General features: G+C 70.8%; 35 protein-coding genes (1 of these 35 running past the window's edge). 22 read left to right on the top strand and 13 right to left on the bottom strand.

All coding sequences use genetic code 11. The features are described 5' to 3' along the window. The 9 genes from ltnD to ACIQMR_RS12145 all read left to right on the top strand — a co-directional run. Positions 1–650 carry the 3' portion of an L-threonate dehydrogenase gene (ltnD, locus tag ACIQMR_RS12105; RefSeq protein WP_401385293.1) on the top strand. 268 nt of this gene lie to the left of the window's left edge, so the window shows 650 of its 918 coding nt (coding positions 269–918); its start codon lies beyond the left edge, outside the window; it ends in the stop codon at positions 648–650. A gap of 1 nt (position 651) precedes the next feature. Further along, the gene (gene otnK / locus ACIQMR_RS12110; RefSeq protein WP_401385294.1) at positions 652–1,992 is read left to right on the top strand and encodes a 3-oxo-tetronate kinase; all 1,341 of its coding nucleotides are present in this window, start codon (positions 652–654) and stop codon (positions 1,990–1,992) included. Further along, positions 1,989–2,666, top strand: coding sequence for an aldolase (locus ACIQMR_RS12115; RefSeq protein ID WP_401385295.1), 678 nt, complete (start codon positions 1,989–1,991; stop codon positions 2,664–2,666). The genes otnK and ACIQMR_RS12115 overlap by 4 nt, the downstream gene beginning before the upstream one ends. A 51-nt stretch (positions 2,667–2,717) precedes the next feature. Next, positions 2,718–4,025: an MFS transporter gene (locus ACIQMR_RS12120; protein WP_401385296.1), complete on the top strand. Its 1,308-nt coding sequence runs from the start codon at positions 2,718–2,720 to the stop codon at positions 4,023–4,025. Between the two features lie 60 nt (positions 4,026–4,085). Beyond that, a complete protein-coding gene (gene otnI, locus ACIQMR_RS12125; RefSeq protein WP_401385297.1) occupies positions 4,086–4,898 on the top strand; it encodes a 2-oxo-tetronate isomerase in 813 nt (270 codons plus the stop codon). After that, positions 4,895–5,947 (top strand): D-erythronate dehydrogenase, encoded by a 1,053-nt coding sequence (gene denD, locus ACIQMR_RS12130; RefSeq protein WP_401385298.1) that lies wholly within the window; start codon positions 4,895–4,897, stop codon positions 5,945–5,947. The genes otnI and denD overlap by 4 nt, the downstream gene beginning before the upstream one ends. Positions 5,948–5,952: 5 nt before the next feature. Further along, positions 5,953–6,705, top strand: coding sequence for a FadR/GntR family transcriptional regulator (locus tag ACIQMR_RS12135; RefSeq protein ID WP_401385299.1), 753 nt, complete (start codon positions 5,953–5,955; stop codon positions 6,703–6,705). 147 nt (positions 6,706–6,852) lie between these two features. Next, positions 6,853–7,770, top strand: coding sequence for a zinc metalloprotease HtpX (gene htpX / locus ACIQMR_RS12140; RefSeq protein WP_401385300.1), 918 nt, complete (start codon positions 6,853–6,855; stop codon positions 7,768–7,770). A gap of 25 nt (positions 7,771–7,795) precedes the next feature. Then, complete coding sequence (locus ACIQMR_RS12145; RefSeq protein WP_401385301.1) at positions 7,796–8,380, top strand: hypothetical protein; 585 nt, start codon at positions 7,796–7,798, stop codon at positions 8,378–8,380. 57 nt (positions 8,381–8,437) lie between these two features. On the opposite strand, the gene ACIQMR_RS12150 is transcribed toward ACIQMR_RS12145, so the two are convergent. Further along, positions 8,438–9,178 carry an SDR family oxidoreductase gene (locus ACIQMR_RS12150; RefSeq protein ID WP_401385302.1) on the bottom strand — a complete coding sequence of 247 codons (741 nt, stop codon included), beginning with the start codon at positions 9,176–9,178 and terminating at the stop codon, positions 8,438–8,440. A gap of 419 nt (positions 9,179–9,597) precedes the next feature. Between ACIQMR_RS12150 and ACIQMR_RS12155 the strand changes: the two genes are divergently transcribed. Beyond that, the gene (locus ACIQMR_RS12155; protein ID WP_401385303.1) at positions 9,598–11,283 is read left to right on the top strand and encodes a SpoIIE family protein phosphatase; all 1,686 of its coding nucleotides are present in this window, start codon (positions 9,598–9,600) and stop codon (positions 11,281–11,283) included. A 224-nt stretch (positions 11,284–11,507) separates the two neighbouring features. Further along, positions 11,508–12,590, top strand: a complete 1,083-nt coding sequence (locus tag ACIQMR_RS12160) for a LacI family DNA-binding transcriptional regulator (RefSeq protein ID WP_401385304.1) — start codon at positions 11,508–11,510, stop codon at positions 12,588–12,590. Between the two features lie 70 nt (positions 12,591–12,660). Here ACIQMR_RS12160 and ACIQMR_RS12165 read toward each other — a convergent pair whose 3' ends face one another. Together ACIQMR_RS12165 and ACIQMR_RS12170 are read right to left on the bottom strand one after the other, a co-directional pair. Further along, positions 12,661–15,522: a hypothetical protein gene (locus tag ACIQMR_RS12165; protein WP_401385305.1), complete on the bottom strand. Its 2,862-nt coding sequence runs from the start codon at positions 15,520–15,522 to the stop codon at positions 12,661–12,663. A gap of 317 nt (positions 15,523–15,839) precedes the next feature. Beyond that, a complete protein-coding gene (locus ACIQMR_RS12170) occupies positions 15,840–16,811 on the bottom strand; it encodes a hydroxyacid dehydrogenase (RefSeq protein ID WP_401385342.1) in 972 nt (323 codons plus the stop codon). 466 nt (positions 16,812–17,277) lie between these two features. Between ACIQMR_RS12170 and ACIQMR_RS12175 the strand changes: the two genes are divergently transcribed. The 4 genes from ACIQMR_RS12175 to ACIQMR_RS12190 all read left to right on the top strand — a co-directional run bounded on the left by ACIQMR_RS12175 (position 17,278) and on the right by ACIQMR_RS12190 (position 22,765). Next, positions 17,278–18,222 carry an ABC transporter permease gene (locus tag ACIQMR_RS12175; protein ID WP_401385306.1) on the top strand — a complete coding sequence of 315 codons (945 nt, stop codon included), beginning with the start codon at positions 17,278–17,280 and terminating at the stop codon, positions 18,220–18,222. Next, entirely contained in the window at positions 18,222–19,151 is a 930-nt protein-coding gene (locus tag ACIQMR_RS12180; RefSeq protein ID WP_401385307.1) for a carbohydrate ABC transporter permease, read from the top strand. The genes ACIQMR_RS12175 and ACIQMR_RS12180 overlap by 1 nt, the downstream gene beginning before the upstream one ends. Before the next feature lie 71 nt (positions 19,152–19,222). Then, positions 19,223–20,893, top strand: coding sequence for an extracellular solute-binding protein (locus tag ACIQMR_RS12185; RefSeq protein WP_401385308.1), 1,671 nt, complete (start codon positions 19,223–19,225; stop codon positions 20,891–20,893). Positions 20,894–21,139: 246 nt separating this feature from the next. Continuing rightward, on the top strand, positions 21,140–22,765 hold the full coding sequence (locus tag ACIQMR_RS12190; RefSeq protein WP_401385309.1) for a glycoside hydrolase family 13 protein: 1,626 nt from the start codon (positions 21,140–21,142) through the stop codon (positions 22,763–22,765). 59 nt (positions 22,766–22,824) lie between these two features. Here the strand turns inward: ACIQMR_RS12190 and ACIQMR_RS12195 are convergent, their stop codons facing one another. From ACIQMR_RS12195 to ACIQMR_RS12205, 3 genes are all read right to left on the bottom strand, one after another. Further along, positions 22,825–24,012, bottom strand: coding sequence for a hypothetical protein (locus tag ACIQMR_RS12195; protein ID WP_401385310.1), 1,188 nt, complete (start codon positions 24,010–24,012; stop codon positions 22,825–22,827). A gap of 520 nt (positions 24,013–24,532) precedes the next feature. Further along, positions 24,533–25,186, bottom strand: coding sequence for a response regulator transcription factor (locus tag ACIQMR_RS12200; protein ID WP_358663035.1), 654 nt, complete (start codon positions 25,184–25,186; stop codon positions 24,533–24,535). Then, positions 25,183–26,136 (bottom strand): histidine kinase, encoded by a 954-nt coding sequence (locus ACIQMR_RS12205; RefSeq protein WP_401385311.1) that lies wholly within the window; start codon positions 26,134–26,136, stop codon positions 25,183–25,185. Before ACIQMR_RS12205 ends, ACIQMR_RS12200 begins: the two co-directional genes overlap by 4 nt. Positions 26,137–26,419: 283 nt before the next feature. Between ACIQMR_RS12205 and ACIQMR_RS12210 the strand changes: the two genes are divergently transcribed. Continuing rightward, on the top strand, positions 26,420–26,890 hold the full coding sequence (locus ACIQMR_RS12210; RefSeq protein ID WP_266385392.1) for a cation:proton antiporter regulatory subunit: 471 nt from the start codon (positions 26,420–26,422) through the stop codon (positions 26,888–26,890). A gap of 4 nt (positions 26,891–26,894) precedes the next feature. Beyond that, positions 26,895–28,145 carry a cation:proton antiporter gene (locus ACIQMR_RS12215; RefSeq protein WP_401385312.1) on the top strand — a complete coding sequence of 417 codons (1,251 nt, stop codon included), beginning with the start codon at positions 26,895–26,897 and terminating at the stop codon, positions 28,143–28,145. A gap of 89 nt (positions 28,146–28,234) precedes the next feature. Here the strand turns inward: ACIQMR_RS12215 and ACIQMR_RS12220 are convergent, their stop codons facing one another. The 3 genes from ACIQMR_RS12220 to ACIQMR_RS12230 all read right to left on the bottom strand — a co-directional run bounded on the left by ACIQMR_RS12220 (position 28,235) and on the right by ACIQMR_RS12230 (position 30,205). After that, positions 28,235–29,125, bottom strand: a complete 891-nt coding sequence (locus ACIQMR_RS12220; protein ID WP_401385313.1) for an NPP1 family protein — start codon at positions 29,123–29,125, stop codon at positions 28,235–28,237. Positions 29,126–29,399: 274 nt separating this feature from the next. After that, positions 29,400–29,780 (bottom strand): VOC family protein, encoded by a 381-nt coding sequence (locus ACIQMR_RS12225; RefSeq protein ID WP_401385314.1) that lies wholly within the window; start codon positions 29,778–29,780, stop codon positions 29,400–29,402. A 113-nt stretch (positions 29,781–29,893) separates the two neighbouring features. Beyond that, a complete protein-coding gene (locus ACIQMR_RS12230; RefSeq protein ID WP_401385315.1) occupies positions 29,894–30,205 on the bottom strand; it encodes a WhiB family transcriptional regulator in 312 nt (103 codons plus the stop codon). Between the two features lie 456 nt (positions 30,206–30,661). Between ACIQMR_RS12230 and ACIQMR_RS12235 the strand changes: the two genes are divergently transcribed. Genes ACIQMR_RS12235 through ACIQMR_RS12250 form a run of 4 tightly spaced genes read left to right on the top strand, consistent with a single transcriptional unit; the run spans position 30,662 to position 36,026 of the window. Then, entirely contained in the window at positions 30,662–31,951 is a 1,290-nt protein-coding gene (locus ACIQMR_RS12235) for an ABC transporter substrate-binding protein (protein ID WP_401385316.1), read from the top strand. A gap of 21 nt (positions 31,952–31,972) precedes the next feature. Further along, positions 31,973–32,926 (top strand): carbohydrate ABC transporter permease, encoded by a 954-nt coding sequence (locus tag ACIQMR_RS12240; protein ID WP_401385317.1) that lies wholly within the window; start codon positions 31,973–31,975, stop codon positions 32,924–32,926. Next, on the top strand, positions 32,923–33,780 hold the full coding sequence (locus ACIQMR_RS12245) for a carbohydrate ABC transporter permease (protein WP_401385318.1): 858 nt from the start codon (positions 32,923–32,925) through the stop codon (positions 33,778–33,780). Before ACIQMR_RS12240 ends, ACIQMR_RS12245 begins: the two co-directional genes overlap by 4 nt. Next, a complete protein-coding gene (locus ACIQMR_RS12250; protein ID WP_401385319.1) occupies positions 33,777–36,026 on the top strand; it encodes a glycosyl hydrolase family 65 protein in 2,250 nt (749 codons plus the stop codon). The genes ACIQMR_RS12245 and ACIQMR_RS12250 overlap by 4 nt, the downstream gene beginning before the upstream one ends. A 54-nt stretch (positions 36,027–36,080) precedes the next feature. Here ACIQMR_RS12250 and ACIQMR_RS12255 read toward each other — a convergent pair whose 3' ends face one another. Beyond that, positions 36,081–37,145, bottom strand: a complete 1,065-nt coding sequence (locus tag ACIQMR_RS12255; RefSeq protein ID WP_401385320.1) for a LacI family DNA-binding transcriptional regulator — start codon at positions 37,143–37,145, stop codon at positions 36,081–36,083. A gap of 231 nt (positions 37,146–37,376) precedes the next feature. On the opposite strand from ACIQMR_RS12255, the gene ACIQMR_RS12260 reads away from it, so the two are divergent. Then, complete coding sequence (locus ACIQMR_RS12260; RefSeq protein ID WP_401385321.1) at positions 37,377–38,747, top strand: FAD-binding oxidoreductase; 1,371 nt, start codon at positions 37,377–37,379, stop codon at positions 38,745–38,747. Between the two features lie 63 nt (positions 38,748–38,810). On the opposite strand, the gene ACIQMR_RS12265 is transcribed toward ACIQMR_RS12260, so the two are convergent. The 3 genes from ACIQMR_RS12265 to ACIQMR_RS12275 form a co-directional block, all read right to left on the bottom strand. After that, entirely contained in the window at positions 38,811–40,820 is a 2,010-nt protein-coding gene (locus ACIQMR_RS12265) for a phosphocholine-specific phospholipase C (protein WP_401385322.1), read from the bottom strand. Positions 40,821–41,187: 367 nt separating this feature from the next. After that, complete coding sequence (locus ACIQMR_RS12270; protein WP_401385323.1) at positions 41,188–44,907, bottom strand: S8 family serine peptidase; 3,720 nt, start codon at positions 44,905–44,907, stop codon at positions 41,188–41,190. 148 nt (positions 44,908–45,055) lie between these two features. Beyond that, positions 45,056–46,180: a mechanosensitive ion channel family protein gene (locus ACIQMR_RS12275; RefSeq protein ID WP_401385324.1), complete on the bottom strand. Its 1,125-nt coding sequence runs from the start codon at positions 46,178–46,180 to the stop codon at positions 45,056–45,058. Positions 46,181–46,900: the final 720 nt, after the last annotated feature.

A 46,900-nucleotide genomic window follows, 5' to 3' on the forward strand; every position in this document is an offset into this window, starting at 1 on the left:
CCGACCGGCTCCGCCCCGGCGCCGTCTTCGTGATGTGCTCCACCGTCGACCCCGGCTGGTCCGCCGCACTCGACGCACGCCTGGCCGAGAAGGGCGTGCTCTACCTGGACGCTCCGATCTCCGGCGGCGCCGCACGCGCCGCGGCCGGCGAGCTGACGATGATGACGTCGGGCTCCGCCACCGCGTACGCGGTCGCCGACCCCGTACTCGAAGCCATGAGCAGCACGGTCTACCGACTGGGGGACCAGGCGGGACTCGGCTCGAAGGTTAAGATCGTGAACCAGCTGCTCGCCGGTGTGCACATCGCCGCGGCGGCCGAGGCGATGGCCCTGGGCATCAAGGCCGGCGTTCCGGCCGAGGCGCTCTACGAGGTCATCACGCACAGCGCCGGCACCTCGTGGATGTTCGAGAACCGTATGCCGCACGTGCTCGCCGGTGACTACACGCCCCTCTCCGCGGTCGACATCTTCGTCAAGGACCTGGGGCTGGTGCTCGACTCCGCCCGGCCGGAGAGGTTCCCGCTTCCTCTGGCCGCCACCGCACACCAGATGTTCCTCCAGGCATCGGCGTCCGGTCTCGGGGCAGAGGACGACAGTGCGGTCATCAAGATCTTCCCGGGCGTCGACCTGCCCGGGCCGGCGGTGGTCTGAGATGGGAATCCGACTCGGGTGCATCGCCGACGACTTCACCGGTGCCACGGACCTGGCCAACAACCTGGTGCGCGCGGGTATGCGTGTGGTCCAGCTGATCGACGTACCGCCGGCCCGTGCCGGCCGGACGGCCGACGCCGCCACCGACGCCAACACGGACACGGACACGGACCTGGGCGTGGACGCGGACGTGGACGCGGACGCCGTGGTCATCGCGCTCAAGTCACGGACCGTCCCGGCGGCCGACGCCGTCGAGGCCTCGCTCCGGGCACTCGCCTGGCTGAGGGCCGCGGGCGCCGAGCAGATCTACTTCAAGTACTGCTCCACCTTCGACTCGACACCGGCCGGCAACATCGGACCGGTCACCGAGGCCCTGATGGATGCGATCGGCACTGACTTCACGCTCGCGACACCGGCCTTCCCCGACAACGGACGCACGGTCTTCAAGGGGCACCTCTTCGTCGGCGACGTCCTGCTCAGTGAGAGCGGCATGCGCCACCATCCGCTCACCCCGATGACCGACCCCAACCTCGTCTCCGTCCTCGCCGCGCAGACCGCACGCCCGGTCGGCCTCATCGACCACACGGCCGTCGCCGGCGGCGCCGAGGCGATCCGGGCCCGTATCGACGCCCTGCGCGAGGGAGGCGTCGGGATCGCCATCGCCGACGCCGTCTCCAACGACGACCTGCTGCGCCTGGGTTCGGCGGTACGTGCGCTGCCCCTGGTGACCGCCGGCTCCGGCCTCGCGATCGGCCTGCCCGCCAACTGGGGCATCGAGCCGTCCCCGGCGGCCGCGCAGCTGCCACCGGCCGGCGGCCACCGGGCCATCGTGTCCGGCTCGGTCTCCCTCGCCACCAACCGCCAGGTCCAGGAGTTCCTGGACAGCGGCAGGCCCGCGTTCAGCGTCGACCCGCTGCGTATCGCGGCCGGCGAGGACGTGGCCGGCCAGGCCCTGGACTTCGCCGAGAAGCACCTGGCCGACGGCCCGGTCCTCGTCTACTCCACCGAGGCACCCGACACGGTCCGGACCGTCCAGGGCCGGCTCGGCGCCGCCGAGGCCGGTGAGCTGGTGGAGCGGACCCTGGGCCGCGTCGCCCAGGGACTCGTGGAGCGCGGTGTCCGTCAACTCGTCGTCGCGGGCGGCGAGACCTCGGGAGCGGTCGTCCAGGAACTCGGCGTCACCGGGCTGCGGATCGGACCGCAGATCGACCCCGGTGTGCCGTGGTGCGCGGCGGTCCTGCCCGACGGGGACACGCTTCACATCACCCTGAAGTCCGGCAACTTCGGCGGTCCCGGCTTCTTCACCGACGCGTTCGCCCTCCTGGACGAGGAGGCGTCATGACCTCGCCCGTCGACACCACGGCCGACGAAGCGCGCGCCGAGATCGTCCGGGTGGGCACGAGCCTGTTCTCCCGGGGCTACGTCCACGCCGCCGCGGGCAACATCAGCGCCAGGCTGGGGGACGACGGCCATCTCATCACGCCCACCGACGCCGCCCTGGGCTTCCTCGAACCCGACCGCCTCGCGCTGGTCGACGCCCAGGGCGAGCAGATCGCGGGCGACCGCGCCAGCAAGACCCTCACCCTCCACCGACGCATCTACGAGGCCGACCCCACGGCCCGTTTCGTCGTCCACACCCACTCCACCCATCTGGTCGCGCTCACCCTGGGCGGTGTGTGGAGCCGGGACGACGTGCTCCCGCCCATCACGCCGTACTACGTGATGAAGGTCGGGCACGTTCCGCTCATCCCCTACCACCGGCCCGGCGACCCGCGCGTGGCCGATCTGGTGACCGCCCGGATCGCCGACCGCAGGGCGCGCCGCACGCCGATCAGGGCCGTCCTGCTCGACCGGCTGGGCCCCGTGGTCTGGGGCCCCGACGCGGCCACCGCCCTGGCCGTCCTCGAAGAACTCGAGGAGACGGCACGTCTCTGGCTCCTGACAGACCGTCGACCGGAGCCGCTCCCCGCCCACGCCGTCGACGAACTGAGATCCACGTTCGGCGCCGCGTGGTGACCAGCCACTGACCCGTCAGCGAATCCCCCGAGCCGCACGAAGGATTCCGTCATGTCCACACCCATATCAACGGCCGAGTCCCCCGACCTCGCCCGCGAGAACGCCGTCTTCCGCAAGGTCGTGCGGCGCATCGTCCCGTTCCTGATCCTCTGCTACGTCTTCTCCTACCTGGACCGGGTCAACGTCGGCTTCGCGAAACTGCAGATGTCCGACGACCTCGGGTTCAGCGAGGCGGCGTACGGCCTGGGCGCCGGGCTGTTCTTCATCGGCTACTTCCTGTTCGAGGTCCCCTCGAACCTGATGCTGCAACGCATCGGCGCCCGCACGTGGATCGCCCGGATCATGATCAGCTGGGGCCTGGTCTCGGCGTCGTTCATGTTCGTCACCAACGAGGCGATGTTCTACGTCCTCAGGTTCCTCCTCGGCGCCGCCGAGGCGGGGTTCTACCCGGGCGTGATCCTCTACTGCACCTACTGGTTCCCGTCGCACCGCCGTGCCCGCGTGATCGCGATGTTCATGTCGGCCATCCCCGTCGCCGGCATCTTCGGAAACCCGCTCTCCGGCTGGATCATGGACCGGTTCCAGGGAGTCAACGGCTGGCAGGGCTGGCAGTGGATGTTCCTGCTCGAGGCGATACCCGCGCTCCTCGTCGGCGTGGCCACGCTGTTCTACCTCGACGACGGCGTGCGCAGCGCGAAGTGGCTCTCCGACGACGAGAAGGCCGTCGTCGAGCGGGCGATCGCCGAGGACAGCGCGCACCAGACGGTGCACGGCCGCGTCTGGGACGCGTTCCGTGAGCCCAAGGTGTGGCTGATGTGCCTCATCTACTTCTGCTTCGTCATGGGCCAGTACGCCCTGACGTTCTGGATGCCCACGTTCGTCCAGTCCACCGGCATCGAGGGCAACCTCGCGATCGGCGTGCTGAGCGCCGTGCCGTACCTGGCCGCACTCGTCGCGATGAACGTGTTCGGGCGTTCCGCGGACAAGCGCCGCGAGCGCCGCTGGCATCTGGTCGTGCCGAGCCTCATGGGCGCGGTCGGGTTCTCGCTGGCCGCCGTCTGGAGCGGGTCGACCGTGCTGTCCCTGATCGCGCTGTCCTTCGCCGCGGCCGGCGTGCTGACCTGCGCACCGCTGTTCTGGTCGCTGCCCACCGCGTTCCTGGGCGGCGCCGCCGCCGCGGCCGGCCTCGCCGTGATCAACTCCGTGGGCAATCTCGCCGGCTTCGTCAGTCCGTACATGATCGGCGCGCTCAAGGACGCCACCGGCTCGACGTCGATCCCGATGTACGTCCTGGCGCTCAGTCTCGTCGTCGGAGCCGCCGCGGTGCTCACCACCAAGAAGCAGGTCGTCAACCGCTGACCGGATCCGGCACCGGGCCCGCCGCCCGGGCCCGGTGCCGGTCCGACCACAGGAGCAAACATGCCGAGGTTCGCCGCGAACCTGTCCATGATGTACACGGAACACGCCTTCCCCGACCGCTTCGCCGCGGCATCGGCGGACGGCTTCGACGCCGTCGAGTACCTCTTCCCCTATGCGTACGACGCCGCCGGTCTGCGCGGCCGGCTCGACGAGAACGGCCTGCGGCAGGTGCTCTTCAACGCGCCTCCCGGCGCCTGGGATTCCGGTGAGCGCGGGACCGCGGCACTGCCCGGACGCGAGGCGGAGACACGTGCCGGTGTCGAGCGGGCTCTGGAGTACGCCGCGACGCTGGGCTGCCCGCGCGTCCACGTGATGGCCGGGCTGGTACGGCAGGACGCGACGCCGGCGCAGCTCGCCGAGCACCGCGACACCTACCTCGCCAATCTGGCCTGGGCCGCGGAGCGTGCCGCCGCGGCGGGCGTCGACATCCTGATCGAGCCGATCAACCGCCGTGACATGCCCGGCTACTTCCTGAACCGGCAGACCGAGGCCCACACCGCGGTGCAGGAGGTGGGCGCGCCGAACCTCAAGGTCCAACTCGACCTCTACCACTGCCAGATCGTCGAGGGCGACCTCACCACGACCCTGCGCCGCGACGTACCGACCGGGAGGGTGGGCCACATGCAGATCGCCGGCGTACCCGACCGGAACGAGCCCGACCGGGGCGAGCTCGACATCCGTCATCTGTTCGGCGTCGTCGACGAATTGGGTTTCGACGGATGGATCGGCTGCGAGTACCGGCCCCGCGCCGGCACGAGCGAGGGGCTCGGCTGGCTCGACGACTACCGCAACCATCGAGGAGAAGACGCATGAGGATCGTCATCACGGGCGGCTTCGGCTTCCTGGGACGTCAGGTGGCCGACGCACTGCTGCAACGGCGTACGTTCCGCGGCACACCGATCGACCGACTGGTGCTCGCCGACCGCTTCGTGCCGTCCGGGCCAGAGGCCGCCACCGACCCGCTGGTGGAGATCGTGCGGGGCGACCTGACCGACCGCCTCGCCGAACTGTTCGCGGAGCCGGTGGACGTCCTGATCCACCTCGCCTCCGCGGTCTCGGCCGAGTGCGAGGCCGACTTCGACCTCGGCATGAGCGCCAACGTGGACACGACCCGCGCCCTGCTCGAAGCCGCGCGAGCCCAGTCGGCCGCCGGTGGCCCGACGCCGCTGGTGGTGTTCTCCAGCAGCGTCGCCGTCTACGGCTCCGACCCCGCGCTGCCGCTGCCGCCGGTGGTCAGCGAGTCGACCCTGCCCACGCCGCGGTCGAGTTACGGCACCCAGAAGCTCGTGTGCGAGCAACTGGTCGCGGAGTACACGCGCCGTGGCCTCGTGGACGGCCGCGTCGCCCGGCTGATGACCGTGTCGGTACGGCCGGGCAGGCCGAACGCGGCCGCCTCCGGCTTCCTGTCCGGCATCGTCCGCGAGCCGCTCGCGGGCCTCCCGGCGAACTGCCCGGTCCGCCCCGATCTCCGGGTGGCCCTGGCCTCACCGCGCCGCACGGTCGAGGGAATCCTCCGCGTCGCCGAGGTCGAGCGCGGCGACGGCCCGGGCCGGCTCGACGGCGCGCTGCCCGTCAACCTTCCGGCCCTCACGGTCTCCGTCGCCGAGATGCTGGCCACCCTGCGGAAGGTCGCCGGCGACGCCGTCGCCGACCTGGTGACCATCGCGCCCGACGCGGACGTCGAGGCCATCGTGGGCTCATGGCCCGCCGCCTTCGACAACGCCCGCGCCGCCGCGCTCGGTCTCGGACCCGACCCGGACTTCGCATCGGTGGTGCGGGACTACCTCGACGACCACGCCGACGCGGTCACCGCCGGTGCGTTCCTCGCAGCCGGGGCCGCCGGGCCCGCGCCGATAGACTGAAGACCATGTTTTCCAAGGTGAGTGGTTCCGTCCGGCTCGCGGACCGGGTCGCCGAGATCCTCTCGGCGGAGATCGAGTCCGGACGGCTGGCCGAGGGCGACAAGCTGCCGACCGAGGTGGAACTGGTCAAGCAGCTCGGCGTCAGCCGCACGGTGGTGCGCGAGGCCGTCTCCAGGCTCCGCAACGCGGGCCTCGTCGAACCGCGCCAGGGCCGGGGCGTCTTCGTCCTGCCCCGGCGCACCCGGCCGCTCGACCTCGAGGCAGGTGCCGCCGACACCCGGTCCAAGGTGCTGCAGATCGCGGAAGTACGCCGCGCCATGGAGGGCGAGGCGGCCTCCCTCGCGGCCGAACGCGCCACGCCCGGCGATCTCGTCCGGATGCGTCAGGCCCTCGACGCGATCGACGCGGCGGTCGCGGCCGGGGGCGACGGCGTGGACGAGGACCTCGCCTTCCACCGCTCCATCGCCGAGTCCACGGGGAACGCGGTGATGGTCTCGACGGTGCGCTACCTCGGCGAGGTGCTGCGCGGCGGAATCCGCGTCACGCGGGCGAACGAGGCACGACGGGGCGACTTCATCGAAGCGGTCCGCGAGGAACACCACGCCATCCTGGCCGCCATCGAGGGCGGGGACCCGGGGACGGCGCGCACCGCCGCCCGCCGCCACATGGAGCACGCCGCCGCCCGGCTGCAGGACGCGGACGACGGCTTCTGGACCGGGGCCGAGACCCTCGAAGTGGATCTCGACGCCGCCCCCTGACGCGCGCCGCCCGGCAGGTCGCCCCCAGCCCCCTCCTGCACGCCGGCCTTTACGCCGGATACATGGGCCTTTACGCCGGATACATGGATGAAAGAGGCACAATCGAAGAGAGGGGCACGGCGAACGCTTTCGCCCGGAGGTGACCAGATGCCAGGGACCCGCTCTCGTTCGCGCTATGTCGCGGATCGGGGACTCACCACCCGCATGGTGACCACGATGTTCCTGATCGGGCTGCTCTATGTGATCTTCGTCGGCGTCCTGCTGGCGCTCCTGCAGAACTCGTGGCCCATCATCCTGGTGATCGCGGGCGGTCTGTTCATCGCGCAGTTCTGGTTCAGCGACCGGATCGCGGCGTACAGCATGGGCGCCCGCGAGGTCACCCCCGAGGAGGCCCCCGAGCTGCACGGAACCGTCGACCGCATCTGCGCCCTCGCCGACATGCCGAAGCCGCGTGTGGCGATCGCCGACAGCGATGTGCCGAACGCCTTCGCGACCGGCCGCAACGAGAAGGCCGCCCTGGTCTGCGCCACCACCGGCCTCCTCCGCCGCCTGGAGCCGGAGGAACTGGAAGGCGTCCTCGCGCACGAGATGTCGCACGTCGCCCACCGAGACGTCGTGGTGATGACCATCGCCTCGTTCCTGGGCGTCCTCGCCGGCGTGATGATGCGCGTCTGGCTCTACAGCGGCCTCGGGCGCAACAGCCGCGACAGCAACGCCGCCATCGCGATGCTGGTGATTCCGTTGGTCAGCGCGGCCGTCTACGTGATCAGCTTCCTGCTCACCCGCCTGCTCTCCCGCTACCGCGAGCTGTCCGCCGACCGCGCCGCCGCACTGCTGACCGGCCGCCCCTCCGCACTCGCCTCCGCGCTCACCAAGGTGAGCGGCCAGATGGCCACCATCCCGACCCGGGACCTGCGGAAAGCGGAGCCGTTCAACGCCTTCTGGTTCGCGCCCGCGTTCTCCTCGCAGAGCCTGAGCCGGCTGCTCTCCACGCACCCGACGCTGGAGCAGCGCCTGGACCAGCTGGGCAGGATGTCGATGGAGCTGGGCCGAGGGACTTCTTGACACCATCCTCGGCCGCAGCAAGCCGGTGCGCCCCGACCTCGACCAGCTCTTCGGCCTGCCGGCGGCCGCGATCACCCTCCAGGCGGGCGCCGGTTTCGTTCCGACGGGCATCGGCTCGGTGTGCTTCGCCAGCGTCGAGGGCGGAGCCTTCGCCAGGATCCAGGAGGACGTACGGGAACTCCTCGACGCCGACACCGGCCGGGGCGGGACCCCCGTCGAGTTCGGCCAGGACGCGTACGGCTACACCTGGCTGGTCGCCCGCCGGCCCGCCGACGACACGGTCTCCCTGGTCAACGACGTGCACGCCGTCAACACCCTCCTCCAGGAGGCCGGATTCGGACCTCAGCTGCTCTGCTCCCTGATCGGCTTCCGTGACACCGCGGGCGAGCGCGTGCTGGCGCTGGTCTACCTCTACAAGCGCGGCACCTTCTACCCCTTCGCCCCGCTGCCCGGAGCGAACGAGAAGCGTGACAGCGCCCTGGAACTCCAGATCAGGGCGCTGCTCACGGACGACCTGCGGGTCGAGGAGGACCTGGGCCGCTGGTTCCCGGTATGGGGCGCTCCGGGGCTCGACGGGACGGAGCGCGGGGGCGAGGGCGTGGCCGGCTGAGCGTGCGCGCCGCGCTGTCCGTACGGCCTCACGGCCTCACGGCTCGGCCTTCGGTCCCTACGACTGCTGCCGGAGCCAGTCCCTGTAGTGCGTGGGGGCCAGTTCGGCGCCCTCCGGCGCGATCAGTACGTCTCCGCTCACCACACCGAACATGCCCGCCTGGTCGTCCGTGACCACATTGCGCCCGTCGGAGCGTGCCGCCAGGGTGATCCGGCCCAGCTCGTCCAGCGTGAACACGTCGGGCCCCGCGACGTTGTGGATGCCCTGCAACGGGGCTTCGGTGGCGGCCCGTACGACCGCCGCGGCGACGTCGGCCGCGGCCATCGGCTGCACGGGAGTGGGAGGCAGCCGGACGGTGTCGCCCTCGGTCGTCCAGGACATGATCGCGTCGACGAACTCGAAGAACTGGGTGACGCGCACGATCGTGTACGGCGTCGGCCCGTTCTCGAGGATGTGTTCCTGAGCGACCTTGGCCCGGTAGTAGTCGAGCTGGGGCACGTGGTCCACTCCGATGATCGAGAGGATCACGAAGTGGCGGACACCGGCCGCCTCCGCCGCGGCGCTGATGTTGTTCATCGACGTTTCGAAGAAGTCGATGGACGTGTCGTCGAACGCGGGGGAGTTCGTCAGGTTGATCACCACATCGGCGCCCGCGAGAGCGTCCTCCAGACCCTTGCCGCTGATGACGTCGACTCCGGTGGACAGCGAGGCGGGTTCCACGTCGTGGCCGGCCGCCGACAGGCCTTCGACCACCTGCGAACCGATGCGGCCGCGTCCTCCCAGCACTGCGAACTTCATGACGCACCCTTCGTCGAGTGTTCAGGTGCCGGGCCGCACGGGAGGCCGGTCGGCATACGTGTCGTCCGAGATCGGAAGCATCCCTTTTGACCACGTTAGCTCCAGAACGGGACAACGGCAGCCGAGCCGGGCCGACGGCCCCGGGGGCGCGGTGTGATCGCCCGGCCCTGGCGTATCCGCCTGGTACGTCTGCCTGTTCGTCGGTTCCGAGCGGTGCGCCGCGCCGCTCGGAGGACCGGGCCACACCCTTGGGGACGGTGACCGCCCGCGCCCGCGACGTCATGGTCGGTGAGGGAGGGCCGCGGTACCTCGTGCAGAGGCGGCGTCCCGGCACGCTGGGCCATAGCCTGAAGAGCGGAGCGCGCCGTACGCCGTGCCACCCACTCGGTCAGACGGCGCACCAGGACTCGGAGGCCGGTATGGAAATCGGCCGCTTCGGGCGCAGGCCCCGGCAGCCGGCGGTCGGCTTCGACGAGCTGGAGGCGAACCTCCGGGCCGACCTGCAGGGAGTGCTTGCGCTGAACGGCATGGGCGGCTTCGTGTGGGAACTCGACAGCGGCCTGGTCTTCCTCGATCGCGGCGGTCTCACCGTCTTCGACCTGGACCCCCGCGCATACGACGGCAGAGCGGAGACGCTGACCCGGCGCATCGAGCCCGAGGACCGCTCCGCGCTCAGGTGCCTGGTGGACGACGCGCTCGCACACCGTGACAGCTACGGCGCGTACTTCCGTGTCCGCTGTACCGACGGCCGCCTCCGCTGGGCGCATGTGCAGGGCCACATCCAGCGCGACCGGACAGGGCGGCCGTGCCGCATCGTCGGCATCGTGCGGGACGCCGGCCCCGAGCTGGAACACCTCCGGCAGCAGGCCGCCCTCGAGGCGGACCGCCGGCGCCAGGCGGACGTCGTGCAGGCCACCACGAGCGCCCTGTCCCAGGCCCTGACCACCGAGGACGTGGGCGCCGCGCTGACCAGCAAGAACGTCATGGACACGATCGGCGCCGCGAGCATGGTCCTCAGCCTCGTCGAGAACAAGCGGCTGCGGATCGTGGCCACGGCGGGTCTGGCGCCCGAGTACGCCCGTGACCTGCGCTTCGTCCGTCTCGACGACGCGCTGCCCATCGCCGAGGCCGTCCGCACCCAGTCGGCACGGTTCATGCGCAGGGAAGAGGCCCTCACCTACCCCCGGCTCCGACCGCACGTCGTCGACACCGATCTGACGCTCTCCGCCCTGCTGCCCCTCGTCGCCCAGGCCAGGCCGATCGGCGCCCTCGCGATCATCTACCGGGACAAGACCGACTTCACTCCCGAGGAGCGCAACCTGCTCCTCGCGCTCGGCGCCACCGTGGCCCAGTCCGTGCAGCGGGCCGTGCTCTACGACCAGGAACACGCGATGGCCGTCGGCCTCCAGCAGGCGATGCTCCCGGCCGGCATCCCCGACGTCCCCGGCGCGCGGATCGCCGCCTGCTACCGCTCCGCCCGCACCGGCCACGAGATAGGCGGCGACTGGTACGACGTCGTACCGCTGCCCGCCGGCCGCGTCGGCCTGGTCGTCGGCGACGTCCAGGGACACGACATCCACGCCTCCGCCGTCATGGGCCAGTTGCGGATCGCGCTGCGCGCCTACGCCGCCGAGGGGCACCCGCCCGCCACCCTCATGGCCCGCGCCTCGGCCTTCCTCCACGATCTGGACACCGAGCGCTTCGCCACCTGCATCTACGCCGAACTCGACCCGGCGACCGGCCGCACCCTGCTCGTACGGGCCGGGCACCACGGCCCGATCATCAAGGACGCGGGCGGCCGCTGCAGCCGCCCGCACGTCCGCGGCGGACTGCCGCTCGGCCTGCCGCAGCACGGCCGCCACGCGCCGTACCCGACCACGTCGCTGCGGCTCGCACGCGACGAAACGGTGCTGCTGTGCACCGACGGGCTGATCGAGTTCCGCGGCATGGACATCGACGAGGGGATGGACCGGATCGAGGCCGTCCTGCGCTCCGGGCCCGCCGACCTGGACCGGCTCGCGGAACACCTCGTCACGAACGTCGAGGACCGCCACGGCCAGGAGGACGACATCGCGCTGCTGCTCGTCGCCCTCAGCGGCGGCTGACCACGCCCCCGGCGTCGCACGGGGTGACCCCTCAGGGTGAACCCGGCCTCGCTTCGACGACCTGGGGCACGGGCCGTGTCGTCCGTACGGCTTTCCGACGACGGGATGCGTCGCTCCCCGGTCCTGTACGTGTTGACTGGCGTTCCTCCCGCTGAAACCATGCAATCGATTACCCGGAACCTGTAGGTTCGGCCGGGGCAAGCGGTGACAACGGGGAGGATTGGGTGGCCACGGAGGCACGCGGAGGTCCGAAGCGGGCGCGGCGGCAGGCCACGATGCAGGATGTCGCCGACCAGGCGGGCGTGTCGACGGCCACGGTGTCACGCGTGCTGGCCGGCAAACGCATGGCGGAGTCCACCCGGGCGAAGGTGCTGCTCGCGGCGAAGGAGCTCAACTACGTCGTCAACGCGCACGCCCGGGCCCTGAAGGGTGGCCGGAGCAACACCGTGGGTATCGTGCTCGTCACCCTCAGCGCCGGGCCGTTCAACGAGATCGCCCGTGGCATCGAGCAGCAGACGGTGACCGAGGGCATGCGCTGCATGGTCGCCTCCAGCCAGGCGGACCAGGAACGCGAGCTGTCCCTCGCGGCGTCGATGGCCGAGCAGAACGCCGACATCGTGATCCTCATCGGCGGCGTCCAGGACACCCCGCGCTACCGGACCAGGGTGGCCGCGCTCGCCCGGGGGCTCGACGCGGCCGGATCCCGGCTGGTGCTGGTCGGCCGGCCGTCCCCGGGGGCCGACCTGCCGGTCACCGTCGTGGACTACGACAACGAGGGCGGAGCCTTCGCCGTCACGAGCCATCTGCTGTCGGCCGGCCATGAGCGGATCCTCTTCCTCGGCGGCCCCGGGAACTCCACCACCGCGGCCCGTGTCGCCGGCTACCGCAGGGCGCTGGAGGCCTACGGCCGGCAACCCGAGCCCGAGCTGGTCATCAACCGCGGCAACCACAACGACATGGGCCCGGCCGGGATCCGGGAGATCCTGCGGGCCATGCCCCCGGACGTCACGGCCGTGTTCGCGTGGGACGACGAGATCGCCGCATGCGCCATCTCGCAGCTGCGGGCGGACGGCGTCGCCGTACCGGAGCGGATCTCGGTGGTGGGCTTCAACAACGCGCTTCCCCACGCCGAGCACCTCTTCCCCGCGCTCACCACCGTGCAGGTCCCCTTCCTTGAACTGGGCCGCACCGCGGTGAACCTGGCCCTGCAACGGGACGATCCCGAGTTCCGCCACGCCCAGCAGGTGGTGCTCGGCACCCATGTCGTGGTCCGCGACTCGGTGCAGCCACGGGTGCACCGCGCCTGACCGGCCCCACACGTGGCAGCGGGCCCGCCCTCGTGCAAAGGGGCGGGCCCGCTTCCGTGACCGCCGACGGTCAGCCGACGGACGGCCGAAGGCCGCGCAGATCGTCGAGGTCGTAGGTCGTGGCGCCGAGCGTGAGGGCGCTGCCCTCGACCACCGCGGTGGGCGGGGTGCCCTTGCCGACCGCCAGGACGATCCGGAAGTCCGCCTCCGTGCCGGTCCGGGTGACCTTGAAAGCCCCCTTGTCCACGGACAGTTCGGCGCCCTCGGGGTCCAGCACCCAGCCCTTCAGCCAGCCGTCGCCCTTGCGGAACAGGAAGGTCCTCGCGCCCGACTCGTTCTCCCCGACGGTGATCGTCGTTCCCGACTCGGGGGACAACTGCCAGGCGTAGGCGTGCGAGGCCTCGTCCGCGAACGTGTCGTGGACGGCGATGACGGAGTCGGCGCCGCCGACCGGGCGGAGGTCCACCGCGATGTCCCGCCGCGCCGTGTCCAGTTGGTAGTTGCCGGAGCCGTCCAGGGAGACGAAGCCACCGCCCTGACCCGCGTACGCACGGGACTCCAGGGTCCTGCCCCTGCCCGCGAGGCCCTCGGGCCCGCCGTCGACGAGCGGCTTCGAGAACAGCTCGCGCTTCGCGGTGTTCTTGGCCGGCTGCTGCGCCCACGTGACGTCCTGGCCGAGCAGCGAGAGGGCGAAGGTGTCAAAGCCGCCCCAGCCGATGTGGTGCTCGTTGCGGTTCTGCACACCGACCAGCACATCGTCCCTGTCCTGGTGGCGGTTGCGGAACAGATACGAGCCGACACGATCGTCGAGCAGCGCGCGGCGCACGGCGACCGGTGCCTCGTCCGGATCCCGCGGGGTCACCCCGTACGGGTACTCCAGCAGCCCGTAGGTGCCGCCCCCGCCGCCGACCGTCCTCTCGTACTGCCACAGCCAGGCCGCCCGCTGCTCGTCCGGCACCTGCGTGAAGACCAGGCCCGGGACGGGCACCGCGCCGGTCGCCGAGCCGACGCCCCACTGCAGGCGCGCCTTGTCGGCCTGCGCCGAGAAGGCGTGCATGAGCAGATTGGCGAACTGCGGCCGCTCCCACCTCTTCTTCAACGCGCCGATGCCCGCGTCGATCGAGCCGGTGATCCCGGGTGCTCCGACGCCGAGCCCGTAGCCGAAGTAGTCCATGCCCTCCTGGTCCCAGCCGGTGTCCGAGTACGCGGTGTCCAGGTGCCGGCCGACCTCGTCGACCAGCTGAGCGATCCGTCCCTCCTGGAGGCCGAACGGGCCGTCGCCGCGCACCGCGAGCCGCAGCGTCAGCTCGGCACCGCGCACCACCGCCGTCCAGTTGCTCTGCTTGACCGGCAGGGCGAAGTTGGGGTGGTACGCGACCTCCAGGTAGGCGGCGACGCGCTGGAGGACCTTCCGCACCTCGGCGCGCTGCTCCTCGGTCCAGGCCGGGTACGCCCAGTCGTAGGCGGTGGCCAGGGGCGCGGCGGCGTTGGCGGTCTCCAGGGCGGCGGCGCCGGCGTGCGCGGTGCCGTTGACGAACGGCATCGTGCGGCCGGACTCGATGATCGCGTCGTAGGCGGTCCGCGCGTACGCGGGGTCCTGGGTGACCTGGTACAGCAGAGCCGCGTCATGGGCCCAGGACGCCTGTGCCTCACCCGGGCGGTAGTTGTAGGCGGGCAGACCGGCGGCGACCCGGTTCACGAGACCGTCGTAGGTGGCCTTGGGGATGCCGGGCTGCCGGATCGCCGAGCGGATCGCCGTGAGCTTGCCGTCGGTCACGCCCATCCGCGGGTGCTCCAGGCCCGCCAGGGTCGCGGTGGCGAGGACCTCACCGTGCTGCCCCGTGACCGCGAAACCGCTCGCGCCCCTGAGGTCCTTCGCCCGCAGGGTGACGCCACCGGTCGGTTCGTGGGCGCCGGCGGTGGCGACCCTACGGGCCTTGTGGAGCGTGCCGTCGGCGACCTCGGGGCCGCCCGCGTACACCTTCACCGGGCCCTTGGTGCCGGCCTTCAGCCGCCATGCGAGCCGGGCGCCGTCTGCGGTCCCGGTCGCCGTCAGCACGTCCGTGCGCTGCTCGTCCAGGAAGCGGGAGGGCATGGTGACGGTCTCGGCGTCGGTGGTCGCCAGCCTCGTGCCGTCGGCCGCGAGCGCGACGACCTTGTACGTGTAGCGCTTGCCGGGCCGCGCCGAGCCGTCCTCGGCGGTCCACGCGCCCGGGACCTCCCGGATCAGGGTCCTCCTGCCCGGCGTGAACTCCCGGTCGTCGGACCGGTGCACCTCGTACGCGGCCGGGGTTCCGGCGAGTGCGGGGAAGTGCCAGGTGAGCTGGACGGCACCGGTGGGCTGGACGTTGGCGCCGACGGTGTCGCGCTGGACGCGCTCGACCCGGACGTTGTCGACGAGCAGCCGGCCCGTCGAGTACTCCAACGCGAGGAGCAGGTTGACCGCCGGGGCGCCGGGCCGCGCGAGGACGACCGCGCTCGCCTTGCGCCAGCCCGTGTCACCGGTGAGCCGGCCGACGACGGCGTCATGGCCGAAGTTGCGGGCCCACAGATCGCCGCCGTAGCCGTCGAGCCCGACGGCACGCTCGTCGAAGGTGATCCGGTAGGCCCGGAACGTGCCGGTGTCGGGTATCGGGAGGTCCTGGCCGATCGCGGCCTTGTCGTTCGGGTCGCCGAGGTCGAGGGCGAGGGCCCGGCTGCCGTCGGGGCCGGCGCCGTCGACGATCGTGGCACGGCCGGTGGCCCGGTTCTCGCTCTGGGGCCAGCCGGGGACCGAGCCGTCGGTGGAGATCTGCTCGAAGTCGCCGTTGACGACCAGGTTCGCGGCGTCCTGTGCGTACGCGGGCGCGGGTACGGACACGGCGAGTGCGCCGGCGACGGCCGCACCGGCGACCGCGGCTCTGCTCAGGCGGGACGGTATGGGCTTGGACATGGTCTCTCCGTCGGGTCTGCGGTCTGTGGTGTGCAGATGGCGTTCAGCGTTCAACGATCAGCGGGCGGAGGGCCGGTGGCCCGCGAGGTCGTCACCGGACGCGGCTTTGTTCACATCGACTCCAGGTCGGTGACTGCGTCGGTACTTCGGTGGGGTCAGCCCGAGCCCTGGCCCCGTTAGAGGTCGAGTTCGCCGTCGAGTTCGAGGGCGAGGACGGTGGCGTACGGGGGTGGCGTACGGGTCGGTGGTGGCCGGGGTGTGCGGGTGCGGGTGCGGCGTGTAGGGGAGTGGCGTGCGGCGTTGTGGAAGTGCCGGGCTCAGGCGATCCGGCTCAGGTCCTCGGCGCTCACCGCACCGAGCAGCGGACGACCCTGGACGAACCGTTCGATCTCGTCGACGGCGAACGCGCCGAGGCGCTCGACCTCGGTGCCCATCGCCCCGGCAACGTGCGGAGTGATGAGGACGTTGGGCAGCCCGATCAGCGGATGGCCGGTGGGCAGCGGCTCGGGTTCGGTGACGTCGAGCACGGCGTCGATCCGGCCCGAGACGCAGTGGGGCACGAGTGCCTCGGTGTCGACGAGCGCTCCCCGGGCGGTGTTGATCAGGATGGCCCCGTCGCGCAGCAGGCCCAGCCGGCGCTCGTCGAGCAGACCCGTGGTCTCCGGCAGGAGCGGGGCATGCAGGGTCACGATGTCGCTCGCGCCCAGCAGCTTGTCGAGGTCCCGGAGTTCGGCGCCGAGGGCCCGGGCTCCGGCCGGGTCGAGATACGGATCGGCGACGAGCGCCCGTACCGGCAGGGCGCGGAGCCGTTCGAGGACCAGCCGTCCGATCCGTGAGGCGCCGATGACGCCGACCGTGCGGCCGTGCAGGCCGAAGTCCGGGTTGAGGGCCTGCCAGAGGGTCCCCGGCTTGCCGTACGCACTGGCCTGGCGGAAGACGCGTTTGGCGGCCAGCTGGACCATGCTCAGGGTGTAGTCGGCGACCGGCACGGCATTGGCGCCCGCCGCGGAGGAGACGGTCAGACCCCGGTCCCACACCGCCGGGGTGAGATGGTGCTTCACCGACCCGGCGGCGTGGACGACGGCCCGCAGCCGCGGTGCCGCGCACAGGACGTGTTCGTCGACGGCGGGGCAGCCCCAGCCCGACAGCAGGATCTCGGCCTCGGCGAGCAGCGGTCCGGCGTGCGGGGCGGTGAGTGCGCCCGCGTCGACCTCCACCACGTCGGCGAGGGTGCGCAGCCGTGCCATCACGTCGTCGGGCAGCGCCAACTGCCGTACATCCGGGGCCATGGCGACGAGGACCGTGGGACGGGGTGACGGGTGTGACGGCGGCGCGGAACGTGTGTCGGTCACGGGGGCAGCCCTTCTCCGGCAGGCGGGAGGCCGGTGGGGGACGGGGGCAGCTCCCCGGAACGGGGCTGCCGCAGGATGCGGAGTGCGGGAACGCTCGGCGTGCATGCTGCAATCGTTTGCTCGTCTGGCGAGGCTAGGGGCGGGGCTTCCGTCCGGTCAAGGTGTCTGCCGCCCAGTCATCGGCTCACTTGGGCGAATTGCAGCCACTGAACCAGGGGTTACATGCACGTTTCCAGAGGTTTGCCACTGCTGCTGATCCCCTTGTGGTGAAATGGATCCAACCAATCCCTTGACCCGCTTGTGTAATCGATTTACTTTCCTTCCGCACCTGCTACTGGAAGGGGGCGGAGCCTTGGCTGTCACAGTCGATGAGCCACGGGCCGCTGAGGAATCAGCGGTCCCGATGCACCGGACAGGGCCGACCCAACGGTCCCGGCGCAAGGAGAAGCTCGGCCGGAGGATCCGCCGGGACCGGGCGCTGCTGCTGATGATGGTGCCGGGATTGCTGTACTTCCTGGTCTTCCACTACGGCGCACTGTTCGGCAACGTCGTCGCGTTCAAGGAGTACGTGCCGTTCATCGGCGTCGTCGACAGCCCGTTCGTCGGCTTCGACAACTTCTCGGCGCTCTTCGCCGAGCCGGCCTTCTGGAGCGCGGCCTGGAACACGCTCTCGCTCGCACTGGTCCAGATCGTGTTCTTCTTCCCCATGCCGCTGGCGCTGGCCCTGCTCCTGCACAGCGTGAGCCAGGGGCGGGTGCGCAAGTTCGTGCAGAGCGTGGTCTATCTGCCGCACTTCATCTCATGGGTGATCGTCATCGCCCTCTTCCAGCAGATCCTCGGCGGTGACGGCCTGCTCAACGGGCTCTTGGGCGGCGGCAGCGGCGACAACCTCATCGACGTCTTCGGCAACCCGACCGCCTTCCAGCCCCTGATGGTTCTGGAACTGGTCTGGAAGGACTGCGGCTGGGGCACGATCATCTTCCTCGCCGCGCTGCACAACGTGGACGAAGGGCTGTACGAGGCCGCGGCGATCGACGGCGCCGGCCCCTGGCGCCGCTTCTGGCACGTGACGCTGCCGTCCATCCGGCCGGTGATCGTCCTGCTGCTGATCCTGCGTCTGGGCGAGATCCTCACCGTCGGCTTCGAGCAGATCCTGCTCCAGCGGGACGCCTTCGGACCGGCCACGGCCGAGGTGATCGACACCTTCGTCTACTACAACGCCGTCACCGACGGGCACTGGGGCATGTCGGCCGCGGCCGCGCTCTTCAAGGGCGTCATCGGGGCGTGCCTGGTCTTCGCCGCGAACAAGTTCGCCCATCGCCTGGGCGAACAGGGGGTGTACCGCTGATGAGCCTCGGACTCGACGAGCAGAAGCCCGCGGCCGAGAACCGGGGCGGACGACCGGCCTGGAAGGAGGAGCCGCACCCGCTCACGCAAGGGGCCAAGGCGGTAGCGCTGGCGCTCACCATCCTGATGGTGGCCGTCCCGTTCTGGGTGGTGATCGCCACGAGCTTCGCCCCCGGCGAGCAGATCACGCAGAGCGGCGGCTGGGCGCTGTGGCCGCAGACGTGGACCTTCGACTCCTACGACAAGGTCCTCTCCAACGAGGTCACCACCCACGCCCTGCTGGTCTCGATCGGCGTCACCGTCGTGGGCACCTTCTTCAGCCTCGCCTGCACGGTCTTCCTCGCCTACGCCCTGTCCCGACCGGGAATCGTGGGAGGCAAGCCGATCATGCTGATCATCCTCTTCACGTTCCTCTTCCCGCCCGGCATCATCCCCAGTTACCTGGTCGTCCACAGCCTCGGGCTCGTCGACACGTACTGGTCGCTCTTCCTGCCGGTGCTGGTCAACGTCTTCAACCTGGTCGTGGTCCGGGGCTTCTTCCAGGGCATCCCCGAGGAGCTGTACGAGGCGGCCCGCCTCGACGGCGCGGGCGAGGTGCGCACGCTCTTCACCATCGTGCTCCCGCTCTCCAAGGCGGTCATCGCCGTGGTCGGCCTGTTCTACGCGGTCGGCTACTGGAACGACTTCTTCCGCGGCCTGATGTACCTCAACGACACGTCGATGTACCCGCTGCAGACCGTGCTCCGCGGCTATGTCACCCAAGGTGACGGCCTCAACAGCGAGTTCTCCAGTGAAGGCGGCGTGGCCCAGGCTCCGCAGTCGATGAAGATGGCCCTCGTCCTCATCGCCACCGTGCCCATCCTGTGCGTCTATCCCTTCATCCAGCGCTACTTCACCAAGGGCGTGCTCACCGGCGCCATCAAGAGCTGATCACCAAGAGTGACCGGCGTCATCGCTCACGCCCCGGTTCCAGGGGTCTTCACCAGAAGGAAACCACTGACATGAGCTCTGGCCTCTCCCGCAGATCCGTCCTCCAGGCCGCCGGTATGGGCACCGCCCTCGCCGCCACCGGTTTCTCGCTGACTGCCTGCTCCTCCGGGAAGGCAGGCGGCGATGTCGGCAGTGCGGGGAAGTCGCTGGCGCCGTTCCCGACGTACGTACCGTGGACGATGGGCCCCACCCCGGACCTCCCCGCCACCGACAAGGGTGTGCAGGCCGGCTACAAGAAGTACCCCGGCAACCTCGTCGAGGCCGTTCCGGAGAAGCCGGGCGACGGCTCCAAGGTCACCATCTGGTTCAGCTCCTGGAACACGACCCCGTTGCCGCGCGGCAAGAACCAGTTCCTCAAGGCCCTCGAAGACGCACTGGGCGTCGAGCTCGACATCACCGTGATCCCGGCCATGGAGTACGACAAGAAGCTGACCAGCCTCATGGCCAGCGGTGAGATGCCGGACCTGCTGCAGATCGTCCCGGCGGCGAACGAGTCGCAGTTCGTGCTGGCCAGGTGCCAGGAGCTGACCGACTTCATCTCGGGCGACAACATCAAGAAGTACCCCAACCTGGCCAACATCCCCACCTACGCCTGGACGACCGCCGGCCGCTTCGCCGGCAAGCTCTTCGGCGTCCCGATCGAGCGCCCGATCGTCGGCCACCAGCACATCGTCAACTACGAGAAGTTCAAGGCGGCCGGCCTGCTGGTGCCCGAGGTCGGCGGGATCGGCGTCGAGGAGTTCACCAAGGGCCTGCAACAGCTCACCGGCAAGGGCAAGTTCGCCATCGGCGCGGAGACCGGCGGGGCGTTCGGCTTCAACGCGTGGATGCCGCACTTCGGCACGCCCAACCTGTGGTCGGTCAAGGACGGCGCGTTCGTCAACTACCTGGAGACCGACGAGTTCCAGGCCGGTCTGGAGCAGATGGTCAAGTGGCAGCAGGCGGGGATCTTCCGCTCCGACGCGCTGACCATCGACGGCCAGCAGGCCAAGACGGAGTTTCTCGGCCAGAAGGTGTTCTCCCGGGTCAACAGCGTCATCGACTTCGTCAACCTGGCCAAGGAGCTCAAGGGCCAGTTCACGGTCGACATCGCCCTGCCCTTCAAGCCCTCCAACGGCGTGTCCCCCACGCACTGGCTCGGTGGCGGTACCTACGGCAACGGGTACACCGTGGTGAAGAAGGCCCCGAAGGCCCGGATCGAGCTGCTCCTGCGCGTGATGAACGCGCTCGCCGCCCCGTTCGGCAGCAAGGAGTGGGAGCTGTTCAACTACGGCGTCGAGAACGTCCACTTCAAGCGCAACGCCGGCGGTGACCCGATACCGACCGAGCTCGCGCTCTCCGGCGGTGACGGGCCCGACAGCCTGCCGATCAAGTACATCGCCGCGGCGCCGGTGCCGCTCTACGTCGCCGGCCGGCCCGAGGCGGTCCAGCGCCAGTACGACTTCCAGCAGAAGGTCGTCCCCATCGGCGTGCGCAGCGCCGAGCTCGGACTCCGTGCCAACGCCTGGACCGAGAGCGCGCGGGGGCTGGAGAAGCAGCGCGAGGACGCGATGAAGGACATCATCACCGGCCGCAAGAAGCTCTCCGACTGGCCCGAGGTCATCGAGGAGTTCAAGCGCAAGGGCGGCGCCAAGGCCGCCGAGGCGCTGGCGAAGGAGTACGAGGCCGCGCAGAAGGCCTGATCTCCGCTCGCACCACCGGCAGGGCCCTCCCGTCCTCCCCGCTCGGGAGGCCCTGCCGGGTCGCAGATGTCGTTTCATGCGCGGAAAGGCGGAACAAGGCGGACGAGACTGAGCACTCGCAGGAAGCCCCGCACGAGCCGCCTTCGCTGTGCGAGTGGCAGCGAACGCAGGCATTCCCCTCACGACGACGTCAGGATCGGGCTCCATCTACGACGCGCCCTCCGCATCGCAAAGGACCAGCAGTCGATGACCGAGACACAGCAGTGGTGGCGCGGTGCCGCCATCTACCAGATCTACCCGCGCAGTTTCGCCGACGGCGACGGTGACGGTGTCGGCGACGTCGCGGGCATCCGCGCGCGGCTGACGCACCCGCGGGACCTGGGCGTCGACGCCCTGTGGATCTCCCCGTGGTACGTCTCGCCGATGGCCGACGCAGGCTACGACGTCGCCGACTTCCGTGACATCGACCCCCTCTTCGGCACCCTCTCCGAGGCCGAGGCGCTGATCCGCGAAGCCCACGCGATGGATCTGCGCGTCATCGTCGACATGGTCCCCAACCACTGCTCCGACCAGCACTCCTGGTTCCGTGCGGCGCTGGCGGCGGGCCCCGGTTCACCCGAGCGTGCTCGCTTCCACTTCCGGCCGGGCCGCGGTGACGGCGGCGAACTGCCGCCGAACGACTGGCCGTCCCACTTCGGCGGCCCGGCCTGGCACCGCGTCATGGAGGCGGACGGTACGGCGGGGGAGTGGTACTTGCACCTGTTCGCCCCCGGGCAGCCCGACTTCAACTGGGACAACCCCGACGTGCGGGAGGAGTTCGAGTCGGTCCTGCGCTTCTGGCTCGATCGCGGCGTCGACGGCTTCCGCATCGACGTCGCCGACAACCTCGTCAAGGATCCGGCCCTGCCCGACCTGGCGTCCGTGCCCGAGGACGGACCGTCACCGGTCCACGACCAGGACGGTGTGCACGACATCTACCGTTCCTGGCGGCGGATCGCCGACTCGTACCCCGGGGAGCGGATCTTCGTCGGCGAACTGTGGCTGTCCGACCGTGAGCGCTTCGCCCGCTATCTGCGCCCGGACGAACTGCACACCGGGTTCAACTTCCCCTTCCTCCAGGCCGGATTCGACGCCGGCCGGATGCGCGCGGTGATCGACGACACCCTCGCCGCCCACGCTCCCGTCGGCGCGGCGCCCACCTGGGTCCTCTCCAACCACGACACCACCCGGCACGTCACCCGCTACGGACGCGCCGACTCCTCGTACGGCTTCGACCGGCGCCGGCTCCACGGCACCCCCGTGGACCTCGAACTGGGTACCCGCCGGGCGCGCGCCGCCGCTCTTCTCACCATGGCGCTGCCGGGCTGTGTGTACGTCTACCAGGGTGACGAGCTCGGCCTGTGGGAGGTCGAGGACATCCCCGAGCACCTGATCCAGGACCCGGCCTTCCACGGCACCGCAGGCGCCGATCCGGGCCGCGACGGCTGCCGCGTCCCGCTTCCGTGGGAGGGGGACGGGGCCCCGTTCGGCTTCAGCCCCGACGGCGCGACCACTGGCCCCTGGCTGCCGCAGCCGCCGGCCTGGAAGGACCACACCGTGGCCGCCCAGACCGGCGACCCGGACTCGACGCTGGAGCTGTACCGCACGGCACTGCGCTTGCGGCACGCGGAAGCGGGCCTCGGGGGCGGGGAGCTGACCTGGCTGGACGCGGGTGAGGACGTCCTCGCCTTCACCCGCCCCGGCGGCTTCACCTGTGTCGTCAACTTCTCGGAGCGTGCCGTCGACCTGCCGGAGCACCACGAGCTGCTGCTCGCGAGCGGACCGCTCGACCACGGGCGACTGCCGTCCGCCACGGCGGCCTGGCTGCGCTGATGCCGTCACAGCGCACGGGCCCCGGCTCATGCCGGGGCCCGTTCCCCACGGTGCCACCGCTACGGCACGATGACGGCCCAGCGCGTGTCGCTGAGACCGGTGCGGACGTGGAGCAGTGCCGTCCCGAAGGACTGCGTGGCCGCGACCGTCAGAGGCAGTTCCGTGGTCCAGCTCGCCCCGGGCGCGAGCGAGGGCACGTTCCAGTACTTCCAGCTGCCGGAGAAGCCCGCGGTGCCGCTGAAGCTCTGCATCTGGGTGGCGGGTGTCGTCGCGCCGGAGGTGTTCTTGATCGTGACGGGCACGTTGGTGGTGGCCCCTCGCGGGACGGTGCAGTTGCCGCTCGGCAGGGCGGCCGAGGCCGTGAGCGGACCGCTGGTGGGCGTGCCGGTGACGAGGCTCATCTCGTAGGAGAACTGGGACAGCCAGCGGCAGTTGCCGACGGGGTCGGTGCCGGTGAAGAGGAACGGCTCCCAGAAGATGGCGCCTTCGGTCTTGGCCTTGAGCTCCGTGAACATGTGGGCGACCTGGGATCCGTACATGGCGGTGCTGGTGTTGATGATGCCGGGGTTGATGAACGGGTAGATCGGGTGGCCGGGCGCCATCGCGCGGTCGCGGGCGATCGCGGCGTCGAGCCGGCTGGACCACTCGGCCGGGGTCTGGTCGGAGTACCAGTAGGCCCGGGGGGCGAAGCAGTCGAGCAGGCCGTCGGTGTGCAGCTGCTTGATCAGGTTCTGGTTGCGGGTCTCCCAGTCGTAGCCGTAGTGGCAGATGGGTGCCTGCGGTGCGGCGTTGCGGGTCCAGGTGAGGAGTTGGCGCCACAGGTCGTACGCGTTGGTGGCCGCCTGGCCGGTCGGCACCTGGGTGAGCTCGATCGCCTCGAAGTCGAGCGCGACCGGCGCGGTCGCCCCGCCGCCGAACTGGCCGGCGCTCATGTACTCCTTGACCTTGGCCTCGTAGGTGGCCTGGGAGGGCAGCGCCCCGCCGTTGGAGTAGCAGCCGGCGGTGTCGCAGGTGAAGGCGAAGGCGTCGTAGACGACCGTCGATCTGACCGCGCCGAACTGGTCGATGCCGGGGCGGTTCGCCCCGCGCTCGTTGAGGTAGATGGTGAAGCCGGCAGCGGCTTCCGCGGTGTCCTCCTGGGCGGCGGCGGCGGGGGCGGAGAGCGCGGGGAACGCGGTGATCACGAGGGCCGCCGTGGCGGCGGCGATCGAGCGCAGAGTTCTGCCGTACGGGATGCGCGTGGTCATGACAACTCCTCAGGTGTCGTAGGCACCATGCGTCGTCCACGGATGGGTGGGGGGGAGGGGCGGAGCGAACGGCTCCGGGTGAAGGCAACAGTAAGGGTGAAGGGGTGGACCGCTCAAGGCTTCTGACGCGGATTCATCGGAGGGGTTCGCCCAAGAGTTCCACAGAGTCCGAGGTCAAGGAAGTCGGCTGGGTGGCTGGTCGGACATTGCTCCGAGGAATGTCCACCCGTCGCATGCGTCAGACGGCATGGAGCATCCGCGACCTGACTCCCGGCGCCCACGCCGTCCAGCTCACGGACGGGAGGCACCTACCTGTAGCTCGACGCCGTGAGGATCTGGCCCTGACGGGAAGCCGTCCCCCGGCGTGACCGGCGGTGCCGGCCCACCACGCCAACGGCGGCGTCGCCCGGACCGCCGGCCGCGGCGTGCGAAGGATGCGGAGAGCCCGGAGAGCCCGGAGAGCCCGGAGACCCGGAGGGCCCGGAGACCCGGAGGGCCCGGAGAGTGCGGAGGGTCCGGTCTACGGTTCGATCAGACCGGCGCGGATGGCGTAGCGGGTGAGTTCGAGGCGGTCGCGCAGACCGAGCTTCTGGAGCAGGTTGGCCCGGTGGCGTTCGACGGTCTTGGCGCTGATGACGAGGATGTCCCCGATCTCCTTCGAGGTGTGGCCCTCCGCGACGAGCTTGAGGATCTCCTCCTCGCGTTCGGTGATCGGCCTGGCCGGCAGCGGATCGCCCTGGCGGACGCGGTCGAGGTACTTGCGGATGAGCGTGGTCTCGGCGCCGGGATAGATGAACGGTTCGTCGCGTATCGCGGCGCGACACGCCTCGACGAGGTCGCGGTCGGCGACGGACTTGAGGACGTAGCCGCAGGCTCCGGCTTTGAGCGCCTCGAAGAAGTACTGCTCGTTGTCGTACATGGTCAGGATCAGGATGCGCAGGTCGGGACGGAGCCGGGAGAGTTCCCGGGCCGCCTGCAGCCCCGTCTGGCGGGGCATGGCGACGTCGAGGATGGCCAGGTCGACGTCGGCCGTGCGGGCCTGGGCGACGGCCTCGGCGCCGTCGTCGGCCTCGGCGATGACGGTGAGATCGGGTTCGGCGTCGAGGATGAGGCGTACCCCGCGGCGAACGAGGGCGTGGTCGTCGGCGAGCAGGATGCGGACGGGTGCGCTCATCGGGCGTTCCTCTTCGCGTCGGTGACGTCGAGCCGTACCTCGGTGCCCCCGCTGCGTCCCGGGCCGATGCTCAGATCGGCCCCGATCAGGAGGGCGCGTTCACGCATGCCGCGGATGCCGGCCCCTTCGGCCGCCCCGCCGATGCCCTTGCCGTCGTCGCGGATCAGCAGGCCCACACCTCCTTGGGGCAGTATGCGCAGGTGCAGTTCGACCCGGCCGGCCCCGGAATGACGGGCGGTGTTGGTCAGCCCCTCCTGGGCGATCCGGTACAGGACCAGCTCGGTGGCCTGGTCCAGTGGGGGCAGGCCGGGACCGATGTAGTGGCGTACGTCGAGACCGGGGGTGGTGAACTCGGCGGCCAGGGCGCGCAGCGCGCTGTGCAGGCCGAGCTCCTCCAGCACACCCGGCCGCAGCCGGCGTGCGATACGGCGGATCTCGTCCAGGCTCGCGCGAGTGGTCTCCTGCGCCTGGTGGAGGTCGTCGCGCACCGGCTCCGGCGCCCGGTCGGCGGCGTGCTTGATCTGCAGCAACACGGCGGTGAGGGTCTGTCCGATCTCGTCGTGGAGTTCCTGGGCGATGCGCTGGCGTTCCGCTTCCTGGGCGGACAGCACACGGCCGCTGCTGGTCGCCCGCTCGGCTTCGAGCCGGTCGAGCATGGCGTTGAACGTCTTGGTCAGTTCCGCGATCTCGCCGTGGCCGGTGACCACCGGCCGGGTGCCGGGCTTGAGCAGGTCCGCCGTGGCCATCGCCCGGGTGAGGCGCTGCAGGGGCGCGAGGCCGACCCGCAGCAGGGCGGCGTTGGCGATCAGCATCGCGGCCAGGCCGGCGACCAGGATCAGGGCCTCACCCAGCAGCACCGGGGTGGAGACGGTGACCGGGCCGAGGAGCAGCAGGACGGCGACGACGAGCACGGCGGCGTTGAGGACGAAGATCCGCCAGTACAGCGACATGTTCCGTGCCTTTCTCGGTGGACTCCCACCTCCACTATCACCGGTCACGGCGCACGCTGTGAGCTGCGGCGGGATCTACTTCCCCGTCCAGCCTCACCCCTGCCGACGGGCGGTGTCCATCCGTGCTGACACCCATGTTCCGGCCCGCGGCCGGGATGGCAGCATGTGTCCTTGCCGCGTCCGGATGTCAGCCATGGATCACCTGCCCATGACGTATCTCCGCCGCGCGCCGCACCACTGTCCGAAAGAACGAAGAGGGGGATGGGCTGTGCCTGCTCCACGCATGAGCACCACACCGCTGCCCGGAATCGGTGTCCAGTACGACCTCACCACACGTGAGCAGCGCCATCTGTCGGTGATCGCGCACCGGGACGGGACCCGCACGGTGAACGTCTACCGGGCGGACGACCCCGACGCCTGCGCACAGTCGCTCCACCTCAGCGTGGCGGAGACGGCCTCCCTGATCGACGCGCTGATGCCCGCCCACCACAGCCCCAACGTGCTGCACACCACCGACCTGGGCCTGGTGGCGGAGCGGATCGAACTCTCCGTCCAGTCGCACTGGAACGGCCGGGTCCTGGGCGAGATGCGCATGCGTACCGAGACGGGCGCCTCGATCGTCGCCGTTCTGCGCAGGGCGGAGGCCATACCGTCCCCGGCACCGGACTTCCGGCTGGCCGGCGGCGACACGCTGATCGTCATCGGCACCCGCGAGGGTGTGGAGGCGGCCGCCGCGATACTCGGACGGGACTGAACGTATGCACTCCGCAGTCTTCCTGATCGAGTTCGGTGCGATCATCCTCGGCCTCGGACTGCTCGGCCGTTTCGCGGGCCGCTTCCAGTTCTCCCCGATTCCGCTGTACCTCCTGGCCGGTCTCGCCTTCGGCAAGGGCGGGCTCCTGCCGCTCGGCGCGAGCGAGGAGTTCGTCGCCATCGGTGCGGAGATCGGGGTCATCCTCCTGCTGCTGATGCTGGGACTGGAGTACACGGCCAGCGATCTGGTCTCCAACCTCAAGACCCAGTACCCGGCCGGGCTCGTCGACTTCGCCCTCAACGCCGTACCGGGGGCCGTCGCGGCACTGCTGCTCGGGTGGGGGCCGGTGGCGGCCGTCGTCCTGGCGGGCGTCACCTGGATCTCTTCCTCCGGCGTCATCGCCAAGGTCCTCGGCGACCTGGGCCGGCTCGGCAACCGCGAGACCCCGGTGATCCTCAGCATCCTGGTCCTCGAAGACCTGGCCATGGCCGTCTATCTGCCCATCGTCACGGCCCTGTTGGCCGGGGTGAGCCTCGCCGCCGGCAGCGCGACCCTGGCCATCGCGCTCGGTGTCGCCGGAGCCGTGCTGTTCATCGCCCTGCGGTACGGGCGGGTCATCTCCCGCTTCGTGTCGAGCGACGACCCCGAGAAGCTCCTGCTCGTCGTCCTCGGCCTCACCCTGCTGGTCGCCGGCATCGCCCAGCAGCTCCAGGTGTCCGCCGCGGTCGGCGCGTTCCTCGTGGGCATCGCCCTGTCCGGCGAGGTCGCCGAGGGCGCCCACACGCTGCTCAGTCCGCTGCGGGACCTGTTCGCGGCCGTGTTCTTCGTCTTCTTCGGCCTGCACACCGATCCCGCGAGCATCCCGCCCGTGCTGCTCCCCGCGCTGGCGCTCGCCGTGGTGACCGCGCTGACGAAGATCGCCACGGGGTACTGGGCCGCGCGGCGGGCCGGGGTGGGCGTCAAGGGGCGCTGGCGGGCCGGCGGTACGTTGGTGGCGCGCGGCGAGTTCTCCATCGTCATCGCCGGTCTCGCCGTCACGGCGGGGATCGAGCCGCAGATGGGACCGCTGGCCACGGCGTACGTCCTGCTCCTCGTGGTGATAGGGCCGCTGACCGCGCGCTGGACCGAACCGATCGCCCAGCGCCTGGCACGACGCCGCCGTACCGCGGTCGCCACAGCCCCTGCCGCACGGGACGCCGTGCCCGCCGTCGAGGTGCTGGAGCCGGTGGACGACGGGCCGGCCGGACGGGCCTGAGCGCCGTCCGGCACCCGACGTGGCAAACGCGATGGGGGCCACTCGGAGAGTGGCCCCCATCGGCTACCCGGCTCCGGCCGGCGGCGGAGTCAGCCCCAGGGGTCGAAGGGGATGCCGCCGGGCTTGGAGTTGTTCAGGAGGTTGCGGAAACGGTCGTCCCGGTCGGTGATCTTGATGGTCGCGGACCCGAAGTCCGCGTTCATGAGCCGGTCGCGCAGCGCGGTGCTCGGGAAGCCGTCCCAGCCCACGAGCGGGGGATAGCGCCAGTTGTGGTAGTGGTTCTCCGGCGGTTCGTCGTTGCCGTTGGCGAGCCGGAAGAAGTGCGTGCTCGCACCGTCCTTGTGGTAGACGGCCTTGGGGTGGGAGCCGTCGAAGCGCACCTGCGAACTCGGGTAGGTCTTCACGGTGCTGTGCTGCGTCGTCGACACGTACTCCACGCGGTTCGCCGCCTGGTCGACCCAGGAGATGACGTGCTCCCAGTCGTGCCGGTGGCCTCCGAGGCCGCTGCCGTGGACGGCCTGGTCCTTCTCGAAGTAGCTGGCGTACACGATGGCGCACCAGCCGTTGTTGCACTTGGAGCGGGTGTAGGTCTGGGAGTTGTCGAGGTCGGACTGGTCACGGCAGCTGCCGTTGATCGCGCCGCTCGTGTTCAGCCCGGGAGCGAGTGTCCCGTCCGGTCCGATGGCGGGCGTCGCGTAGCAGCCGTCGCCGTCGTAGTCGTACGCCGGGGAGAACGACTGCTCGTACCCGCCTGCGCTTTGGGGCAGGTTGTGCGGCGGATCGGCATGGGCCGACGACGCGGGAACCAGGAGCGCCAGGGCGGTGGCGCCGAGCAACGCTCCGATACGGGAGGCCCTGCGCCCGGGGGAGGGGGGACGGGAGGACGCGGCGCCTTGGAAGAGGGAGGGGGAGGGGGACGGGGAGGGGGGCGCCGATGTCGGCGCCCCCGCCTGCGACTCTGCCGATGACCGGCTTCTCATGCGCCGAACGATGTCGGCGCGCACCGGTACGCGGGGTCGTGATCGTCCAAGACGGCCTGAACACGCCCAACATGGATCCTGCAACGACTTCGTCGGTCAGGGCGACACCGCAGGCAGCGGACTGCGAGGGCACGTCACCAGCCCTGGGTCCACCGCGAACGAGAACCAGGTTGGCGCGAAACCTCCCTCACGGGCGGGTCGGCACGTCGACGGTTCCACGGGGCACGGGCCGCGGCCGGCGCGCGGGCCGCTTCGCCCGTACACCGTGCAATGCTCACTTGCGTGCGCGCAGCAGGAAGGAATGGCCGGCCGGATCGGACATCAGGCGTGCTTCGCGCGGCGTCCCCCGGTCCCTGAGGTCCATCGGCGTCGCTCCGAGGCTGACCGCCTCCCGTTCGGCCTCGTCCAGGTCGCCCGGAGGGACCAGCACCAGCAGGTGCGCCTGCTGGGCGTCCTCCGGGCGCGGCCAGCTCGGTGGCGCGAGGCCGTGGTCGCGCTGGAACCCCAGCACCGATCCCTCCTCACCGACCACCTCGATGAGGTCGGGATCCCCTGTCGGCCGGATCTCGCCGCCCAGGAGTGCCGCGTAGAACTCCGCGAGCGCCTCGGGCTCCGCACAGTCCAGTGCGAGAACCGCCGTCTTCGTCACCGTCATTGCCCCTCCCGTGTACACAGAGCGATGGGTTCCCCGGATACCCCGGATGCCGCAGCCGAACCGCGACGGAGCGACCGGCGCCCGCATCCGGCGCGCCGACCGGACGCCGGCGCTCAGGCCGCGGGGCGGCAGGCCGAGCCACGCTCGCGCCGGGCGGCGGCGATCAGGGCGCGGCGTTCCTCCTCGCCGAGCCCGCCCCACACGCCGAACTGCTCGCGGGCCTCGAGGGAATGGCGCAGACAGGCCTGGCGGACCGGGCAGCGGAAACACACCCGCTTGGCCCTCTCCTCCCGCTCGGTCCGCGCGTCACCGCGCTCGTCCGGCGGGTGGAAGAACAGGCTGCTGTCGGCGCCACGGCAGGCAGCACTCAGCTGCCAGTCCCAACGGTGATGGAACGCGCCGGGCAGAAGCGAAACATCCGTCATCGGACCGTCCTCTCCTCGGGTGTCGTCACCGGGTACCCCACGCGGGATCCGTTACGCGGACCCGTCGTTCGAAGCGGGGCGGGCGCCCTTCCGCGTAACGCGCCGGGCGCGAGCCTGCGGGATATGAACGATCCAATTCCGTGAGGGCGGACGCGCCGGCCGCGCCTGCCCGGGTCATGGTCTCGGTTTGGCCGCGCCTGGTCCTGAGGGTTGACGGCGCTGCCTTTTGGCTCCATCTTGAACGATCAAATCGCCGCTGTGCGGGCCCTTGGGACGGGGCTTCTTCGCGAGCTGCACGGCAGGCGGCGCAACTGGAGGAGGAGCACGGTGAGTTCGTCGCAGCTGAGCCGCACGGGGATCGGTCTCCCGGCCACGAGATCCGCAGCAGGAACCGGCCGCCGGGCGGGACAGGCGGGCCGCAGAGGCCGATCCGGGAAGGCACGACGGGCATGGGCCGTGGCGGCGTCGGCGGCGCTGCTCGCCGGCACCCTCGCCGGATGCGGCGCGGGCTCGCCCGAATCCGCCGCCTCCGGCCCGGCGGCAGGCGGCCCCGGGGAGTTCACCGGCCGCGGCCCGATCACCCTGGCCACCGGCAAGGACACGACGGGCACCGTCCAGGGCCAACTGGACCGGTGGAACAAGGAACACCCGAAGGAGAAGGTCACCCTCGTCGAACTGCCGGAGAGCGCCGACCAGCAGCGGCAGCAGTTCATCCAGAACGCCCAGACCAAGTCGGAGGCCTACTCCGTCCTCAACCTGGACCCCATCTGGGTCGCCGAGTTCGCCGCCAACCGCTGGATCGACGAACTTCCCGCGAAGAAGTTCCCGCTCGACAGGATGCTCCCCGCCGTCGCGAAGACCGGAGAGTACTTCGGCAGGCAGTACGCCGTCCCGTTCAACACCAACGCCGGGCTGCTCTTCTACCGCAAGGACCTGCTGGAGGCGGCCGGTGTCCAGCCGCCCAGGACCTGGGACGAGATGAAGCGGGCCTGCGCCGAGGTGCGCAAGCTGCCCGAGGGCAAGGGAGTCGACTGCTACGCGGGCCAGTTCGACACGTACGAGGGCCTCACGGTGAACTTCTCCGAGGCGGTGGCCTCGGCCGGCGGCACCGTCGTCGACGCCGGGGGCAAGGCCACCGTCGACTCCGAAGCCGCGCGGAAGGGCCTGGAGTTCCTCGCCGGAGGATTCAAGGACGGCACCTTCTCCAAGGAGTCCTCGACCTACAAGGAGGAGGACGGCCGCCGCGCCTTCCAGGCGGGCACACTGCTCTTCCACCGGCAGTGGCCGTACCAGTGGGTGCTGGCCAACGCCACCGACGGATCGAGCAAGGTCGCCGGGAAGTTCGGGGTCGCCCCGCTGCCCGGCCTGACGGGCACGGGCAAGTCCTCCCTGGGCGGATACGACCTGGCCATCAGCAAGTTCGCCAAGAACAAGGCCACCGCGCTCGACTTCATCACGTACTTCTCCAGTGAGGAGAGCGCCCGCACCAATCTCAAGGTCACCTCGAACGCTCCGCCGTACGCGGCCCTCTACGACGACCCGGCGCTGCGCAAGCAGTTCCCGTATCTGGCCACGCTCAAGGAGTCGCTGAGCAGCGCCGCACCCCGGCCCGTCGTCGTCCGCTACGGCGACGCGACGGCAGCCATCCAGGAGAACGCCGCCGCCGCGCTGGACGGAGAGAAGTCCGTCGACGCCGCGCTGGCCGACATGCAGCGGGAGCTTTCCGCCGCGGTCGACAAGAAGTAGCCGGGCGGAAGAGGTTCCCTGGTGTCCGTCCTGTCCAAGGCGCCGCCGCACAGCGCGGTCGTGTCCCGGCCCCCGCGCGCCTCGCGCCGGGCCGGGACCGGCCGGCTCGCCGCCGTCCTGCTCTCGCCCACTCTCCTCGTCCTCGGACTGGTCGCCGGTTACCCGTTGCTGGCGGCGTTCCGGCTGTCGTTCGTCGTGTCCAGCGAGTCCATCGACCCGCGCACGGGGTTCACGGTGACCTCGACCTCGTACGGCCTCGACAACTACGCTGCCGTCTTCACCGGTGAGCGCTTCCTGCGGCCGTGGTGGAACACGACGTCGTTCGCGCTCGCCTCGGTCACCCTGGAGGTGCTGATCGGGGTGGCGATGGCGCTCGTGATGCACCAGGCCTTCCGCGGCCGCGCCCTGGTACGCGCGGCGATCCTCGTCCCCTGGGCGATCCCCACGGCCATCTCGGGCCTCCTCTGGAAGTGGATCTTCAACAGTCAGGGCATCGCCAACGAACTGCTGGGTGCCAAGGTGCTGTGGAGCAGCGAGGGTTTCCAGGCCTGGCTCTCCGTGGTGATCGCGGACACCTGGAAGACCGCGCCGTTCATCGGGCTGCTGGTCCTCGCCGGGCTGCAGATGATCCCCGGTGAGCTGTACGAGGCGGCCAGGGTGGACGGCGCCTCGTCCTGGCGCACGTTCTGGCGCATCACCCTGCCACTGGTCCGTCCGGCGCTGGTGGTCGCGGTCCTCTTCCGGCTGCTCGACGTCCTGCGCATGTTCGACCTGCCGTACGTGCTCGTCGGCGCGCGCAAGCACTCGGTGGAGACGCTGTCGATGGTCGCCTTCGAGGAGATGGCCAATCTGCGGTTCGGTACCGCGGCCGCCTACGCCTCCGTGCTGTTCCTCTACATCGCGGTGGTCGCCTTCGCCTTCGTCAAACTGTTCGGCGCCGACCTGATCGGCCGGGGAACGGGGAATCCGCAATGAGCACCATGGCCCGGCCCGCGGGAACCCGGAGTGCGGGCAGGGGACAAGCGGCCCGGCGCATCGGCATCGCCGCCGTCGTCGTGTACTGCCTCGCGCCCTTCTTCTGGATGGTGGTCTCCAGCCTGCGAAGGCCCGCCGACCAGTTCTCCAACGCCCCGCTCCCGGTACCGCTCTCCTTCGACAACTACGCCGCGGCCTTCGACGCACACAACGGATTCGGCCGGGCCCTCCTCAACAGTCTCGTCGTCGCCGGGGCCACCACCACCGCCACCCTGATCGTCGCGATCTTCGCGGGATACGCCCTCGCACGGCTGCACTTCCGGGGCAAGACCGTCATCCTCGCGCTCGTCATCGCCACGTCGATGTTCCCGCCGATCACCCTGGTGGTGCCGCTGCTACGGCTCTTCACCGACGCGGGCTGGATCAACACCTACCAGGCGATGATCGTGCCCAGCATGAGCTTCGCACTGCCGCTCGCCGTCTGGAACCTGACCGCCTTCTTCCGCCAGATGCCGACGGATCTGGAGAAGGCCGCGCAGGTCGACGGCTGCACGCCCGCGCAGGCGTTCCGCAAGGTCGTTCTGCCGCTCGCCGCGCCGGGCATCTTCACCACGGCGATCCTGGTGTTCATCTGTGCCTGGAACGAGTTCCTCATCGCCGTCAGCGTGGTGAACGAGAAGCAGATGATGACCGCCAATGTGATCGTCTCCCTCTTCACCGGCCAGTACAAGCACGACCAGCCGTTCGGTACGCAGATGGCGGCCGGGGTGATGGTGACGCTGCCGCTGGTGATCGCCGTGCTGGTCTTCCAGCGCCGGATCGTGGACGGACTGACCGCGGGAGGGCTGAAGTGACGGCCGGGGACGAGTGGGTGCTGGCCACGGCCGACCACCCGCCCCCGGGCGCCGGCGGCGAGGACCCCCACCTCGCCGCGCTCGCCGGCTACCACCCGACCTTCACCGGCAACGGCTATCTGGCCGCACGGGTGCCGCCCGCCGGGAACGGGTACGCCACGGCGCCCGTCCCCACCCAGTTCCACGTGGTGGGCCTGTACACCGCCACAGCGGGGGAGTGGTCGCGCAAGGCGGGCCTGCCCGCATGGACGACCCTCGACGTCGGCGACGGCAGCGGACGTTTCAACGACGCCTTCGCCCCGGCGGCCCCGGAGAGCGGGGAACAACCGGTGGGCGGCGACTGGACACCGGTCGGCGCCCCCCTCGCGGCCGTCGCCCGCGGGATCTCGGACTACCGTCAGGCCCTGGACCTGCGGACCGGCGTCATCACCACCAGCGCCCGCTGGACGTCCCCGGCCGGACGCGTCACCGACGTACGCTACGACCTGTTCGCCGACCGGTCGCGGCCGCACGTCGGGTCGGTGAGCGTGCGCGTGACACCGCACTGGGACGGTCGGCTCGACGTCAGCGACGCCCTGGACGTCCGTGCGGCACTACGGGTCTGCGGCATCCGGACCGGCGCGGAGCAGGGACTGATTTGGCTGACCGCACAGGCCGAGGGCAGCGGCATCCCCGCCGCCGTCGTGTCGGTGCTCCGGGGCCCGGGGACCGATGTGCACGAGGCGGCCGGCGAAGGCGACGCACCGGCGGTCCGGCGCCGCGTCACCGACGTCGTCGCGGGGCGCACGTACACCTTCACCAAGTACGTCGGAGTCGCCACCGGCCACGACTGCGACGACCCGCTCGCCCTCGCCCGCGCCGCCGCCGAGGAGGCCGCGGCCGCCGGACACCGCCGGCTCGCCGACGACAACCGGCGGGCCTGGCAACGGGAATGGGACGGCGACATCGTCGTCCATGGCGACGCCCGGCTCCAACGCCAGGTGCGGGCCGCGAAGTTCTATCTCCTCACCAGCGCGCGCGAGGACTCCCCCTGGTCACCGTCACCCGCGGGCCTGTCGAGCGACGGCTACAACGGGCACGTCTTCTGGGACACGGAAACCTGGATCTGGCCGAGCCTGCTGGCCCAGCACCCCCACATCGCCGAGAGCGTCCTCGACTACCGGGTGAACCGGCTCGACGCCGCCCGGGCCTACGCGGCCGACCACGGGCAGCAGGGGGTGAGATTCCCCTGGGAGAGCGGCCTGGACGGCAGCGAGGACACGCCGGCCTGGGCCCCCTTCGGCCGTTTCGAGCAGCACATCAGCGCCGATGTCGCCCTGGCCTTCTGGCAGTACTGGCTGGCCGCAGGCGACGAGCGGTGGCTCCGCGCGAAGGGCTGGCCGGTGCTGCGCGGCGTCGCCGACTTCTGGGCCGGTCGGGCCACGACCGGCGCGGACGGCGTCCACCACATCAACGGGGTGATCCCGCCCGACGAGTACGCCGACGAGCCCCACGACGACTCCGCCTACACCAACGCGGCCGCGCGCGCCTCGCTGCGCTTCGCCGTCGAGGCCGCCGCGGTGCTGGGGGAGCCGGCCGCGCCGGAATGGACCGAGGTGGCCGACGGCCTCGTCGTACCCTTCGACGAAGTGCTCGGTGTTCACCGCGAGTTCACGGGGTACGAGGGCCAACTGATCAAGCAGGCCGATGTGGTCATGCTGGCCTATCCGTGGGAGAACCCGCAGACCGACGAGGTCACCCGGGCCGATCTCGCGTACTACGTCCCGCGCACCCACGAGGACGGGCCGTCGATGACGGACTCGGTCCACTCGATCGTCCTGGCGCGGCTCGGCGACGCGAAGGCGGCGTTCGAGCACACCAGACGCAGCGTCGAACCCTTCGTCCGCCCGCCGTTCGACCAGTTCGCCGAGGCTCGCGACGGAGGCGCCTTCACGTTCCTGACCGGACACGGCGGCTTCCTCCAGGAGTTCCTCTACGGGTACTCCGGACTGCGCTGGCACCCGGACCGCCTGGAGCTGGCGCCCGTCCTGCCAGAGGAACTCGACGGGATCACGCTGCGAGGGCTGCGCTGGCGGGGACGGGTCCTCGACGTCGACATCCGGCGGGGGGCCACGACGGTCCGGCTGCGCGAGGGCGATCCGCTCCCGGTGCGCGCCGACGGGGTCACTCGCACGGTGGCGGCGGGGGGCGGGATCAGCGTCGTGACGAGGGGCGCCGGCCGCCGTTGCGGCGGCACCCCGCGGTAGCGGGCCCGGTCAGGGCGGCCGGCAGTAGTGGTGGATTCCCGGACGGCCGGTGCGTCAGCCGCGAGCGCTGCTGGACCGGACGATCAGCTCCGGTTCGAGGAGCCGGTTCAGCTGCGGTAGCGCCGCCCCCCGGCCGTTGCCCGTCAGCCGTACGAGTTCGGCCATGATCAACCGGCCCGCCTCCTCGATCGGCTGGCGCACGCTCGACAGCCCGAGCGCGGACGCGGCCGGGGTGTCGTCGAATCCGACCACGGCCACGTCGTCGCCGGGCCGCAGTCCGCGGTCCCGCATGGCCTGGAGCGCACCGGCCCCGAGCGTGTCGGTGGCCGCGACGACGGATGTGGGCGGCTCCGGCCGGTCCAGCAGCTCCGTCATGAGGCGGGTGCCGTTCGCCATCGTGTCCGCGCCGGCCCGTACGTCGAGACGATGGCTCTCGGCGAGCAGGCCGTGCCGGTCCATGGCGGTGAGCCAGCCGCGGGCCCTGGCGTCGCCGACGCTGGTTCCCTCCGGCCAGCCGAGGAAGCCGATCCGCCGGTGCCCCGCCGCCACCAGGTGGTCGACGGCGGCGGCCGTGCCCGCGGCGTTGTCCACGTCGACCCAGCTGTAGTGCTCGGTGCCCGTGGCCGTACGCCCGAAGGCCGCGAACGGGACACCGGCCGCGGCCAGTCGCTCCGGGCGCGGATCGTGCGGGGAGATGTCGTACAGCACGACACCGCTGACGGCACCCGTGCGCCACAAGGCCGTGCAGCGCTCGCTCTCCCCTTCGGGATCCGCCGCGGTGAACACCAGCACATGGTGGTCGTCGGCCTGGCCGGCCTCCGCGAGGGCGTGCAGGAAGCGGTCGTGGATGGCGGCGACGGACTCGGTCGCCACCGGCTGGAGACGGTAGCCCACCATTCCGGGTGAGCTGGCCCTCAGCGAGCGTGCCAGCCGGTTGGGGTGGTAGCCGAGTTCGGCGATGACACGCTCGACTCGTTCGCGGGTGGCGGCGCGCACCCGGTGCGGCGCGTTCAGCACGTTCGACACTGTCTGGCGCGACACTCCGGCCGCCTCGGCCACGTCCGAGATCGTCGCGGAGGCTCCTGCGGCGGAGCGCCCGGATCCGGGATGGACTACCACGCGAACTTCCCCCGATGCTCGGCCGGTGCGGTCGGTCGCCTCGGAGACGTGCCCCGGGCCCACTGATTTTATCGTTCAAGCCCCTTCTGTCGATCCCTGCTCTTCCTGACTCCTTCCCCGCTCGTTCCCCACTCCTGCCCCCGCCCCTTCCTCGCTCCCTCCGCTTGAGGCCTCACCGCATCGGCGTAGCGTGAAGATTGCCGGTGTGCCTCACCACGAGGAGCGATGGCCATGGGCAAGCCCTCGATCGATCCACTGCGCGAACGTGTCCGCGGGGCGGTCGTCACCCCTGATGACGACGCCTACGACGAAGCACGCAAGGTCCACAACGCCATGATCGACAAGAGACCGGTCGCCGTCGTGCGCTGCACCCACGCCGACGACGTCATGGCCGCGGTCGACTTCGCCCGTCAGCACGACCTCGCTCTCGCGGTACGTGGCGGCGCGCACAGCGTGCCCGGCTTCGGTACCTGCGACGGCGGCGTCGTGGCCGATCTCTCGCCCATGCGTGGTGTGCGCGTCGACGCCGAACGCCGCACCGCGCGCGTGGAGGGCGGGGCGACCTGGGGCGACCTCGACGCGGCGACGCACGCCTTCGGGCTGGCCACGACCGGCGGGATCATCTCCACCACGGGGGTCGGCGGGCTCACCCTCGGCGGTGGTATCGGATATCTCGCCCGCGGGCTCGGTCTCAGTTGCGACAACCTGATCTCTGCCGATGTGGTGACGGCGGACGGCCGAGTGGTCGTCGCGAGCGAGGACGAGCACGACGACCTGTTCTGGGCCCTGCGCGGCGGCGGCGGCAACTTCGGTGCCGTGACCGCCTTCGAGTTCCGGCTGAGCCCCGTCAAGGACATCTACGGCGGGCCGATGCTCTACGAACTGGAGGACGCCGGAACCGTCCTGCGCTCCTTCAGAGATCTCATCGGCGAAGCGCCGTGGCAGCTCGGCGGCTTCCCCGGCTTCCAGATCGCCCCGCCGCTTCCGTTCATCCCAGAGGACCGGCACGGTGACCTGTTCGCCCTGATCGTGGCGTGCTGGGCAGGGCCGCCGGAGGAGGGGGAACGCGCCCTCCAGCCCTTCCACGACATCGCGCCGGTCGTCGCCGAGCACGTCGGCGTCATGCCCTATCCCGCGCTCAACAGTGCCTTCGACGCGCTCGTACCCCCCGGCCTGCAGCACTACTGGAAGGCCAACTTCGTGACCGGACTGAGCGATGCCGCGATCGAGACCCATCTACGGCACGCGCCCGGGCTCCCCGTCGTGAACTCGACCATCCACTTCTATCCGATCGACGGCGCGTGCCACGAGGTCGCGCCGGACGCGACGGCCTTCGCCTACCGGGACGCCTCGTTCGCGGTCGTCATCGCCGGTATGTGGCCCGACGCCGCCGACAACGAGGCCAACACCACCTGGGTCCGCGACTACTACGAGGCGGTCGCCCCGTACTCCGAGGAAGGCGGGTACATCAACTTCATGGCGGGCGACGACCAGAGTCGGATCAAGGCCAACTACAGGATCAACTACGACCGTCTGGTGGAGGTCAAGCGGGCCTACGACCCGGGCAACGTCTTCCATGTGAACCAGAACATCACGCCCTGAGGGCCCCGCCCCGGAGCGGCGTACGAGCTCCGGGACGGCGACCGGTGGCGGAGGGGCGGGCCGTCAGCCGGAGACGCTCGCCGCGCCGGTCTCGATGTGTCCGAGGAAGCGCTGCGACCAGCCGGTGTCGCTGCTGACCGTGAGGGTGAAGTCGTACCAGCCGTCCGCGTAGGCGACGTTGTTGAAGAAGTCCTCCGTGCTGCCGCCCGCCGGTACGGAGTAGGTCCAGGTGCCGGAGCGGTAGGCGTTCGACGTGATGGTGAAGGTCACCGCCGAGGCGGAGGTGTTCTTCATCGTGAACCAGATCGCGAGCTTGCCCGTACCCGACTCCACCGCGATGCGGCTGCTCACGAAGGCGTTCTTGCCCGCGGTCGTGGCATTGCCGACGAAGCGGCGCATGAAGCGGTTGGGGCCGTACATGCTGATGTCGTACTTGCCGTCGCCGTAGCCCGCGCCGACGTTGAAGAAGTCCTCCTGTGTCCCGCCCGCGTCGACCGTGTACTGCCAGGGGGTGCGGCTGCGGTGGGCGTTGGGGTGGATGGAGAAGTGCGCGGCCTGCTTGGCGGGCGTGCCCGCGTTCGCCATCCTGAACCAGGTCTTCATCGTGGTGCCGCTGATCTCCAGCCGGTCCAGAAAGCCGTCGGCCTGGTACGGCAGCGCGCGCGCCGGGCGGGTGCCGGCCTCCTGGGCGGGCAGCGCGTTGGTCGTCGGCCTGGGGTCGGGGACGCCGTTGCAGCGGCTGCCGATCGTGGCCGTCGCGGGAAGCGAGGGCAGCCCGTTCACCGGTGCGGCGAAGTTGAAGACGCCGGTGAGGTCGCCGCACACCTTGCGCCGCCAGGCACTGATGTTGGGGGAGGTGGCGGGCTTGCCGATGGCCGCGGTCCACTTCTCCATGAAGCGGATGACGGAGGTGTGGTCGAAGACCTCGGAGTTCACCCAGCCGCCGCGGGTCCAGGGGGACACCACGAGCATGGGGACGCGGAAGCCGAGCCCGACCGGCTTGCCGCCGATGACCAGCTCGTCCGCCGTGCCGCTCGGCGGGATGGGTGGCGGCACATGATCGAAGAAGCCGTCGTTCTCGTCGTAGTTGATGAACAGGACGGTGGAGTTGAAGACGGCGGGGTCCGCGTTGAGCGCCTTCATCAGCATGTTCGTGAAGTGGTGGCCGTCGCCGGGGGTGCTGCCGGAGGGGTGCTCGGAGAACGCCTGGTCGGTCACGACCCAGGAGACCTGAGGCAGCGTGCCGTTGACCACGTCCGCGCGGATCGCGTCGATGATGGCCTGGTGCGTCGGCGTGGACGAGGAGCCCGGGACGTCGGCGACACCGCGGTCGTACAGCGCGTTGCCGGGGCCCGCGTTCGCGAACTGGTTGAAGTACTCCAGGGCGTTGTCGCCGAAGTTGTCGTCCTTGCGGTTGTAGACCCGCCAGGTCACGCCCGCGTCCTGGAGGTTCTCGGCGTACGTCTTCCATGTGCAGCCGTGCAGGTCACCTCCGTTGTTGTGGCTCGCGTCGATCTTCCCGCTCCACAGGAAGGCCCGGTTCGGGCCGGTGCCGGTGAGGGAGGAGCAGAAGTAGGAGTCGCAGATGGTGTAGGCGTCCGCCAGCGCGTAGTAGAACGGGATGTCGGTGCGGTCGAGGTAGCCGACGCTGTGCACACCGCCCGCACCGGCCACGAAGTTGTCCATGAGCGCGCCGTTCCAGCAGTTGTGCTGGGTGGTCCAGTCGTGGCCCAGACCCGGGGCGCAGTGCGGCACCAGCGACGCGTCGCCCCCGACGCCCTCGCGCAGCGAGTACGGGTACTGGCGGCCCGAGCCGGCCGGCTGGCTGAAGACCGAGTGGCCGCCGTTGAGCAGCATCGCGCTGCGGTCGGAGAAGCCGCGTACACCCTTCAGCTTCCCGAAGTAGTGGTCGAAGCTCCGGTTCTCCTGCATGAGGACGACGATGTGCTTGACGTCGGCGATGGTGCCGGTCGCGGCGGCGGCCGCGGGCGCCACCGCGAGGTCGAGCGCGGACCCGGCGACGGCTCCGGCCGTCGCTCCGGCGGCCACACCCAGGAACTTCCGACGATCCACCTGATCACCTCTCGGGAAGGACGCCCGGTCGCGGAGGGGGAGTACCGGACGTGCAAGCAGGACTGTGTGTGCCGGTTCTCGGGCGGACCAGAGCCGTCGTCCGAAGCCCGCAGGGCCGGGAAGGAATGGTCTGGGTCGATGCCAATAGGCGGCACGCAGAGTGTTGAGGATTCCCTGACGCCGGGTCAATAGCCCTGCGGTGAACTGATCTGGAACGATCATGGCCGGAAAATGAATCGGATCCGAACCATTGGCCGTTGATCGATCGTGCCTGCCGTGCGGGGCCGCCCTGGAGGACGGCCCCGCGGTCACCCGGTGCGGTGCGGTGCGGTGCGGTGCGCTGTGGTGTGGTCTGGTGTGGTGCCGGTCAGCCGGCCGGCCAGTGCGGCCAGCCCGGTGCGTACGCGCACCAGTACTCCGCGCAGCCGACCCGGTAGGCCCGGGTGACCGTCTCCGTGACCGACGCCCCGGAGCGGTCCTCGGCGGCCACCCTCAGCGAGACCCAGCCGGTCTTCAGCGCCGGTACGGTCACCTGTCGCACGCCGTCCCGGCCGCGCACCTTCGCCGCCCGCCAGGTGGCACCGTCGTCCGTGGAGTACTGGACCGACACCCGGTCCACGCCGGCGCCGTAGGCACCCGCCTGACGGCCGAAGCCGAGGCCGAAGGTGAATTCCCGGTCCTCGGGCGCCGAGTTGTCACCGTCCAGCGCGGCCATGTCGTAGCGCGTGTCCAGAAGCGGCAGCGGCCGTTCCTCGCGGGTGTGCTCCGAGCGGAAACGCCAGGTGTCCGTGACACGGGTGCCCAGCGTCCACTCCGGGTGGTCGCGGTGCGCGGTCGACGTCAGCTCGTACCACTGGCCGCGTGCCGGCACGTCGAAGACTCCCTGTCCGGGCTCGTCGTTACGGTCGAGCACCGTGCCCGAGCCGTCGCGCAGCACCGTCTCCCCGGACTCCAGATCCCGCGCGGGGTCCGACCGGTGGCCTGCCGCGTCCGAGAACATCGGCAGGGCCAGCCGCAGCTTGTCCCCGTCCCGCGTGGCCTGCGCCCGGCCGTCGTGGCCGGTCACCGAGAGCGAGGGGTTGAACGGGCCGGTGAGCCAGTTGTCACCGACCGTGCGTCCCTCGCGATGGACGGTCGGATCCGAGTACTGCACACCGAGCGGACCGTCGGCGTCGATCGCGTACTCGAAGGTGGCGGTCGTCCACGGCACGCCGGGCGTGTAGTACGCGCTCATCCGGTGCGGCGCGCGGAACAGCGTCGACTGCTGGGCGAGCCGCAGACCCCGGTGGGTCACCCAGCCGTAGATGCCCTTCGGGTCGTCGGGGTAGCCGGTGGTGCGGAAGCTGTGGTCCACGCGGGCCAGATCCCGGCGCCGGTCCTGCCAGTGCGCACCGGCCGGAACCCCGTCGTCATGGGTGTGGAAGGTGAAGTAGGTGCGCTCGCCGTTGCGTTCGCCCTTGATGCGCAGGGTCACCTCGCCCTTCGCGAGCTTCTCGCGCAGCAGCGCCACGCCATGGGCGTCGATGCCCAGCGGCGGGTCGGCCGGGTCGATGGAGGCGTACCCGGACATCAGGACGGCCGCCGGTCGCTGGGCCTTGATCGCCGCGTAGCGCCGGTCCTGCTCCTCCCAGGGGACGGGCCAGCCCGTCTCGAAGAGCACGATCCGGTCCTTCAGCTCCAGGCCGGACAGGTCCTCGCCGCTGCCCGCGTCGACCACCTGCTTCTCCAGGTCCCACTCCAGCCGCTGCCACGACACCAGCCGGACCGGCACGTCGACCGGCGAGCCGGGCCCGCCGACCGTCGTGGCCCGGACGTAGGGCTGCTCCCAGGACGCCGCGGAGAAGTACGTCAGCCCGGGTATGCGGCCGCTGCCCACGGCGTACGACTTGTAGGCGCCGTTGAACAGCGGCGCGGCGAGCCCCGACACTTCGCCCGCCCCGGTCGTGGAGACGATGCCGGTCGCCGAACCGTTCTCGTTGATGCGCATGTCCGGGTCGTCGATTCCCATGGTGACGGGCTTCGCGGCGGACACATCGGTCTTCAGGGTGCGGTCGGCGGTCAGCGAGACGCGCCGGGCGACCGCGACGGACGTCTCGGGGACGCTCGCCTCGCCGTGGCGCACGTACTCCCACACCCCGCCGAAGACCCGGTAGTCGCCGACGGGCAGCCGCAGCTCCTCCGCTCCGGTGGTGAGGCCGACCAGCTGGGACTCGCCGGTCTTCTCGTTCTGCACCACGAGGTTGGTGTACGCCGCCTCGACACCGGGACGCGTGGCCGCGGGTTCGAGGGTGAGCGTGGCGCTCGGGCCCTCGGCGTCCACACCGACGGGCGTGCGCACCCTGCTGCCGTCACTGCCGCGCGCGGTGATCCAGGCACTGTGAGCGCCGGCCGAGGCCCGGCCCGTGTCGATGCGCACGGTCGCGACGGCGGTTCCGCCGACCGGGACGGTCAGCTGCCGCGTGGCGAGCGACACCGGAGCCGTCCCGTCCAGGGACAGGCCGAGGCGGACGTCCTTGCTGCCGCCGTTGCGGTAGGTGACGGTACGCGTCGGGCTCCCGCCGTACGGCCAGAGCAACTCGGCGGAGACCGCCGCGGGGGTCGCGGTGATCCTGGACGCGAGCGCGCCGGGCACGTCGACGCTGCCCGCGCCCTGCTCGTACACGCCCGCCCCGGCGACCGGCTCCGCGGTCGCGACCAGCGCGGACTTGAGCCGCTGCGCGTCGAAGTCGGGGTGCTGCTGCTTGACGATGGCGGCCGCCCCGGAGACATGCGGGGTCGCCATGGAGGTGCCGCTGATCGTCGCGTAGAACTCGCTGCCCGCGGCGTCGTCCAGGGTGCCCGCTGCGCGGGCCGCCGTGATCGCGCTGCCGGGTGCGGTGATCTCGGGCTTGACGCCGCCGTCGGCCACCGCGGGGCCACGGGAGGAGAACGACGACATCCCGCCCTCCTTGGTGAGGGAGCCGACGGTCAGCGCGCTGGGCGCGGCGGCGGGTGCGCCGATGGTGCGCGGGGCGCCGTCGTTGCCCGCGGCGACGACGAACAGCGGTCCGCCGTCGGCCGACAGGGTCTCCACCGCCTGGGAGAGCGGATCGCTCCCGTCGCTCGGCAGGCTGGAGCCGAGGCTCATGGAGACGATGTCGGCGTCCTGGCCGGCCGCCCACTCCATGCCTTCCAGGATCCAGCTGGTGTAGCCGGAGCCGCCGCCGTCGAGGACCTTGCCCACCAGGAGCTCGGCCCCCGGCGCCACACCCTTGTAGCGGCCCTTGGAGGCGGCTCCGCTGCCTGCGACGGTCGACGCGACGTGCGTGCCATGGCCGTTGAGGTCGGCGACGCTCTCGTCCCAGGTGAAGTTCTTCTCCGCGGTGACCTTGTCCCTCAGGTCGGGGTGGGCCGCGTCGTAGCCGGTGTCGAGCACCGCGACCTTCACGCCCTTGCCGTCGAGACCCTTGCGCCAGGCGTCGGGTGCGCCGGTCATGGCGACGCTGCGGTCCAGGCTCGCCTCGACCTTGGCGTCCAGCCAGAGCCTGCCGGGCGCGGCGGTACGCGACCTCGCCCGCGTAGCGGCGAGGAAACCCTGCCAGGCCTTCGCCGCCTCGGCCTTGCGCACCGTACGGGCCGTCAGTCCGAGGCCGGGGAACGTGCCGTGCTCGGCAGCCCCGCGCAGCGCGGGACCCGACTGCGCGGTGGCGATCAGGGGAATGTCCGCCCGGGCGGAGTCGTCGTACCCCTGGGCGGCGAGCGCGGTGATGTCGAAGAGCTGCCGGTCCACACGTCCGTCGGCCAGGGCCGCGGTGGCGTCGACCGGAATGACGTACTCGTGGTCGTCGACCCTGGCCCGGGTGAACGCCGTGTTCTCCCGGCCCTTCGCCGGGGTGACCCCGCTGACCTGCAGGTCGTCACCGCCACCGGTGAAGCTCACGCGGTCGCCGCTGACCAGGGTGACGGTGCGCTGACCGGGGGCCGCCGCCGGCGGGGCTGCCGAGTGGCCGCGTCCGGCGTCCGGCTGGGGCCCGGCCGCGGCCGGCAGGCCGGTGGCCAGCAGAGCCGCCGTGGTGGCCGCCACCACGGCCACGGTTCTCGATCTCATCCCTGCTGCCAACTCCTCGAAAGCATGGTGAAGGGGCGCCGGCCGGTGAGCCGACGCCCCATTCACAGGCAGGAGTTGACGCGGTGCCAGTGGGTGACGGAGGCGGGTTCCCGCCGTGGCACATGACCGCCATGGACCGGCCGGGAGCTCAGCTCGCCGGAACCTGCTCCGCGGTGTGCCGCGGGGCCGGAATGGGAAGCCCGGAGAGGTGGACGTCCGACTGCTGCATGTCCGTCTGCTGCCCGTCCGCCTGCCGCACGGAAACGGTCCGCGTGGGAGCGGGGATCCTGATGCCCTCCGCCCGGTACCGCTGGTGCAGGCGCTTGATGAACTCGTGCTTGATCCGGTACTGGTCGCTGAACTCGCTTACCCCGAGGATCACGGTGAAGCCGATCCTGGAGTCACCGAACGTGTGGAAGCGGACGAGGGGTTCGTGTTCCGGCAGCGCACCGGTGACATCGGTCATCACGCCCTCGACGACCTCGATGGTGACCCGCTCGACATGCTCCAGATCGCTGTCGTAGCCGACTCCCACCTGGACGTTGAGCGTCATCTGCTGTTCGGGACGGTGGTAGTTGGTCATGTTGGTGCCGGACAGCTTCGTGTTGGGGATGATGACGAGGTTGTCCGAGAGCGTACGCACCACCGTGTTGCGCCAGTTGATGTCGACGACATAGCCCTCTTCGCCGCTGCTGAGCCTGATGTAGTGACCGGGCTGCACCGTCCTCGAAGCCAGGATGTGCACGCCCGCGAACAGGTTGGCCAGCGTGTCCTGCAAGGCCAGGGCCACCGCCAGACCGCCCACGCCAAGCGCCGTGAGGAGCGGCGCGATGGAGACGCCCAGGGTCTCCAGCATGACGAGGAAGCCCATGGCCAGCACCACGATGCGAGTGATGCTCACGAATACGGTGGCCGACCCGGCCACACCGGACCGTGCCTGCGCCAGGGCCTGCACCAGTCCGGCGACGATCCTCGCGACGGTGAGCGTCGCGGCCACGATGAGCAGCGCGGTCAGCGTCATGGTGACGTTGCGCTCGACCCTGGACGTCAGCGGCAGCACCGAGGCGGCGACGGCCGCGCCACCGGTGATCGCGGCCCAGGGGACGAGGGCCCGCAGGGCGTGGACGATGATGTCGTCGCCGCTCCAGTTGGTTCTCACGGCCCGTTCACCGAGCCATCTGAGGAGCACGCGAAGCAGCAATGCGGCCGCGATGCCCGCGGCCACCGCGATTCCGGCGACGATCAGATCGTGCGGAGTGAGAGTCCGGGTCACTTCTTCCCCCTTGGCGCGCCGACCCCGGTGCGGGGGGCGGTGGTTGCCGCCGTGAGCCGGATGTGATGTGTCGTCACCGTGCCACCTGTGTGTTCTGGAGTACGTGTTCGAGCGGTCGCGCCGGTCGTACGGTACCGACCGGGCGCGACGTGCCATCCTGCCGCACTCCGTGGGCCGTGACTCTGCTGGCCCCACCTGGTGATCCCGCGGCCGCACCCTCACCGGCCGATATCCGCCAACTGTCTCCGGCGCGCTCTGGACTTCGGACACCGGGGATTGCGACAGCGCCCCCGGCGGTGTCGCCGTTGCGGGTCTGCCTCGCGGGTCTGCCTCGCGGGTCCGCCTACGAGACGGTGCCGGGCGCCACGCCCGCCCGCTCGGCGACATCCTTGATTCGTGGCCATGACCACCTGCCCATCGCCGCGCGGCGCCCGGCCCGTGCCGGGTCCGCTGAAACCGTCGCACTCATCGCATCGATGCGATGACCGGGCGTGACTCCGTGCAGCGGGAAGCGCGAGTGCGGTACCCGGGGAGTTGTCCGGGGTGACAGGAGGTGACCGCGCCTGGTCGAAGCGGGCGGACTCGATGCGGGCCCGTGCTCGGGGAGGGCCCGGACTCAAGGGGTCGGACTACGGGCGGCACATCGCGGTGACCGCGCCCCGAACCAGCTCGTCGATCTCCTCGATGTCACCGCCCCGGGGCAGCTTTCCGTACAGGACC

This window comes from Streptomyces sp. NPDC091376 (assembly GCF_044757085.1).
GTDB classification, from domain to species: domain Bacteria; phylum Actinomycetota; class Actinomycetes; order Streptomycetales; family Streptomycetaceae; genus Streptomyces; species Streptomyces pratisoli.

Bases quoted from the DNA above. Each gene is read 5' to 3' on its own strand.
- ACIQMR_RS12175 (WP_401385306.1), top strand. From the start codon at position 17,278: ATGCACCGGACAGGGCCGACCCAACGGTCCCGGCGCAAGGAGAAGCTC.
- ACIQMR_RS12185 (WP_401385308.1), top strand. From the start codon at position 19,223: ATGAGCTCTGGCCTCTCCCGCAGATCCGTCCTCCAGGCCGCCGGTATG.
- ACIQMR_RS12120 (WP_401385296.1), top strand. From the start codon at position 2,718: ATGTCCACACCCATATCAACGGCCGAGTCCCCCGACCTCGCCCGCGAG.
- denD (WP_401385298.1), top strand. From the start codon at position 4,895: ATGAGGATCGTCATCACGGGCGGCTTCGGCTTCCTGGGACGTCAGGTG.
- ACIQMR_RS12155 (WP_401385303.1), top strand. From the start codon at position 9,598: ATGGAAATCGGCCGCTTCGGGCGCAGGCCCCGGCAGCCGGCGGTCGGC.
- ACIQMR_RS12270 (WP_401385323.1), bottom strand. From the start codon at position 44,907: ATGAGATCGAGAACCGTGGCCGTGGTGGCGGCCACCACGGCGGCTCTG.
- ACIQMR_RS12245 (WP_401385318.1), top strand. From the start codon at position 32,923: ATGAGCACCATGGCCCGGCCCGCGGGAACCCGGAGTGCGGGCAGGGGA.
- ACIQMR_RS12205 (WP_401385311.1), bottom strand. From the start codon at position 26,136: ATGTCGCTGTACTGGCGGATCTTCGTCCTCAACGCCGCCGTGCTCGTC.
- otnI (WP_401385297.1), top strand. From the start codon at position 4,086: ATGCCGAGGTTCGCCGCGAACCTGTCCATGATGTACACGGAACACGCC.
- ACIQMR_RS12200 (WP_358663035.1), bottom strand. From the start codon at position 25,186: ATGAGCGCACCCGTCCGCATCCTGCTCGCCGACGACCACGCCCTCGTT.
- ACIQMR_RS12220 (WP_401385313.1), bottom strand. From the start codon at position 29,125: ATGAGAAGCCGGTCATCGGCAGAGTCGCAGGCGGGGGCGCCGACATCG.
- ACIQMR_RS12230 (WP_401385315.1), bottom strand. From the start codon at position 30,205: ATGACGGATGTTTCGCTTCTGCCCGGCGCGTTCCATCACCGTTGGGAC.
- ACIQMR_RS12170 (WP_401385342.1), bottom strand. From the start codon at position 16,811: ATGGCCCCGGATGTACGGCAGTTGGCGCTGCCCGACGACGTGATGGCA.
- ACIQMR_RS12225 (WP_401385314.1), bottom strand. From the start codon at position 29,780: ATGACGGTGACGAAGACGGCGGTTCTCGCACTGGACTGTGCGGAGCCC.
- ACIQMR_RS12190 (WP_401385309.1), top strand. From the start codon at position 21,140: ATGACCGAGACACAGCAGTGGTGGCGCGGTGCCGCCATCTACCAGATC.
- ACIQMR_RS12215 (WP_401385312.1), top strand. From the start codon at position 26,895: ATGCACTCCGCAGTCTTCCTGATCGAGTTCGGTGCGATCATCCTCGGC.
- ACIQMR_RS12150 (WP_401385302.1), bottom strand. From the start codon at position 9,178: ATGAAGTTCGCAGTGCTGGGAGGACGCGGCCGCATCGGTTCGCAGGTG.
- ACIQMR_RS12195 (WP_401385310.1), bottom strand. From the start codon at position 24,012: ATGACCACGCGCATCCCGTACGGCAGAACTCTGCGCTCGATCGCCGCC.
- ACIQMR_RS12210 (WP_266385392.1), top strand. From the start codon at position 26,420: ATGAGCACCACACCGCTGCCCGGAATCGGTGTCCAGTACGACCTCACC.
- ACIQMR_RS12135 (WP_401385299.1), top strand. From the start codon at position 5,953: ATGTTTTCCAAGGTGAGTGGTTCCGTCCGGCTCGCGGACCGGGTCGCC.
- ACIQMR_RS12165 (WP_401385305.1), bottom strand. From the start codon at position 15,522: ATGTCCAAGCCCATACCGTCCCGCCTGAGCAGAGCCGCGGTCGCCGGT.
- otnK (WP_401385294.1), top strand. From the start codon at position 652: ATGGGAATCCGACTCGGGTGCATCGCCGACGACTTCACCGGTGCCACG.
- htpX (WP_401385300.1), top strand. From the start codon at position 6,853: ATGCCAGGGACCCGCTCTCGTTCGCGCTATGTCGCGGATCGGGGACTC.
- ACIQMR_RS12180 (WP_401385307.1), top strand. From the start codon at position 18,222: ATGAGCCTCGGACTCGACGAGCAGAAGCCCGCGGCCGAGAACCGGGGC.
- ACIQMR_RS12260 (WP_401385321.1), top strand. From the start codon at position 37,377: ATGGGCAAGCCCTCGATCGATCCACTGCGCGAACGTGTCCGCGGGGCG.
- ACIQMR_RS12115 (WP_401385295.1), top strand. From the start codon at position 1,989: ATGACCTCGCCCGTCGACACCACGGCCGACGAAGCGCGCGCCGAGATC.